The 55,949-nt window shown below is 64.4% G+C and carries 54 protein-coding genes and 1 pseudogene (2 of these 55 running past the window's edge); 23 read left to right on the forward strand and 32 right to left on the reverse strand.

Annotated features, from left to right (window positions below; all coding sequences use genetic code 11):
* Positions 1-574: the 3' portion of an MBL fold metallo-hydrolase gene (locus JQ592_RS03420; protein ID WP_211401492.1), read on the forward strand. Its footprint begins 344 nt before the window's first position; the window shows 574 of its 918 coding nt (coding positions 345-918); the start codon falls outside the window, past its left edge; the stop codon is at positions 572-574.
* Between the two features lie 228 nt (positions 575-802).
* Positions 803-1,459 carry an HAD family hydrolase gene (locus JQ592_RS03425; protein WP_211401493.1) on the forward strand — a complete coding sequence of 219 codons (657 nt, stop codon included), beginning with the start codon at positions 803-805 and terminating at the stop codon, positions 1,457-1,459.
* Between the two features lie 47 nt (positions 1,460-1,506).
* Here JQ592_RS03425 and JQ592_RS03430 read toward each other — a convergent pair whose 3' ends face one another.
* Together JQ592_RS03430 and JQ592_RS03435 are read right to left on the reverse strand one after the other, a co-directional pair.
* On the reverse strand, positions 1,507-2,238 hold the full coding sequence (locus JQ592_RS03430) for a cytochrome c biogenesis CcdA family protein (protein ID WP_211401494.1): 732 nt from the start codon (positions 2,236-2,238) through the stop codon (positions 1,507-1,509).
* 203 nt (positions 2,239-2,441) lie between these two features.
* Positions 2,442-2,708 (reverse strand): hypothetical protein, encoded by a 267-nt coding sequence (locus tag JQ592_RS03435; RefSeq protein ID WP_211401495.1) that lies wholly within the window; start codon positions 2,706-2,708, stop codon positions 2,442-2,444.
* 484 nt (positions 2,709-3,192) lie between these two features.
* On the opposite strand from JQ592_RS03435, the gene JQ592_RS03440 reads away from it, so the two are divergent.
* From JQ592_RS03440 to JQ592_RS03460, 5 genes are all read left to right on the forward strand, one after another.
* On the forward strand, positions 3,193-4,239 hold the full coding sequence (locus JQ592_RS03440; protein ID WP_211401496.1) for a LysR family transcriptional regulator: 1,047 nt from the start codon (positions 3,193-3,195) through the stop codon (positions 4,237-4,239).
* Between the two features lie 30 nt (positions 4,240-4,269).
* Positions 4,270-4,641, forward strand: a complete 372-nt coding sequence (locus JQ592_RS03445; RefSeq protein WP_020608151.1) for a helix-turn-helix domain-containing protein — start codon at positions 4,270-4,272, stop codon at positions 4,639-4,641.
* A 406-nt stretch (positions 4,642-5,047) separates the two neighbouring features.
* Positions 5,048-6,397: a L,D-transpeptidase family protein gene (locus tag JQ592_RS03450; RefSeq protein WP_211401497.1), complete on the forward strand. Its 1,350-nt coding sequence runs from the start codon at positions 5,048-5,050 to the stop codon at positions 6,395-6,397.
* A 120-nt stretch (positions 6,398-6,517) separates the two neighbouring features.
* A complete protein-coding gene (locus JQ592_RS03455) occupies positions 6,518-7,333 on the forward strand; it encodes an enoyl-CoA hydratase (protein WP_211401498.1) in 816 nt (271 codons plus the stop codon).
* Between the two features lie 120 nt (positions 7,334-7,453).
* Entirely contained in the window at positions 7,454-7,735 is a 282-nt protein-coding gene (locus tag JQ592_RS03460) for a hypothetical protein (RefSeq protein ID WP_211401499.1), read from the forward strand.
* A gap of 44 nt (positions 7,736-7,779) precedes the next feature.
* Here the strand turns inward: JQ592_RS03460 and JQ592_RS03465 are convergent, their stop codons facing one another.
* From JQ592_RS03465 to JQ592_RS03475, 3 genes are all read right to left on the reverse strand, one after another.
* Entirely contained in the window at positions 7,780-8,859 is a 1,080-nt protein-coding gene (locus JQ592_RS03465) for an isocitrate/isopropylmalate dehydrogenase family protein (RefSeq protein ID WP_211401500.1), read from the reverse strand.
* Positions 8,860-8,968: 109 nt separating this feature from the next.
* Positions 8,969-10,036, reverse strand: a complete 1,068-nt coding sequence (locus JQ592_RS03470; protein ID WP_211401501.1) for an alcohol dehydrogenase — start codon at positions 10,034-10,036, stop codon at positions 8,969-8,971.
* A 147-nt stretch (positions 10,037-10,183) separates the two neighbouring features.
* Complete coding sequence (locus JQ592_RS03475; protein ID WP_211401502.1) at positions 10,184-11,380, reverse strand: CaiB/BaiF CoA transferase family protein; 1,197 nt, start codon at positions 11,378-11,380, stop codon at positions 10,184-10,186.
* A gap of 196 nt (positions 11,381-11,576) precedes the next feature.
* Between JQ592_RS03475 and glgA the strand changes: the two genes are divergently transcribed.
* Positions 11,577-12,992 carry a glycogen synthase GlgA gene (gene glgA / locus JQ592_RS03480; RefSeq protein WP_211401503.1) on the forward strand — a complete coding sequence of 472 codons (1,416 nt, stop codon included), beginning with the start codon at positions 11,577-11,579 and terminating at the stop codon, positions 12,990-12,992.
* Positions 12,993-13,321: 329 nt separating this feature from the next.
* On the opposite strand, the gene JQ592_RS03485 is transcribed toward glgA, so the two are convergent.
* Together JQ592_RS03485 and JQ592_RS03490 are read right to left on the reverse strand one after the other, a co-directional pair.
* The gene (locus JQ592_RS03485) at positions 13,322-14,266 is read right to left on the reverse strand and encodes an oxygenase MpaB family protein (protein ID WP_211401504.1); all 945 of its coding nucleotides are present in this window, start codon (positions 14,264-14,266) and stop codon (positions 13,322-13,324) included.
* Between the two features lie 92 nt (positions 14,267-14,358).
* A complete protein-coding gene (locus JQ592_RS03490; protein WP_211401505.1) occupies positions 14,359-15,507 on the reverse strand; it encodes a patatin-like phospholipase family protein in 1,149 nt (382 codons plus the stop codon).
* Positions 15,508-15,706: 199 nt separating this feature from the next.
* On the opposite strand from JQ592_RS03490, the gene JQ592_RS03495 reads away from it, so the two are divergent.
* Positions 15,707-16,594 carry a LysR family transcriptional regulator gene (locus tag JQ592_RS03495; protein WP_211401506.1) on the forward strand — a complete coding sequence of 296 codons (888 nt, stop codon included), beginning with the start codon at positions 15,707-15,709 and terminating at the stop codon, positions 16,592-16,594.
* 199 nt (positions 16,595-16,793) lie between these two features.
* On the opposite strand, the gene JQ592_RS03500 is transcribed toward JQ592_RS03495, so the two are convergent.
* Positions 16,794-17,510 carry a peroxiredoxin-like family protein gene (locus JQ592_RS03500; RefSeq protein WP_211401507.1) on the reverse strand — a complete coding sequence of 239 codons (717 nt, stop codon included), beginning with the start codon at positions 17,508-17,510 and terminating at the stop codon, positions 16,794-16,796.
* An 81-nt stretch (positions 17,511-17,591) separates the two neighbouring features.
* A complete protein-coding gene (locus JQ592_RS03505) occupies positions 17,592-17,876 on the reverse strand; it encodes a hypothetical protein (protein ID WP_211401508.1) in 285 nt (94 codons plus the stop codon).
* A 237-nt stretch (positions 17,877-18,113) separates the two neighbouring features.
* Between JQ592_RS03505 and JQ592_RS03510 the strand changes: the two genes are divergently transcribed.
* Positions 18,114-18,593 (forward strand): cupin domain-containing protein, encoded by a 480-nt coding sequence (locus tag JQ592_RS03510; protein ID WP_211401509.1) that lies wholly within the window; start codon positions 18,114-18,116, stop codon positions 18,591-18,593.
* A gap of 160 nt (positions 18,594-18,753) precedes the next feature.
* Positions 18,754-19,962 carry an MFS transporter gene (locus tag JQ592_RS03515; RefSeq protein ID WP_211401510.1) on the forward strand — a complete coding sequence of 403 codons (1,209 nt, stop codon included), beginning with the start codon at positions 18,754-18,756 and terminating at the stop codon, positions 19,960-19,962.
* Here the strand turns inward: JQ592_RS03515 and ccoS are convergent.
* The 10 genes from ccoS to JQ592_RS03565 form a co-directional block, all read right to left on the reverse strand.
* Positions 19,952-20,119 carry a cbb3-type cytochrome oxidase assembly protein CcoS gene (gene ccoS, locus JQ592_RS03520; protein WP_008138466.1) on the reverse strand — a complete coding sequence of 56 codons (168 nt, stop codon included), beginning with the start codon at positions 20,117-20,119 and terminating at the stop codon, positions 19,952-19,954. The two genes, JQ592_RS03515 and ccoS, sit on opposite strands and share 11 nt — an antisense overlap.
* Entirely contained in the window at positions 20,119-22,308 is a 2,190-nt protein-coding gene (locus JQ592_RS03525) for a cation-translocating P-type ATPase (RefSeq protein WP_211401511.1), read from the reverse strand. The genes ccoS and JQ592_RS03525 overlap by 1 nt, the downstream gene beginning before the upstream one ends.
* A gap of 11 nt (positions 22,309-22,319) precedes the next feature.
* A complete protein-coding gene (locus JQ592_RS03530) occupies positions 22,320-22,805 on the reverse strand; it encodes a FixH family protein (RefSeq protein WP_211401512.1) in 486 nt (161 codons plus the stop codon).
* 16 nt (positions 22,806-22,821) lie between these two features.
* On the reverse strand, positions 22,822-24,288 hold the full coding sequence (gene ccoG / locus JQ592_RS03535) for a cytochrome c oxidase accessory protein CcoG (protein ID WP_211401513.1): 1,467 nt from the start codon (positions 24,286-24,288) through the stop codon (positions 22,822-22,824).
* A gap of 135 nt (positions 24,289-24,423) precedes the next feature.
* Positions 24,424-25,296, reverse strand: coding sequence for a cytochrome-c oxidase, cbb3-type subunit III (ccoP, locus tag JQ592_RS03540; protein ID WP_211401514.1), 873 nt, complete (start codon positions 25,294-25,296; stop codon positions 24,424-24,426).
* A gap of 6 nt (positions 25,297-25,302) precedes the next feature.
* Positions 25,303-25,467: a cbb3-type cytochrome oxidase subunit 3 gene (locus tag JQ592_RS03545; protein ID WP_018646866.1), complete on the reverse strand. Its 165-nt coding sequence runs from the start codon at positions 25,465-25,467 to the stop codon at positions 25,303-25,305.
* Between the two features lie 13 nt (positions 25,468-25,480).
* Positions 25,481-26,215, reverse strand: a complete 735-nt coding sequence (gene ccoO, locus JQ592_RS03550) for a cytochrome-c oxidase, cbb3-type subunit II (RefSeq protein WP_211401515.1) — start codon at positions 26,213-26,215, stop codon at positions 25,481-25,483.
* 12 nt (positions 26,216-26,227) lie between these two features.
* Positions 26,228-27,877 (reverse strand): cytochrome-c oxidase, cbb3-type subunit I, encoded by a 1,650-nt coding sequence (gene ccoN, locus JQ592_RS03555; protein WP_211401516.1) that lies wholly within the window; start codon positions 27,875-27,877, stop codon positions 26,228-26,230.
* 325 nt (positions 27,878-28,202) lie between these two features.
* Complete coding sequence (locus tag JQ592_RS03560) at positions 28,203-28,628, reverse strand: CBS domain-containing protein (RefSeq protein WP_211401517.1); 426 nt, start codon at positions 28,626-28,628, stop codon at positions 28,203-28,205.
* Positions 28,629-28,665: 37 nt separating this feature from the next.
* Positions 28,666-29,499, reverse strand: a complete 834-nt coding sequence (locus JQ592_RS03565; protein ID WP_211401518.1) for a universal stress protein — start codon at positions 29,497-29,499, stop codon at positions 28,666-28,668.
* A gap of 209 nt (positions 29,500-29,708) precedes the next feature.
* On the opposite strand from JQ592_RS03565, the gene fixL reads away from it, so the two are divergent.
* From fixL to JQ592_RS03585, 4 genes are all read left to right on the forward strand, one after another.
* On the forward strand, positions 29,709-31,226 hold the full coding sequence (fixL, locus tag JQ592_RS03570; RefSeq protein ID WP_211401519.1) for a sensor protein FixL: 1,518 nt from the start codon (positions 29,709-29,711) through the stop codon (positions 31,224-31,226).
* 3 nt (positions 31,227-31,229) lie between these two features.
* Entirely contained in the window at positions 31,230-31,847 is a 618-nt protein-coding gene (gene fixJ, locus JQ592_RS03575) for a response regulator FixJ (protein WP_211401520.1), read from the forward strand.
* A 73-nt stretch (positions 31,848-31,920) separates the two neighbouring features.
* Positions 31,921-32,343, forward strand: a complete 423-nt coding sequence (locus JQ592_RS03580) for a response regulator (protein ID WP_211401521.1) — start codon at positions 31,921-31,923, stop codon at positions 32,341-32,343.
* A 103-nt stretch (positions 32,344-32,446) separates the two neighbouring features.
* On the forward strand, positions 32,447-33,145 hold the full coding sequence (locus JQ592_RS03585) for a helix-turn-helix domain-containing protein (RefSeq protein WP_211401522.1): 699 nt from the start codon (positions 32,447-32,449) through the stop codon (positions 33,143-33,145).
* Positions 33,146-33,184: 39 nt separating this feature from the next.
* On the opposite strand, the gene JQ592_RS03590 is transcribed toward JQ592_RS03585, so the two are convergent.
* Genes JQ592_RS03590 through JQ592_RS03605 form a run of 4 tightly spaced genes read right to left on the reverse strand, consistent with a single transcriptional unit; the run spans position 33,185 to position 39,092 of the window.
* The gene (locus JQ592_RS03590) at positions 33,185-34,498 is read right to left on the reverse strand and encodes an MFS transporter (RefSeq protein WP_211401523.1); all 1,314 of its coding nucleotides are present in this window, start codon (positions 34,496-34,498) and stop codon (positions 33,185-33,187) included.
* 23 nt (positions 34,499-34,521) lie between these two features.
* Positions 34,522-35,043 carry a PRC-barrel domain-containing protein gene (locus JQ592_RS03595; protein ID WP_211401524.1) on the reverse strand — a complete coding sequence of 174 codons (522 nt, stop codon included), beginning with the start codon at positions 35,041-35,043 and terminating at the stop codon, positions 34,522-34,524.
* Between the two features lie 23 nt (positions 35,044-35,066).
* Entirely contained in the window at positions 35,067-37,271 is a 2,205-nt protein-coding gene (locus tag JQ592_RS03600) for an amylo-alpha-1,6-glucosidase (protein WP_211401525.1), read from the reverse strand.
* 57 nt (positions 37,272-37,328) lie between these two features.
* On the reverse strand, positions 37,329-39,092 hold the full coding sequence (locus JQ592_RS03605; RefSeq protein WP_211401526.1) for an ABC transporter ATP-binding protein: 1,764 nt from the start codon (positions 39,090-39,092) through the stop codon (positions 37,329-37,331).
* Between the two features lie 275 nt (positions 39,093-39,367).
* Here JQ592_RS03605 and JQ592_RS03610 point away from each other — a divergent pair, with 275 nt between their 5' ends.
* The gene (locus tag JQ592_RS03610; RefSeq protein WP_211401527.1) at positions 39,368-40,438 is read left to right on the forward strand and encodes a glycosyltransferase family 4 protein; all 1,071 of its coding nucleotides are present in this window, start codon (positions 39,368-39,370) and stop codon (positions 40,436-40,438) included.
* Positions 40,439-40,625: 187 nt separating this feature from the next.
* Here the strand turns inward: JQ592_RS03610 and JQ592_RS03615 are convergent, their stop codons facing one another.
* From JQ592_RS03615 to JQ592_RS03630, 5 genes and pseudogenes are all read right to left on the reverse strand, one after another.
* Positions 40,626-42,554: an alkyl/aryl-sulfatase gene (locus JQ592_RS03615; RefSeq protein WP_211401528.1), complete on the reverse strand. Its 1,929-nt coding sequence runs from the start codon at positions 42,552-42,554 to the stop codon at positions 40,626-40,628.
* 89 nt (positions 42,555-42,643) lie between these two features.
* Positions 42,644-43,924 (reverse strand): TRAP transporter large permease, encoded by a 1,281-nt coding sequence (locus tag JQ592_RS38725; protein ID WP_349630442.1) that lies wholly within the window; start codon positions 43,922-43,924, stop codon positions 42,644-42,646.
* A gap of 219 nt (positions 43,925-44,143) precedes the next feature.
* Positions 44,144-44,620: pseudogene (locus JQ592_RS38730) on the reverse strand (TRAP transporter small permease); the annotation flags it as partial.
* Between the two features lie 154 nt (positions 44,621-44,774).
* Positions 44,775-45,776: a DctP family TRAP transporter solute-binding subunit gene (locus JQ592_RS03625; protein ID WP_211401530.1), complete on the reverse strand. Its 1,002-nt coding sequence runs from the start codon at positions 45,774-45,776 to the stop codon at positions 44,775-44,777.
* A gap of 196 nt (positions 45,777-45,972) precedes the next feature.
* Positions 45,973-46,743 (reverse strand): methyltransferase domain-containing protein, encoded by a 771-nt coding sequence (locus JQ592_RS03630; RefSeq protein ID WP_211401531.1) that lies wholly within the window; start codon positions 46,741-46,743, stop codon positions 45,973-45,975.
* A 146-nt stretch (positions 46,744-46,889) separates the two neighbouring features.
* On the opposite strand from JQ592_RS03630, the gene JQ592_RS03635 reads away from it, so the two are divergent.
* Together JQ592_RS03635 and JQ592_RS03640 are read left to right on the forward strand one after the other, a co-directional pair.
* Complete coding sequence (locus JQ592_RS03635; protein ID WP_211401532.1) at positions 46,890-47,633, forward strand: SDR family NAD(P)-dependent oxidoreductase; 744 nt, start codon at positions 46,890-46,892, stop codon at positions 47,631-47,633.
* A gap of 130 nt (positions 47,634-47,763) precedes the next feature.
* Entirely contained in the window at positions 47,764-49,491 is a 1,728-nt protein-coding gene (locus JQ592_RS03640) for a SulP family inorganic anion transporter (RefSeq protein ID WP_211401533.1), read from the forward strand.
* 102 nt (positions 49,492-49,593) lie between these two features.
* Here JQ592_RS03640 and JQ592_RS03645 read toward each other — a convergent pair whose 3' ends face one another.
* The gene (locus tag JQ592_RS03645; protein ID WP_246820101.1) at positions 49,594-49,905 is read right to left on the reverse strand and encodes a hypothetical protein; all 312 of its coding nucleotides are present in this window, start codon (positions 49,903-49,905) and stop codon (positions 49,594-49,596) included.
* A 173-nt stretch (positions 49,906-50,078) separates the two neighbouring features.
* On the opposite strand from JQ592_RS03645, the gene JQ592_RS03650 reads away from it, so the two are divergent.
* Complete coding sequence (locus tag JQ592_RS03650; protein ID WP_211401535.1) at positions 50,079-51,122, forward strand: medium chain dehydrogenase/reductase family protein; 1,044 nt, start codon at positions 50,079-50,081, stop codon at positions 51,120-51,122.
* Between the two features lie 48 nt (positions 51,123-51,170).
* Here JQ592_RS03650 and JQ592_RS03655 read toward each other — a convergent pair whose 3' ends face one another.
* Positions 51,171-52,055: an MBL fold metallo-hydrolase gene (locus tag JQ592_RS03655; protein ID WP_211401536.1), complete on the reverse strand. Its 885-nt coding sequence runs from the start codon at positions 52,053-52,055 to the stop codon at positions 51,171-51,173.
* A gap of 94 nt (positions 52,056-52,149) precedes the next feature.
* Between JQ592_RS03655 and JQ592_RS03660 the strand changes: the two genes are divergently transcribed.
* The 4 genes from JQ592_RS03660 (at position 52,150) to JQ592_RS03675 (ending at position 54,683) form a co-directional block, all read left to right on the forward strand.
* On the forward strand, positions 52,150-52,482 hold the full coding sequence (locus JQ592_RS03660; protein ID WP_211401537.1) for an ArsR/SmtB family transcription factor: 333 nt from the start codon (positions 52,150-52,152) through the stop codon (positions 52,480-52,482).
* A 19-nt stretch (positions 52,483-52,501) separates the two neighbouring features.
* A complete protein-coding gene (locus tag JQ592_RS03665) occupies positions 52,502-53,050 on the forward strand; it encodes a rhodanese family protein (RefSeq protein ID WP_211401538.1) in 549 nt (182 codons plus the stop codon).
* A gap of 23 nt (positions 53,051-53,073) precedes the next feature.
* Entirely contained in the window at positions 53,074-53,853 is a 780-nt protein-coding gene (locus JQ592_RS03670; protein WP_211401539.1) for a sulfite exporter TauE/SafE family protein, read from the forward strand.
* Positions 53,854-54,275: 422 nt separating this feature from the next.
* Positions 54,276-54,683, forward strand: coding sequence for a hypothetical protein (locus JQ592_RS03675; RefSeq protein WP_211401540.1), 408 nt, complete (start codon positions 54,276-54,278; stop codon positions 54,681-54,683).
* Between the two features lie 254 nt (positions 54,684-54,937).
* On the opposite strand, the gene JQ592_RS03680 is transcribed toward JQ592_RS03675, so the two are convergent.
* Together JQ592_RS03680 and JQ592_RS03685 are read right to left on the reverse strand one after the other, a co-directional pair.
* Positions 54,938-55,426 carry a hypothetical protein gene (locus tag JQ592_RS03680; protein ID WP_211401541.1) on the reverse strand — a complete coding sequence of 163 codons (489 nt, stop codon included), beginning with the start codon at positions 55,424-55,426 and terminating at the stop codon, positions 54,938-54,940.
* A gap of 193 nt (positions 55,427-55,619) precedes the next feature.
* Positions 55,620-55,949, reverse strand: the 3' portion of a protein-coding gene (locus JQ592_RS03685) for a 2-hydroxychromene-2-carboxylate isomerase (RefSeq protein WP_211401542.1). 285 nt of this gene lie beyond the right edge of the window; 330 of the gene's 615 nt are visible here — the last part of the coding sequence; its start codon lies beyond the right edge, outside the window — the gene reads right to left on this strand; it ends in the stop codon at positions 55,620-55,622.

Genomic DNA, 55,949 nt, shown 5'->3' on the forward strand with positions numbered 1-55,949 from the left:
TCTTGCGGCCGTGACCGATCTGGTGCTGACCCACCTGCACATGGACCACATCGGCGGGCTGCTCGTCGACGGGGTGAAGGAGCGGCTGCGCAAGGATCTGCGCATCCACGTCGCGGCCGCCGAGGTCAAGTTCTGGGAGGCGCCCGATTTCTCCCACACCAACATGCCGCAGGGATTCCCGGACGCGCTTCGGGCGACCGCCAAGCGGTTCGTGAGCGAGTACGGCAGTCAGCTGCGGACATTCGATGACACGCACGAGATTGCGCCCGGCGTCGTCGCCCTGCGCACCGGCGGTCACACCCCCGGACACAGCGTGGTTCGCATCGCCTCAGGCAGCGACGCGCTGACGTTTGCCGGCGACGCCGTGTTTGCGGTCGGCTTCGAGCAGCCTGACTGGCACAACGGCTTCGAGCACGACCCCGAGGAAGCGGCGCGCGTTCGTGTCCGTCTGCTGCGAGAGCTTGCCGAGACCGGCGAGATGTTGGTCGCCACCCACCTGCCGTTCCCGTCCGTGGGCCGGGTGGCGGCCGACGGCGACGCCTTCCGCTGGGTACCGGTGTTCTGGGACTACTGACGGCCTGTCAGGCCAGGCGAACCGGGCGGGGGCTCATGACGTTCGTGAGTGCGCGCCCCTGGTCTAAATCATCAGTGACACGCTCGGCATCCGCGACACATCCGAGGACCCGTTTCGGGTCCTCACGGTCCTGCCTGCGACAATCCCGGACGGCCAGTATGGCGTCCGTCCGTCGTCCCGGATATAGCGAGACATTCCGGTGAACGATGTGCTTGGAGCCTCGCAAGAATGACCTCAGCAAGTCCCGAACTCGTCATTTTCGATTCGGACGGCGTCCTGGTCGATAGCGAGATCATTGCACTGACCGTGCTGGTTCAAACGGCATCCGAGGAAGGCATATCGATCCGCGTCGAAGACGCCATACGTTCTTTCCGTGGGGTCAAGATGGCCGATTGCGTGCGTGAAATCGAGCACCGGCTAGGCCGCGGCGTCCGAGACAGTTTCATCGACGACGTTCGTCGGGCAACCGCGCTGGCGTTTGATGCCGAACTGAAGCCCGTCGAAGGAATCCATGCGGCATTGGCCGAAATCGACGTTCCGGTTTGCGTAGCATCCAACGGCCCCATGTCGAAGCTGACGCATGCACTCGGATTGACCAAGCTGCTGGAGCATTTCGAAGGACGCATCTTCAGTGCGTATGAGGTTGGTTCGTGGAAGCCGGACCCCGGCCTGTTCCTGCATGCCGCACAAACGTTGGGCGCTCACCGCTCACGTTGCGTCGTTATTGAGGACTCGTTGTCTGGAGTTCGCGCGGCAAAGGCCGCAGGAATGAGAGTCCTCGGCTTTACCGGAGGCGATTCGGGGGCCGAGCGAGAGTTAGCGGAGGCCTGCGACGACCTCTTTCATCGAATGAGCGACCTTCCGGCCTTGCTACGCATGGAATGATCGCAGCACTTCCGAGCCCCCTCTCGGAAGCCGCTATGGCACACGCCCTACCCGAATGTCTGCAGCACCGGGAAGGTCTCGAGCAGCCAGATGCTCACATTCGAGACCGCGCCGGTGAGAAAGCCGATTCCGGTGATCACCATCAACGCGCCCATGGCGCGCTCGACATTGATGAGGTGGCCCTTCATGCGCGCGAACAGCGTGGAGAACTGTTCGATCATCAGCGCGGCGATCAGGAAGGGGATGCCGAGGCCGGCCGAATAGATTGCGAGCAGCCCTGCGCCCTTCGTCACCGTGGCCTCGGCCGCGGCGATCGAGAGGATCGCAGCCAGGATCGGGCCGATGCAGGGCGTCCAGCCGAAGGCGAAGGCAAGCCCCATGATGTAGGCGCCCCAGAGGCCGACGGGTTTGGGGATCGGCAATCGGCCCTCGCGCATCAACAGGCCGATGCGCGTCAGGCCGAGGAAGTGCAGGCCCATGATGATGATGACGATGCCGGCAAGGATCGACAATTCGGCCGACCAGGCGCGGATCAGCCCGCCGATCAGCGAGGCGCTGGCGCCGAGCGCGACGAACACCGTCGAGAAGCCGAGCACGAACAGCAATGCCGACATCATGATCGCGCGCTTGGAGGCCGATGCCGGCTCCTCGCTCTCGACATGCTCGATCGTCGCCCCCGTGAGATAGATCAGGTAGGGCGGAACCAGCGGCAGGACGCAAGGGGAGAGGAAGCTGACGAGGCCGGCAATCAGCGCCGCCGGGATCGAAACATTTTGCATGATGCAGTCGGAGCCATCTCAGGCGCCGGCGCGGCACGCGGGGAATGCGCGCGGCCCGGAGCACCGGCTCTGGTGTAGCCGATGCCGGAGAATGCGCAACAGAGGCGCACAAAACCAGGGCTCCTCCCGATGCCGTCCGTGATCACAGATGCGGCATCGGGACGCGCACAAACCTCGCCAAAAAGCGAGACTCGGCGGCGCGGCTACTTCACCACGCGGAGCAGCGGACGCCGGGGCTGGTCCTGCGTCTGCTTGGAAGGGGGCTGCGGTTCGCTTCCGGCGTTCCGCAGCATTTCGTCGCACAGCGCCTTCAGATCGGCGCTATCAATTCCTTTGAGTTTCATCCGCACGTCGAGGATGACAATCGACAGCAGCTCGGCCGACTCACGACTGTTCATCTCGTTGAGCGCCCTGCGGCACTCCTCGAGCGTTTCCAGCACCGACTGCAATTGTTCGTCTGAATGCGACACCGGGCGTTCTTTCCGTTAATTCGGCCTGCGAGACGTATTTGCGACGACCCCTTTGGCCCCCATGAAAGGCCAAGGATAACACGAGGCCGCCGCGCCTCTGAACATGATTTCAATGTGTTTCTGCGCTGAATCCGTGGTTCCGGCGAACATCCGCCCGCCGCACCGTTTGCCGTCGTCGAAGCAGTCCGGGACAGAACGCCCGCTGCGCTGTAATTGATCCATTCCGGGAGTTGAAAGCGCCACTTGCGCAAGGGCGTCCATTGCGGACAGCGCCGACAATCCCGCAGCCATCTCAAGGCTCGCAACGGAACTCACGCGACACCCCTCAATTCGGGCGATCGTCTGCCCGATTCCCAGCCAGTAGCCGCACCCAAATACCACTCGAGAGGCAGTAAGGATGACGTTCAAAACTCGTCACCCCGCAACCCGCCGTGGTTGTGGTTTGCGCCAGATTCTGCCAGTTTAGCCGCCTGAAGGGACTTGTATGCACTCCTTGGCGGAAAGGGGCGTTCCTCCAGAGGAACGCCTAAAGACAAATCTCAGCGGCCTCTCCGATTGGGATGCGGCGCGCATCTTCCTGGAAGTCGTCCGCTGTCGAAGTTTCCGCTCGGCGGCCGAACGGCTGTCGCTGTCGATCAACGCCGTGCGCCGCCGTATTGACGATTTCGAGCGCCAGACCGGCACCACCCTGTTCACCCGCGACGTCCACGGCACTCATCTGACCGACGAGGGTGCGCTCGTCGTGTCCGCCGTCGAGCGTATGGAAGCCGCCGCCTTCGACGTGTTGCGCACCAGCGATTCGACCGGCAATGCCCTGTCGGGCGAGGTCCGTGTCGCCGTCACCGAGGGTCTCGGCACGTTCTGGCTCGCCCCGCGGCTGGTCGAATTCCAGCAGGCCTATCCGAAGATCCTGGTCGACCTGCATTGCGCGATGCGCTCGGCCGACGTCTCGCGCCACGAGGCCGACGTCGCCATCCACCTGTCCCGGCCTTCTGCGCTCGACGTCAAGCTGGTGCGGCTCGGCCGCATGCATCTGATGTTCTGGGCTTCGGAGAAATACCTCGAGAAATACGGCACGCCGCGCTCGGCCCATGAATTGATCAAGCACCGCCTGGTGCTGCAATTCGCCGACCAGCTCGCCGCCAAGGAGACTTTTGAGAGCTTCTTCCCAGGCGTTCAGGAACGTGACCTTCTGGTCATGAAGACGAACGTCTCAAGCGCCAACTACTGGGCGGTCGCGAATGGCGCCGGAATCGGCGTATTCCCGAGTTACGCCATTGCGCTTGGCGGGAAGTTGATTCCACTGGAGGTCGAATTGAACCGACCGCTGGATATCTGGTTGTCTTACCATCCCGGTAGCGGCCGCATCCCGCGCGTACGGCACATGATTGACTGGCTGATCGAGGCTTTCAATCCGGCTCGCTTCCCGTGGTTTAAGGAAGAGTTCGTGCACCCGCATGAATTCAAGGACTCGTATATGGGCGAACCCCTGACCCAGCTCTTCGGGGGATTTTCAACCGAAGAACGGTGAGAAACGACTATGAAAACAGCGGCGAAAAGAATGAAGCAGCGCAGTGCCGGCAAGCCGGACATTGAGCTTGGCAAGCGGATCCGTCTGCGGCGCGTCGAGATGAAGATCTCGCAGGCCGAGCTCGGTGAAAAGCTCGGCGTGAGCTTCCAGCAGGTCCAGAAATACGAGAAGGGCGTCAATCGCGTCGGCGCAGCCCGCCTGCAGCAGATCGCCTCCGCCCTCGACGTGCCCGTGACCTTCTTCTACGACGGCGACAACAAGGCACGCGAAGTCGAAAGCCTGCTCTTCCTCGACTCGGCTTTCAGCCTCCGCCTGCTGCGCGCCTACAGCAAGATCAAGGATCAGACGGTCCAGCGTCAGCTCGTCTCGCTGATGGAATCGATCGCGGCCAACGAAAGCTGAGCTGATCGACGGCCTAGCCTTGACGGCCAACGTTCAATCCGCCGCGTCGCGGGGGCGCGGCCGGATTGGACGAGATCGACTGGATCAGATCTTCTGAACCAGATTTGGCCCGCGCGCGGTCCGCGCGTGGCCTTCTTTTTTCGGGGCGGCCTGACCGCCCCTTTTTCTTGCCCTTTTCCCTTCCCCCATCGCGGTTTTCGCGAACCCATTCCGGCCTTGCCGCGACCCAATCGAGAGACTCCGCGGGCGGACGCGCGGAGCTTTCGACTGCCGTGCTTAATGGGACCTCAACACCGGTGCCCTAATTTTCCGCCGATTTCACGAATCGGCGCACGCAGCCCGGCGGCCGAAAATTGCCAATGCGAGTGCCCGTCCGGGCCTCGCTCTCTTGGGGAAGATGGGACACATGTCGAAACGCCATGCGATGATCATTGCCGTCGGCGTGCTCGCCAGCGCCTCTGCGCTCGCGCAAACCGAGACCGTTGGACAGGCCACGCCCAAGCCGGCGACGGCCGGTACAGTGCCGGCCGCGGCTAGCCCTTCCCACGCAGCCGCGCCGAAAACCGCCACGACACCCGCCTCGACGCCGGAGAGCCGTTCGGCCACGGCGCTCGCGTTGACGCACGAGCCGACCTATGACGAAGGTTCCGCCCAGCGCATCAAGGAGGCCGCGTTCAGCTATTCCGCGCTCGCCGTGCGCGGCGGCTGGCCGACGATCCCCGCGGATGCCAAATTCGCGCTCGGCGTCCAGGGCACGAGCGACGATCTCCTGCGCAAGCGGTTGATCCTCTCCGGCGATCTTTCCGCCGAGAAGGCCAGCGGCGCCTTCGACCAGGATCTCGCCGACGCGGTGAAGCGCTTCCAGGCCCGCCACGGCCTCGCGCCGACCGGCACGGTGTCGCCGCGCACGCTGGCGGCGATGAACGTCTCGGTGCAGAAGCGCATCCGCCAGCTCGAGGCCTCGCTCGAGCGGCTCGAGAACATGAATTTCGGCTTCGGCCAGCGCTATGTCGTGGTCAACATCCCCGCCGCCTTTGCCGAAGCGGTCGAGAACGACGTCGTGGTGCGGCGCTATCGCGTCATCGTCGGCAAGACCGAAAAGCCCTCGCCGACGCTGACGGCCCAGATCACCAGCGTCGTCCTCAACCCGACCTGGACGGTGCCGGCTTCGATCGCCAAGACCGAGATCTCGGCGCATATGCGCAAGGACCCGACCTATTTGTCACGCATGCACATGGAGGTGCTCGACGCCCACGACAATCCGATCGATCCGCATTCGGTCGACTGGTCGGGCACGCACACGCCGAACTTCACGGTGCGCCAGCACAACGGCACCTTCAACGCGCTCGGCGCCGTCAAGATCGACATGCCGAATTCCTATTCGGTCTATATGCACGACACCAACCAGCGCAATTTGTTCAGCAACGACTACCGCTTCGATTCCCACGGCTGCTCGCGCGTCGACAATGTGCGCGATCTCGCCGCCTGGCTGCTCAAGGACCAGCCGAAATGGAGCCGCGCCGCGATCGACGCGGAGATCGCCAGCGGCCAGCACCTCGAGGTCGCCATGGCGAAGAAGGTGCCGGTGGCCTGGATCTATCTCACGGCGTGGATGACCAAGGACCAGACCATCCAGTTCCGCAACGACGTCTATAACCAGGACGAGCAGCTGCTGGAGGCGACGGCCGAAGAGGCGGCGTTCTTCGGCAACGCCGCCGGCCATCCGCTGACCGCGCACATGCATGTGATGCAATAGGCGCTTCTCGCGCCATGCAATCGCGGCGCAGGCGGATGCAAAGCCGCATCCCTTGCCGCGGTTGACCCCGGCCTCAGCCCGGCCGCACATTGCGCTCGGTTCACAACACGCGAGCGCGCGATGCCCGATATTTCCAGTGAAAAATCCTACGCCGACGGCAAGATCCTCCAGCACGCCACTGACGGCGTCGGCGTGATCACGTTCAACAATCCCGACAAGCGCAACGCGATGTCGCTGGAGATGTGGGAGGGATTTGGCGAGGCGCTGACGGCCTTGCGCGACGACGACGCCGTGCGGGTCGTTATCCTGCGCGGCGCGGGCGGCAAGGCGTTCGTCTCAGGGGCCGACATCAGCCAGTTCGAGAAAAACCGGCACAATGCCGCCGCGTCCGAGGAATACGCCAGGCGCAGCGTCGCCCAGCGCGCGCTGCTTGCCGACTATCCGAAGCCGACCATCGCCTGCATCCAGGGTTTTTGCCTCGGCGGCGGCATGCAGGTCGCCATGCTCGCCGACATCCGCCTCGCCTCGCGGGACAGTCAGTTCGGCATTCCCGCCGCAAAACTCGGCATCGCCTATGGCTTCGACGGCTTGCGGCACCTGGTGTCGCTGGTCGGCCCATCCTGGGCGCGGCTTCTGATGTACACGGGCATGCGCATCGATTCCGCCGAGGCGCTGCGTATCGGCCTCGTCGAGCGCGTGTTCCCGGAGGGCGAGCTCTGGGGCGAGACCATGGCGATTGCCGCGACAATCTCGCAGAACGCCCCGCTCGCGATCAAGGCCGCCAAGATCACCATCGCGCAGGTCTTGAAGGACGAGAGCGCACGCGACATGGACGCGATCAAGGCGATCGGCACCGCATGCATGGACAGCGCGGATTTCCGCGAGGGCCGGCAGGCCTTCATGGAAAAGCGCAAGCCGCAGTTCCAGGGCAAATGAACTTAGAACAATTGAAGCTGAACCCTCATTCAGGAAGATTAAATTCCTCCCCCGCCCGCACCGCCATAGCAACCAACTGATCCGTCGCAAGTTCTTCCGCCACCAATGAGGGAGAGTGCGATGAAACTCAAATCTGCTGTTCTCGGTCTGGTTGCGCTGGGCGGCGCCGCGCTGGCGTCAGGGCAAGCGCTCGCGGCGATGCCGAACGGCATTCCGCAGGCCGACCGGATCGCGAGCGGGCCGGCCGCGAACATCGATCAGGTCCGCATGGTTTGCAATGCCTGGGGCCGCTGCTGGTGGCGACCGAACTATTACGGTGCCTATGGCTACTACGGCCCGCGCCGCTTCTACGGGCCACGGCCATATGGCTATTACGGCCACCGCCACTGGCGTCGCTGGTAGACGACGAAGGGGCCCCGAGGGCCCTTTTCACGCACGCGCGTTGACTACAGCGCTCCCAGCACTGCCTTCGTGATGTCGGCGGTGCCATTGCTGCCGCCGAACTCCATCGGCTTGATGCCACCGGCATAGACCTGGTCCACCGCGCGCTCGATGGTCTCGCCGGCTTCCGCCGCACTCTCCACGCCATGCTTCTCGGCGAGCCAATCCAGCATCATCGCGGCCGACAGGATCATGCCGGTGGGGTTGGCCTTGCCCTGCCCCATGATGTCAGGCGCGGTGCCGTGGCAGGGCTGGAACACGGCATATTTGTCGCCGATGTCGGCCGACGGCGCCATGCCGAGACCGCCGATCAGGCTCGCGGTGATGTCGGAGACGATGTCGCCGAACATGTTCTCCATCACCATCACGTCGAAATCCCAGGGACGCTTGACCAGCATCGCCGAGCAGGCATCGACATAGAGCCGGTCGGTCTTCACATCAGGATGCTTCTTCTCGATCTCGTCGAAGATGCCGCGGAAGAACGCAAAGGCCTTGAACACGTTCGCCTTGTCGACACAGGTGAGTGCGCCCGGCTTGCCGCGCGCCTTGCGCCGCTCGGCGAGGCGGAACGAGAACTCGAACAGGCGCTCGGACGTCCGGCGCGTGATCACCATGGTCTCGCGCGCATCCTCGTGGGTGACGACGCCCTTGCCCATCGAGGCGAACAGACCCTCGGTGGATTCGCGGATCACGACGAGATCGATGCCGCGCGTGTCCGCGCCGACGATCGGACTCGGCACGCCGGGAATGAGCCGCGCCGGCCGGACCCCGGCATAGAGATCGAAGATGAAGCGCAGCTCGATCTGCGGCGCGATCTCGGTATTGTCGGGGTAGCGCACCGACGGCAGGCCGCAGGCGCCCAGCAGGATCGCATCCGCCTCCTCGCAGAGCTTGATCGTCGTATCAGGCATCGACTTGCCGGTGGCGAGATAATTGTTGGCACCGGCCGGGGCCTCGGTGAAGCGAAAGCCGAGACCGGATTTGTCGCCGACCTTGCGCAGCACCTCGAGCGCCGGCGCCATGACTTCGGGACCGATGCCGTCACCGGCGAGCACGGCAATGTGGAAGGCGTTGTTTGCGGACATGGGGGTTCCTGTAGCGGATGCGTCATCCCGGGGCGGCTCGAAGAGCCGAACCCGGGATCTCGAGATTCCGGGTTCGGTCCTGCGGACCGCCCCGGAATGACAGAAGAAACTACGGCGTCAGCACGGTGCGGCCGACCACTGCGCCCTGCTGCAATTGCACCAGCGCGTCGTTGGCCTTGGCGAGCGGTGCCGTCGTCACCGGGATCGGCGGCACTTTCTTGGTGCGGACGAGGTCGAGCAGATCCTGCGTTTCGCGCAGGTTTCCGACATAGCTGCCCTGGATCGTCACCGCCTTGATCGGGATCAGCGGCAGCGCCCAGGTCGCGCCGCCGCCGAACAGGCCGACGATGACGAGCTTGCCGCCCTTGGTCAGGCAGTCGAAGCCGAGCTGTGTCGTGGCGGAGTTGCCGACGAGGTCGATCACGGCGCGGATCGGCCCGCCCGCCTTCTTCGCAAGCTGCTCCAGCGCATCCGGCGCCTTGGGATCGACGGTCGCGAGCGCGCCGGCCTTCTCGGCCGCCTCGCGCTTCTTGGCGTCGATGTCGACCATGATCGCGCCCTTGCCGCCCATCGCCTTCAACAGCGACAGCGCCATCAGGCCGAGGCCGCCGGCGCCGAACATCACGATCGGCGTGTCGAAATGCTGCTCGACCTTCTTCAGCGCACTGTAGGTGGTGACGCCCGAGCAGGCATAGGGCGCGGTCGTCGCGGGATCGAGGCCTTTCAGATTGAGCAGGTAGCGCGGATGCGGCACCAGCATGTGGTCGGCATAACCGCCGTCGCAATAGACACCGAGCGAGCGCGGCGTCAGGCACATGTTCTCGTCACCGCCGAGGCACGTCGCGCATTTGCCGCAGCCGATCCAGGGATAGACCAGGCCGACATCGCCTAGCTTCAGGTCGCCCTGGTCGGTCGGCTTCACGTCGGGGCCGAAGGCGAGGACTTCGCCGACGGTCTCATGGCCCATGGTCAGCGGCAGGTTGATGCCGCGATCCTTCAGCGACAGCGGCTTGCGGCCGTGACCGAGATCATAGCCGCCTTCCCAGATGTGGAGGTCGCTGTGGCAGACGCCGGCGGCCTTCACCTTGATCAACACCTGCGTGCCCGAGGGCTGCGGCGTCGCCTCGTCGAACTCCTGCAGCGGCGCCTTGAAATCGGCAACCTTGAAACTCTTCATCGGAATCCTCCCGGCATGCTTCTTGTCGTCACGTCCACCATGCCATGCCCGGGGGAGCGAGACAAACTCGCTCCTGTCTAGTTTACGGCGATCGAGGATGGCAATCCGGCGGCGCGCAGGGCCGCATTGCTTGCGGCACGAAGCCGTTCAGCCCTGCACGGCCGTTTTGCCTGACGGAATTGCAGCATCGCTCGCAAGGCCGATCTCGTCGCGCAATGCCTCCGTGTGCGCGCCGAGCATGGACACCGTCTTGGCCGGCGTCGTATCGGCCCCCGACATCCGGAACGGCAGGTTGAGCACCCTAAACGCGCCGCCCTCGTCCCGCACCTCGGAGAGCGCCTGGCGATGCGCAAGCTGCGGATCGGCCAGCGCCTCTGACACGGTGCGATAGGCCGAGGCCGGTACGCCCGCGGCGCCAAGCGCGAGGAGGCATGCATCGGTCGAAAGCTGCCGCGACCAGACCTCGACGCCGTCCATCAACGCCGCCCAGTTCGCGCGGCGCGGCGCGTAGGTGGCGAAGCGTGGATCGGAGACCCATTCGGGGCGGCCGATCACGCCCATCAGCGCCTGGAACGTCTTCTCGCTCGCGACCGTGATCATGACATAGCCGCTGGCCGTCTCGGTCGGTCCGAACATCGGGCGCGGCGGCAGCGTCACCGCGAATTGCGAGCTCTGCAACTCGGTCAGGGTCAAGGTCAGCATCGATTCCAGCATGGAGACGTCGATGTGCTGGCCGCGCCCGGTCACGGTGCGCTGATAGAGTGCGGACGCGATCGCGCCAAAACCGTAGGTGCCGGTGACGACGTCGGCGTGATAGATGCCGCAATAGTCCGGCCTGTGACGGCCGGGCTGGTAGGCGAGATGCGCCATGTCGTAGCCGGAGGCGGCATGGATCACCGGCGCATAGGCCGGCAGTTCGGCCGAGGGGCCGGTCTGGCCGTAACCTGAAATCGAGCAGTAGATCAGCTTCGGGTTGACTTGACGCAGCCTGTCATAGTCGAGGCGCAGCCGGTGCATCACGCCGGGGCGGAAGTTCTCGACCAGGATGTCGGCGGTCGCGGCCAGCCGGTAGACGGCGTCCCTGCCATCCTCGGATTTGAGGTCGAGCACCAGGCTCTTCTTGCCGACATTGAGCTGGCCGAACGCGGTGCTGCAGCCCTTGCGCAGCGGTGGCCGGGTCCGCATCGTCTCCCCGCCGTCGGTCTCGATCTTGATGACCTCGGCGCCCATGTCGGCTAGCATGCGCGCGCAATGGGGACCGGCGATCGTGGTCGAAAAATCCAGGACCCGCAGGCCCGCGAAAGCCTTTGTCGTCGTCCCCTCATGCTTGTCTGGTAACTGCATGCGTGCCGCGTCTCCCTGGGGTCCCCTTAGGAACCGTGGATGTTCTCTCTTGTTGGTGCGGCGACCCTAGAGGGCAGCGGCCGAGTAGGAAAGTCTTTACCGAACAGAGGCGTCCTGCGGGAGGCTTGAGAATTTCCGAGGCAACTGGACCCGTTCTTGCATAGCAGCAAACGGGATCGGATGAGGGCAGCAGTTCTTGAGGGTCTTGTTCGTTACGACAGAGATGGACGACTTCGTCCGCGTCGGCGGACTCGGAGCCGTTTCCGCCGCCCTCCCCCGAGCGCTACGTCCCTTCGCCGATATCCGGATCATGCTGCCCGGCTATCGCGACATCATCGAGCAGCTCACGCATATCCAGATTGTCGGCCGCTGCCCGGCGTTCGCGGAGATGCCGGCCTGCTCGCTCGGCCGAGCCGCGACCAAGGACGGGCTGCCGGTCTATGTGCTGTTGTGCTCGCAGCTCTACGACAGGCCCGGCAATCCCTATGGCGATGAGTCCGGGCGCGACTGGCCCGACAACGATATCCGCTTCGCGCGCTTCGCCTCGGCAGCCGCTGAGCTGGCCATGGGCAAGCTGGACAAGAATTGGGCAGCAGACCTGGTCCATGCCAATGATTGGCAGGCTTCGCTCGTACCGGCCTATCTCGCCTGGCGCGGCGCCAAGCTGCCGTCGATCCTGACCATTCACAATCTCGCCTATCAGGGCCTCTTCCCGAAGGAGGCGCTGCGGCGGATCGGCGCACCGGAGAGCTCCTTCCATATCGACGGCGTCGAGTTCTACGACCAGGTCTCCTTCCTCAAGGCGGGCCTCGTCTACGCTTCGCATCTCACCACTGTCAGCGGCACCTATGCGCGCGAGATCACCACGGCCGAATTCGGCTGCGGCCTCGAGGGCCTGCTCCGCCTGCGCTCGGATGCGGCCGAGCTCACCGGCATCCTCAACGGCATCGACGAGAGCTGGGACCCGCGCTATTGCGCGCAGCTCGCCCAGCAGTTCGGCGCCGGCGACTGGGTCGGCAAGAAGGCCAATGCGGATTATGTGCGCAAGCAGTTCGGGCTTGCGGTGTCGCGCGGACCGATGTTCGGCATCGTCGCCCGTCTCGTGCACCAGAAGGGCATCGACCTCGTGCTGGCGGCGGCTGACGAGATCATCGATGCCGGCGGGCAGATCGTGGTCACCGGCTCCGGTGAGCCGGCGCTCGAGCAGGCGCTTATCAACGCCCATCGCCGCCGTCCCGATGCCATCGGCGTCGCGATCGGCTTCAACGACGCCCAGGCGCGGCGCATCTTTGCCGGCAGCGATTTCACCTTGATGCCGTCGCGGTTCGAGCCCTGCGGCCTCAGCCAGATGTACGCCCAGCGCTTCGGCTCATTGCCGATCGGTCACCAGACCGGCGGCCTTGCCGAGACCATCAGCGACGGCGAGACCGGCTTCTTGTTCTCAAAACCCTCGCACGAATCCTTCCTCGGCGGCGTCCGCCGCGCCTTCTCGGCCTTCATGGCGCAGGATCAGCTCGACACCATGCGCCGCAGCGCCATGGGACGATCGTTCTCCTGGAGCATCTCGGCCAGCAGCTACAGCGCGCTGTACCGGAAGCTGGCGTCGGCGTGAGGCGCGACGGCGCTTCGGCACACTCCGTCATTGCGAGCGAAGCGAAGCAATCCAGAATCTTTCCGCGGAGGGATTCTGGATTGCTTCGCTGAGCCTGTCATCGGGCCGCGCTTTGCGCGGACCCGGTGGCTCGCAATGACGAGGAGGAGAAAGTTGCGCGCCCCACTCTCCTCTCGTGCCCCGGACGCAGCGCAGCGCGTCGCCCTTGCGACGTGGTGCGCTGCTGAGCCGGGGCCCATTCTGCACAGGAACTCGTGGTCTCTGGGTCCCGGCTCTGCGCTGCAATGCTAACGCATTGCAGCTTGTCCGGGACACGGTGAGAGCGAGCGCTAGCGACGCGCATCCATTTGCGGCCGGCCGATCCAGGCACGGTTGAGGCAGCGGGTCATCCAGTCGGGCTGCGCTTCACCCCGCAGCCGCGCCTGCGCTTCCTGATAGGGACCGACATAGCGCAGCCTGTCAGGCAGTTTCGGATAGACGCGCCTGATCCATCGTAGCGCATTGTCGGCGGATCTGACGTCGCGCTCGTCGAGCTCAAAACCAAAACCCGCGCGCAAGCGCTCCGGTAACATCCCTGCGGTGAGCGCGCGATACCAGCGCGGCGGACGCAACCACGGACGCGCGCCCGTGAAGATCTGCGTTGCGATCTCGCGTGCCGCCGTGCTGACCGTCAGCGTGTCCGATTGCATCATCGCCGCGGTGTAAGCGGCGAAGCCGGACCAATCCGCCGGCAGGTCATCCGCCGTCAGTCCGAACAGCGCGCCGAACGTGCGACTCTCGGCCCAATACCGCTCGCGCTCCTCCGCCGAGAGCGGCGGCAGGACGAGATCATGCGCCATCAGGGCGGTGTCGACCAGCGTGGCGTGAACCCAGCGCAGCGCTGGAATGTCGTTAGCACAATAGCGCGAGCCCACCGCGAACGGACCGACCGTCTCGGGCATCTCGCCGACGATCATCCCGTGGCGCCGGTGCAACTGCCGGGACGACAGCAAGGCACGGTCGAGCGAGCCGAACACCATGGCGAAGACGATGTCGAAGGTGCGATGGAAGCGACCGATCGGATCGGCAAAGGTGGTGGAATGCTCGGCGATGGCGGCGGCGACCCAGGGGTGGGCGAGTTGCAGCAGCAGCGCGCGACCGGCGCCGAGAAAGTTCACGGCCTCCCGGTCGATCCGCCAGGTGATCGTGTCAGGACCGAACACGCCGGCAACCGGGTCCGCCGCGTCAGCGCGGAGCTGATCGAGTGCCGCTTCAAGATCCTTCTCAACGACCACGTGCGAGTCTCGCGACGAAGATGCCGCGATAATAGCCCAGACCGCGCGCTCGCGACATCGTCACCGCCCGAAACAAACGACGGACGAGGCCCTCACTCCGCCGCAATCGGCATCTCGTCCGTATGCTCGTGCAACACCACGCCGGCGAGCGGATCGAACTCGCCGATCCAGGGTTTGCGCGCCAGCACCGATCGCGTGTGAGCGTAGCCGGCATGCCAGCGCCGCGTGATCCCCGACGGGCTGAAGTCGATATCCTTGGTATGGGTCTCGTGCTCGAGCTGCGGCGCCAGCAGCCGCACCACATGCATGCGGGTCGAGCAGCCGTAGCTCATCAGTTCCCTCACCGCGGGATCATTCAGCTCGCTCTCGGGCAGCCGCGCCGCGAGCTGGTTGATGACATGGCGGAGGCGATGAGCCTGCTGCTGTCGCACGATCTGGCTTGCGATGCGGCTGGAATATTGCACGTCCTTGTGCCGGTTCAGCACCTCCGCCATCGTGGTCGGCTCCGGCCCGACGGGATTCCAGAGATGCACGGAGAAGATCAGCGAATCCCTGCGCGGATTGTCGTCGAACACCGCTTCGGTCGGCGTGTTCGACAAGATGCCGCCGTCCCAATAGAGCTCGCCGTCGATGCGCACCGCCGGGAAAGCCGGCGGCAGCGCGCCCGAGGCCATGATATGCTTGACCGTCAGCTCGCCGTCGCGGCTGTCGAAATAGCGCATTTCGCTGGTGCCGACATGAGCCGCACCGACCGTCAGGCGCGGCGCGCAGCGATTGGCCAGATCGAAATCGACCAGCTCGCTCAGCGTCTCCTCCAGCGGCGCGGTCGAATAGAAGCCGGCGTGATCGGCGCCCAGCGGATAGGAATCGCCGGCATGCGCGAGCGGATTGGGCCGGAAGAATCCTGGAATGCCGTGGGTCACCGTCGACCAGTAGGCCAGCTTCTCGTTGAAGCCGGGAAACGTGGCGCGCCAGTCCCAGACCGGCTGCTGCTCCATCCGCTTCCAGAACTCCCTCAAGCGCGCCAGCCGGTGCTCCCTTGCGTTGCCCGCAATGAGGCTCGCATTGATCGCGCCGATCGACGTGCCGATGATCCAGTCCGGCTCGATGCCGGCTTCGTGCAATGCCTGGTAGACCCCGGCCTGGTACGAGCCGAGCGCGCCGCCGCCTTGCAGCACGAGCACGACCTGCCCCGGCAGGTCCATACCTTTACGCTGCAAATTGTCCTGCATGCCGTTCATGTCTCGCTCCTGTCGAGCCTATGGTTATCATTCGTCAGGCGTAAGGCCATTGTTACGTCCTGCTAGTCTCGGCGATTGTCGGGCCTTTTGGAAATGCCGGCTGGCTTCCATAACCATACGCATGCGCTATTGAGCCCGGGATGTCATTCCCTGTCCGGATCGGCTAGATTTGAGGCCGTTCCAGCTGGGGAGCCGATCCATGGAAATGCATCAGGTCCGCTATTTCCTCGCGGTGGCGCAGCTGTTGAATTTTACGCGCGCCGCCGAGGAATGCAACGTGACGCAGCCATCGCTGACGCGCGCGATCAAGCAGCTCGAGGCCGAGCTCGGCGGCGACCTGTTCCGCCGCGAACGCCCGGCTGCCCAGTTGACTGAGCTCGGCCAGCGCATGCATCCGCTCTTGAAGCAGTGCTATGACGCCGCCACCGGCGCGCGCTCGCTCGCCTCCTCGTTCAGGAGCGGCGAGATCGGCGCGCTGCGCATCGCGCTGACGCATTCGATCGACCTGGCGCTGCTGATCCCACACCTGAACGCGATCAGACGCCAGTTCAACCGGCTTGAATTCCGCTTCCTACGCGGGACCAGCCGCGAAGTCGGCGAATTCCTGAAGAAGGGCGAAGCCGAGCTCGGCATCGCCGCCGAGATCGACGAAGCCTGGGACCGGCTCGACGTCTGGCCGCTGTTCACGGAAGACTTCGATCTCGTCGTCAGCAGGAAGCACCGTCTTGCCGGACACGACACGGTCGAGCCGGATGATTTGCGCGCGGAGCAATTGCTCGGCCGGAATTACTGCGAGCATTCCAGGCGTATCTCCGCGAACCTGCGCGAGCACGGCATCGACATCGATCATGGCCACGAGATTTCGAGCGAGCGTGATCTGATAGAACTGGTGGAAGCGGATATCGGCATCGCCATGATGCCACATACTTCACCGGTACCGGAGAGTCTGAAACGCACCGCAGTCACCGGCCTCGATGCGCGCCGCACCGTCAGCCTTTACGGCGTCGCCGGCCGGCAGCGCACGGCCGTCGCCAATGCGGTGATGCGGATGCTGCGCGGCGCGGACTGGCGGGAGATCGCCGGGTAGCAGATGGAGCGCTCTTGCACCACGCGAGATGCGCAATGCTGTGCCCTCGCCCCTTGTGGGAGAGGGCAGCGACGCTGGCAGACGCAGACTCGCTTGGGTGAGGGGTATGTCTCCGCGAGCATCAGTGCACGCGGAGAGACACCCCTCATCCGGCGCTTCGCGCCACCTTCTCCCGCAAGGGGAGAAGGGGAAAAGAAGCTCAATTCTCCCGGCTCGCGCGCTCCAGCGCTTCGATTAGATCATCGATCTCCATGCGCTTGCGGAAGTCGGGGTCGACAAAACGCGCCTTGACGATCCCGTCGCGGCCGACGACGAACACGGCGGGGATCGGCAGCATCCAGCCGTCGTTGCCGTGGAACTTCGCCATATCCTGATAGGACAGCAGGCGCTGGATCTCGGCGCCGAGCCAGATCGCGAGATTGAGCGACAGCGCATAGCCGTTGTCGAGATCGGTCAGGATCGGAAACGGCGCGCCGGAGTCGGCCTTGACCTGCCTTGTGTATTCTTGCGTCTCCGGCATGATCGCGACGACCAGTGCGCCCATCGCCTTGATGCGCTCCTGCGCCTGCACCACGGCACGGACATTGAGCCGGCAATAAGGGCACCAGTGTCCGCGGAAGAACATCACGGCGACGGGGCCTTGCTCCAGGAGCGCAGGCAGCGCGACCAGACTTCCACTTTCATCCGGCAGCATGAATGGCGGCATCGCATCGCCAGGGCGCGGCGCGGTCTCGCCGCCGCCGTTCCCGCTCAAGCGAGTCACCAGGCGATCGACCGCCTCGCCATAGGCCGGAAACACCTCGCGGCTGGCATCGGCATAGGCCCGAAGCTGCTCGTTCAGCGTTCCCTCCATGTCGCGGCAGCGCTGGAAGGCGAGCCTCAGTCGATCGGCGTCGGCTGGTGAGAGAGACGTCATCTTCCGCTCCGGCGTTCAGGGGCGAATACTAGTTTCCAGATCCGGCCGCCCGCAAGGGGCGGCCGTCGCGCGAGGACGGGTTCAGTTCACGTAGAAATTGCCGGTGGGATCGAGCCGCCCCGAGGTGGAGTACAGCGACCCGTTGTCCATGAAGAAGACGGTGTTGTCCGGCACCTTCTTGGCGTTCTTCATCATGGCCTCGTGGTTCTTCTCGGCCGGGGCCATGGCCATCGCCGACATCTTGCCGGGTCCGCCATAGACATAGGCCATGCCGGCCTTGAAGTCCCAGGAGGCCTGCGAGAAAGCCGATGTGGCGATCACCGCGAAGGCGGCGGTAAAGATCAGGGTTTTGGACACTTTCGTCATGGGATGCTCCTCCGGATCGACGTGAACGCCCGCCAATCGGGCGCCCTGTCATCGGACGCCTGATCCTCCGGAAGCGGAAATGCCGTTGCCCAATCGGTTCGATAGCCGCCGCGCATCAACATAGCGCCGGGCTATCGCATCGAAAGCAAGCCGGCATTTCAACGAAGACGCGATCTCGACGAAGCTCCTGCCATAGCCGGCGACCATCACGGTTGCGGCCAACAGAGGAGATTTTCCATGTCTAGGCATCTCACAGTGTCGCGCGTGGTTTGGACAGGCGTTGCCATTCTCGGGGCGCTGACATTTGCAACGCCGGTGCTTGCCGGCGAATGCCCGGCCGGCAAGATCAAGCCGAACGCGCAGCAGATGGTCGACTATAAGCCGGTCGGCGTCACCGACGTCACGCTCGGCGCGATCGATCTCGGCAAGCAGCCCGCCCATATCGAGGGCCGCGAGTTGCGCTTCCGCAAGCTGACCATCGCGCCCGGCGGCATCGTGCCCTGGCACAGCCATGACGACCGCCCCGCGCTGATCTTCGTGCAGCAGGGCGAGATCGTCGAGTACGCCTCCAACTGCGTCGATCCGATCGTGCACAAGGCCGGCGACATCCGCCCCGAAGTCTACGGCACCTCGCATTGGTGGAAGAACCTCGGCAAGGAGACGGTCATTCTCTATGTCGGCGACGTCCGCAAGGATCCGAACGACCATCACATGTGACGAGCGCCCCAGCCCCGTCATTCCGGGGCGATGCGCAGCATCGAACTACGGTGCGCAATTGCGCACCTGAGAATCTCGAGATTCCGGGTCTGGTGCTCCGGGCCGCTTTGCGGTCCCGTTCGCACCAGCCCGGAATGACAGATCAACGGAGAGCCACGCCATGACCGATCTTTCCGCTCCCATCAAACCGGCCGCGATGACGATGGAGACGCACTCGCCAGGCCTTGTGCTTCGCTCGCTCGTGATCGGCCTCACCGCATTCCTGACCGTCGTCGATCTCTTCGCAACGCAGGCGATCCTGCCCTCGCTGACGCGGCACTACGGCGTCACACCCGCAGCGATGGGCTTTGCCGTCAACGCCAGCACCTTCGGCATGGCGGCAGCCAGTCTCGTCGTCGGCTTCTTCAGCCCGCACATCAACAGGCGCACCGGCATCCTGCTCAGCCTGACGCTGCTGGCAATCCCCACCAGCCTGCTGGCCTCGGCACCAAATCTTGCCGTCTTCACCGCCCTGCGGGTCGCGCAGGGCCTGTGCATGGCCTCCGCCTTCGCGCTCACCCTCGCTTATCTCGGCGAGCAATGCAGCGCCGCGGACGCCGGCGGCGCCTTTGCCGCCTACATCACCGGCAATGTCGCCAGCAACCTCATTGGCCGGCTGATCTCGGCGGCGGTCGCCGACAGCCTCGGCCTCGCCTGGAATTTCTATTTCTTCGCAGCGCTCAATCTGGCCGGCGCGGTGCTGGTCTATTTCACGATTCGACGCGTGCAGCCGATGCATGCGATGATGCCGGCGGCTTCGCCCCTTTCCGCCACCATCGCGCATTGGCGCAATCGGCGGCTGCGCGCCGCCTTCGGCATCGGCTTCTGCATCCTGTTCGCCTTCATCGGCACCTTCACGTTCGTCAATTTCGTGCTGGTCCGGCCGCCGCTGTCGCTCGGCATGATGGATCTGGGCCTCGTCTATCTCGTCTTCCTTCCGTCCGTCGTCACGACGCTTCTGGCCGGCAAGATGGCTGCGCGTCTGGGAACGCGGCCCACGATCTGGGGCGCGCTCGCTGTCGCCGGCCTCGGCCTGCCCTTGATGCTGGCGCCGCATCTCGGCGGCGTGCTCGCCGGCATGGTCCTGGTCGGCGTCGGCACGTTCTTCGCACAGGCCGCCGCAACCAGCTTCGTCGGACAGGCCGCAACCGGCAACCGCGGCATCGCCAGCGGGACCTATCTTGCGTGCTACTTCGGCGGCGGGCTGGTCGGCACGGCCGTGCTCGGGCGATTGTTCGACAGTTTCGGCTGGTACGCCTGCGTCACAGGTGTCGGCGCGGCCCTCGCGCTCGCGGCCCTGCTCACCTTCGCCCTGAAGCCTAGCGCTTGACCGGAGCTTCCTGCGGCGGCTCGTCGTCGGCGATGGCACGCCAGGCGGCACCGTCGAGATCGTCGTACTGGCCGCTTCGGAGCGACCAGAGGAAGGCGACGAGACCGGCGCCTCCGAGCATCAAGGCGAGCGGCACCAGGATGACCAGGATCTCCATCACACGATCTCCCGCGAGGCGCTGCGGGCGCGCAGCGAGTTCAGCATGACCAGGATCGACGAGCCGCTCATGGCGGCCGCCGCAATCAGGGGCGTCACGATGCCGCTGATCGCAACCGGCACGGCGAGCACATTGTAGCCGATCGCGAGCCAGAGGTTCTGCCGCATCAGATGCAGCGCCTTGCGCGACGCATCGATCGCGGCGACGACGGGAGCCAGCGGCCGGCCGAGGAAGACGAGGTCGGCGGTCGCCTGGCTCAAATGCGCGGCCGAGATCGGCGACATCGAGATATGGGCTGCGGCCAGCGAGGGCGCGTCGTTCATGCCGTCGCCGACCATCAGCACCTTCATGCCGCGCCGCTTCAATTCCTCGATCCGCGCGATCTTGTCGGCCGGCGTGACGCCGGCGCGCCACTCGGGAATGGACAGGACGTGCGCTGCCGCCTTCACGGCCGGCTCGCGGTCGCCGGAGAGTATCTCGATGCCGATGTTGCGCGCCTTCAGCGCCGCGATCACGGCCTGCGCGTCCGGACGCAGTCCCTGGCGCACCGTAAGGATGAATTTTTCAGTCCCCTTGCTGAAGGCCACGATCGAGGCCTCGGGATCGAGAGTGACGCTTCCGACCTGCGCCTCGGCACCGCAAAAGGACGGACGCCCCAAGCGGATCTCGACGCCGTCGACCACCGCTCGCACGCCCTGCCCGGCTTCCTCGACCGCGCCGACAACAGGCGATCTGGCGCCGGCAGCCTGCGCCACCGCGGCGGCGACCGGATGATGGCTCGACAGCGCGAGGCGCCCGGCGAGCTCGAACACGTCGGCGGGGATATCGGCCGCGTTCATCACTTCGAGATCGGGCAGCGTCAGCGTGCCGGTCTTGTCGAAGATGACATGGTCGGCTTCCGCCAGCCGCTCGATCGCATCGCCCGCATTGAGCAGCACACCTGCCTTGAACATCGCGCCCGAGGCCACCGTCTGCACCGTCGGGATCGCGAGCCCCAGCGCGCAGGGACAGGTGATGATCAGCACGGCAACGCCGGTCACGATCGCATCGTGCCAGGACGCACCCGCGATGACCCAGCCGAGAATGGTCAGCAGCGCGGTCGCGTGCACCACCGGCGCGTAGAGCCGCGAGGCACGGTCGGCGAGCCGCATGTAGCGCGAGCGGGCCTGGAGCGCGTTGTCGAGCAGCCGCGTGATCTCGGCGAGCAGCGTCGCCTCGGAGGCCGCCGAGACCCGCACCCGCAGCGTGCCGGAGATATTCATCGAGCCCGCATAGACCGGCGTGCCCTGCTCGGCCGTGACATAGAGCGTTTCGCCGGTGATCAGGCTCTGGTCGATCTCGGAACGGCCCTCGATCACGGTGCCGTCGACCGCACAGCGCTCGCCGGGCCGCAGCAGCACGATGTCGCCGGGATAGATCGCCGCCACCGGCACCTGCGAGATCTCGTCAGGCCCGACGAACTTGGCCGCGGTCTCCGCCTTGAGCGCGGCAAGATTGCCGGCGACCGCGCGGGTCCGCCGCCGCATGTTCTGGTCGAGGAAACGGCCGACCAGCAGGAAGGTCAGCAGCATGATCGCCGCGTCGAAATAGGCGTGCTCGGCGTGGTGGATGGTCTCGACCACGGACATGCCGAGCGCCAGGATCACGCCGATCGAGATCGGCACGTCCATGTTGGTGGTCTTCGCCGACAGCGCGCGCCAGGCCGAGCGGAAGAACGGCTGGCCGGCATAGGCCGCCGCCGGCAGCGCGATCAGCGCCGACAGCCAGTGGAAGAAGTCGCGCTGCTCCGGCAGCATGTCCGAGACGTTGCCCGACCACACCGGGATCGACAGCATCATCACGTTCATGGTGGCGAATGCCGCAACGCCGAGACAGCGCAGCAGGAAGCGGGATTCGGCGACCTCGGCGACTTCCGCACTCTCGGTCTCGAACGGATAGGCCTTGTAGCCGAGCTCTTCGAGCCGGTCGATGAAACGGCCGGGATCGAGCGTGCCCGCCTTCCATTCCAGCGCGACGCGGCGGTCGGTCAGGTTCACGCGCGCCAGCGTAACATCAGGGATGGCGGACAGGCCGCGCTCGATCTTGGCCATGCAGCCGGCGCAGTGAACGCCTTCGACCGCGAGGTCGATATGTTGGAGGCCCGCGCCGGCGTCGCGGACATAGTGAGAGAAATCGCGCGTGACCTGCATGACGAGATCCTTCAGTTCAGGATCACGCGGTTGCGCGAGAGGAACACACGCGCCCCTCGCGTCTCACCCTCGATCACCAGATCCCACTGCCCCGGCGCGACGGACGCGGCATTGCCGCGATAGACGCCGATGCCGGCTTCCGCGAGCTCGACCTGGAGATCGGCGCGCTTGTCGGTCGGCCGCTCCAGACGTCCGCCGAACTTCAATCCGGCGAGCGGCTGTCCGCTCGCATCACGCGCCTCGACCTGGATCGCGGCACCACCGTCGGTGCGGCGCTCGATATGCGCGCTGACCTGCCATTTGCGCGCGGCCTGGTCCTGCGACGCCGAGATCTCGCGCTCATAGGTCAGGCCCGCGGCATAGGGGCTGTCGACATCCGTACCCGGCAGCGTCGCGATCGCGAGCTTCATCATGGTGACGTTGACGCCGATCACGAGGCCGAAGAAGGCGACCAGCATCAGGAGCACCTTGGTTCCGGTCAGCGGCTTGGATGCCATGGCAGTCTCCTGATCCCTACGGCGAGACGAAATTGTCGGTGGCGGAGGCGACTTCGCCGAGGCCGATATCGGTGACGTGGAAGCGCACCGGAATCGACTTCTCCGGATTGTTCTCCGCCGGCGCCGTGACGAGCAACCGCAGCTCGCTCGTGGAATCGCGGGGGATCACGATCATCGGCCGGTCCGGCGTCACCGAATCGACGCCGACGACGTGCACCGTCAGATTGGCCGGGCCGTTGGCGTCGATCGCGATGACGCGGTCGTAGCCGCTCTTGTTCAACAGCCGCACCGTATAGGCGTTGCGGATCGAGCCGTCGCTGAGCTTGACTGCGACCGGATTGCGGTCGTGCAGCACGTTGACGTCGAGCAGGCTGCGCGTCGCCAGCGTGTAGATCATGATGCCGCCGACCGCGGCGATGATCGCGCTGTAGACGATCGTGCGGGCCCGGACGATCCGGTAGATCGGCGCCTTGCCTTCCTGGCGGCGATGGATGTTGATGTCGTTGTCGTAGCCGATCAGCCGCTTCGGCCGGCCGATCTTGGCCATCACGTTGTCGCAGGCGTCGATGCAGAGCCCGCACTGGATACATTCCATCTGCGATCCGTTTCGGATGTCGATGCCGGTCGGACAGACCGCGACGCACTGGTAGCAATCGACGCAATCGCCGACCTGCTGGCCGAGCGCGCGCAGCTCGGCCGCCTTCTTCACCGAGGTGCGCTTCTCGCCGCGGTCGTAGCGGTAGGTGACGTTGAGCGCCCATTCGTCGGTGAGCGCCGCCTGGATGCGCGGCCACGGGCACATATAGGTGCAGACCTGCTCGCGCATGTAGCCGGCGAGCACATATGTCGTTGCGGTGAGGATGCCGATCCAGACATAGGCGATCATCGGCCCCTGGAAGGTGACGAGCTCCTTCACCAGGGTCGGCGCGTCGTTGAAGTAGAGCACCCAGGCGCCGCCGGTCCACCAGGCGATCAGCAGCCAGATCGAATGCTTGAGCACGATCTCGGAGATGCGCTCGAGCTTCATCGGATCGCTCGACGCATCCTTCTTCATCCGCTCGCGCCGGTCGCCCTCGATCAGGCGCTCGACGGCATAGAACAGGTCGGTCCAGACGGTCTGCGGACAGAGATAGCCGCACCAGATGCGGCCGCCGATGGAGTTCATCAGGAACAGCGCCACCGCGGCGACGATCAGCAGGCCCGTGAAGTAGTAGACCTCCTGCGGCCACAGCTCGATGAAGAAGAAATAGAAGCGGCTGTTGGGAAGATCGATCAGCACCGCCTGGCTGGGCGCACCGAGACCGCGATTCCAGCGCACGAAGGGCAGGAAGTAGTAGACGCCGAGGCAGAACGCCATCAGCCCCCATTTGATCCGGCGGAACGTGCCGGAGACGCTCTGGGGATAGACCTTCTTCCGGGCTGCGTAGAGCGGCCCGTAGTCATCGCCCGATATGAGGTCTTTGGGGTTCACGGTCTTGTTCATCGCCTGGAGCTTCTCGAAAAGGTGCGATTAAACCTAGACCCGACACCGCCGCGTCAGTTGATCCAGCTCAAACGGGGGCGTTTTTGTTCGCCCCCGTTTGGACCCATTGTCCGCCGATCGATTACTTGCGATCGATTACTTGCCGCCGCCCAGCGAGTGGACGTAGACCGCCATCGCCTTGATGGTGGCGGGATCGAGCCGCCCCTCCCAGGCCGGCATCACGCCGGCACGGCCCTGGCTGATGGTCTCGATCAGGGCGGCCTCGTCCGAGCCATAGAGCCAGATCTTGTCGGTCAGGTTCGGCGCGCCGAGCTCCTGGTTGCCCTTGCCGCCGTCGCCGTGGCAGGCGACGCAGTTCTCCGCGAAGATCTTCTCGCCCTTGGCGGCATCGAAGCCCTTGCGGGTCGGAAGGCCCGCCAGCGAGCGCACGTAATTGGCGACCGTGACGATCTCGTCGGCCTTCAGCACGCCGTCCTTGCCGAAGGCGAGCATCTGGCCCTCATGCGTCTTGGTGTGGCCGGAACGCGCGCCGAACTGGATGGTCTGCATGATCTGGTCGAGCGTGCCGCCCCACAGCCAGTCGTCGTCGTTCAGGTTCGGGAAGCCCTTGGCGCCGGCACCGCCGGAGCCGTGGCACGGCGCGCAATTGTCGCCGAACACGGTCTTGCCCTTGGCGCGGGCCAGCGCCAGCAGGGCCGGATCCTTCTCGATGTCGGCGAGCGAGGCCGCGCCCAGCGCCACCATCTTGTCGCCCCTGATCTTCTCGAGATTGGCGAGCTCGACCGCGACGTCGGCGCGCGAGGAGTAGCCGAACGCGCCCGTGGTGTTGCTGGCGATCAGCGGCCAGGCGGGATAGACGATCCAGTAGCCGATCGACCAGACGATGGTGAGGTAAAAGCAGATCACCCACCAGCGCGGCAGCGGCGTGTTGAGCTCCTTGATGCCGTCCCACTCATGTCCGGTCGTGGACTTGCCGGTGACGGTATCGACTTCGCTATGATCGGTCATGGTCTCTCACTCCTCCCGCAACGGCAGGCGTGCCGCTTCGTCGAACGCGGCCTTGTTACGGGGCCAAAATGCGTAGGCGATGATCGCGAGAAAGATCGCGACGAACACCGGCGTCCAGATCGTGGTCACGAGTTCGGACGCAAGATTGTGGGCTGTCAGGATGGCTTTCATCGTTGATGCCTTCTCAGCGAAGATTGGCTTTCTCGTTGTAGATCTTGAAGTCGACCAGCGTGCCGAGCATCTGCAGGTACGCGATCAGCGCGTCCATCTCGGTCGGCGTGCCGGTCTTGCCGTCGAAGTTGCGCACCACGGCCTTGGCGTAGCGCTTGCTGAAGGCATCGCCGCCGGCATTGTCCGGATCGGCCTGGGCCTTCAAATCGGCGCCTGCACTGGCGATCTGCTCGTCGGTGTAGGGCACGCCGACGGTCCGCAGCGTGCGCATGTGGTCGGCGATCGTGTCCGGATCCACCTCGTTCTGGCTCAGGAACGGATAGCCCGGCATCACCGACTGCGGCACGATCGCGCGCGGGTTGATCAGGTGGGTAACGTGCCAGTCGTCGGAATACTTGGCGCCGACGCGGGCAAGGTCGGGACCGGTGCGCTTGGAGCCCCACTGGAACGGGTGGTCGAACATGCTCTCGGCGGCGAGCGAGAAGTGACCGTAGCGCTCGACCTCGTCACGCAGCGGCCGGATCATCTGCGAATGGCAGAGATAACAGCCCTCGCGGACGTAGACGTTGCGCCCCGCGAGCTCCAGCGGCGTGTAGGGCCTCACCCCGTCGACCTTCTCGATCGTGCTCTTGAGGTAGAACAGCGGGGTGATCTCGACGAGACCGCCGATCGCGATCACCAAGAGGATGCCGACGACCAGGATGATCGAGTTCTTTTCGAAGATTTGGTGGCGTGTCCAGAACGACATAGCTTTAGCTCCTCATTCCGCCGGCTGAAGAGCGACGGGCATCTGGACTTCCGCCTCGCCGACGCGAACGGTCATCCAGAGATTGTAGGCCATGATCAGCGAGCCGATCAGGAACAGGCCGCCGCCTGCGGCGCGGATGATGTAGAAGGGATGCATCGCCTCGACGGTCTCGATGAAGGAATATTCGAGGAAGCCGAGCGAGGTGTAGGCGCGCCACATCAGGCCCTGGAGGATGCCGGACACCCACATCGCCGAGATGTAGAGAACGATGCCCAGGGTTGCGACCCAGAAGTGCCAGTTGACGAGCTTCAGGCTGTAGAGGCCCTTGCGATTCCAGGCCCACGGCACCAGGCAGTACAGTGCGCCGAAGGAGACGAAGCCGACCCAGCCGAGCGCGCCGGAGTGGACGTGGCCGATGGTCCAGTCGGTGTAGTGGCTGAGCGAGTTGACCACCTTGATCGACATCATCGGGCCTTCGAAGGTCGACATGCCGTAGAAGGCGACGGAGACCACCAGCATGCGAAGCACGGGGTCGGTGCGCAGCTTGTCCCAGGCGCCCGACAGCGTCATCAGGCCGTTGATCATGCCGCCCCAGGAGGGCATCCACAGCATGATCGAGAAGGTCATGCCGAGCGTCTGCGTCCAGTCGGGCAGCGCCGTGTAGTGCAGATGGTGGGGACCTGCCCAGATGTAGAGGAAGATCAGCGCCCAGAAGTGGATGATCGACAGCCGGTAGGAATAGATCGGCCGGTCGGCGCGCTTCGGAATGAAGTAGTACATGATGGCGAGGAAGCCGGCGGTCAGGAAGAAGCCGACCGCGTTATGGCCGTACCACCACTGAAACATCGCATCCTGGATGCCGCCCCAGGCGACGTAGGACTTCGAGCCGAACACCGAGACGGGAAGCGCCGGGTTGTTGCCGAGATGCAGCACCGCGATCGTCACGATGAAGGCGAGATAGAACCAGTTCGCGACGAAGATGTGCGGTTCCTTGCGCTTGATGACCGTGACGAGGAAGACGAGCAGATAGACCACCCAAACGATGGTCAGCCACAGATCGGCGTACCATTCCGGCTCGGCATATTCCTTCGACTGCGTGACGCCGAGCAGATAGCCCGTGCCCGCGACCAGGATGAAGAAGTTGTAGCCGATCACGACGAACCAGGGCGCAAGATCGCCGGCGAGGCGAACGCGGCAGGACTTCTGCACGACGTAGAAGGACGTCGCGATCAGCACGTTGCCGCCGAAGGCGAAGATCACGGCCGAGGTGTGCAGCGGCCGCAACCGGCCGAACTGAATCCAGGGCAGATCGAAGTTTAGTGCGGGCCAGGCCAGCTGCGAGGCGATGATGAGACCGACGAGGAAGCCGGCGATGCCCCAGAACATCGCCATGAAGGAGGAGAACTTGATCGGCCCCATATTGTAGTTGGGGCGGCCGTTGATCTCCGCCGGCGGCAGCGCCGCCGGGCGCTCGAAGTAGCGGTTGATGATGCAGAACACCGCCGCCACGCTCGCCGCCGCGCTGAGCGCGGCATGAAAGGCGAAGGGCGCATCGAGCGCCTTGGCCGAGGCGATCACGCAGAGGAAGGCGGTGGCTGCGAACACGACAGCCAAGCCGCTTTCACCGATGGTCATGGATTTGGAGATGGAGGGCTGGCTCATCGCGGATTCTCTCTGAAAGAACACAGAGCCAGAAACCACATTCACCCTCGCGGGGAATTGATTGAAATCAAGACAGATGGATTTCTGTTAATGTGAGACGGCTGCCAGTTGATGCGCCCTCTCCCCTTGCGGGAGAGGGCAGCGAGGACCGTGCGGCAGACTCACTTGGGTGAGGGGTTGGTTCCGCACGGAGACTTTTTCCGTTGAAGCAGACCCCTCATCCGGCGCCATAGCCGAAGCTTCGCTTCGGCGTTCTCAAGAACGGCGGCCGAAGTGCCGCCTATGCCACCTTCTCCCACAAGGGGAGAAGGGAAGAGGCGTCGCGTCAGTCCCTTGCCGTGGCCTTGAGCGCCTTGATGACGTCCTCGCGCGCGATGATTCCGACCAGCTTCTGCGCGCCGTCGAGCACGATGATGCTCCTGATGCGGTGCTCGACCATGATCTGAAGCACGCGCGTCAGGCGCGTGTCGGGGCTGACATAGATGAACTCCGGCGTCATGACGTCGCCGATCTTGCGGCTCATCAGGTCATGATAGCGCGGCAGCATCTGGTTCGGGGTGAAGGCGAAGCACTTCAGGATATCGAACTTGGTGACGATGCCGACCACCTGCCCGTCGTCCTCGACCGGATAGGAGTTGAAATCGTCGCGCTCGAACATCTCGCTGAGCTCGAGCATGTTGCGGTCGCGCTGCACCGTCTTGACGTTGCGCGTCATGTAGCCACTGGCGGTCTGCTCGAGAAATCTGTACACGGCGCGTCCTCCTCAATTCGCTATGGCCGACCGGCCGTCAGTGCGACAGCAGCACGCAACGCGTGGATTGCGTGACCAGGTGCTGGGTGACGCCGCCCAGGATCAGCTCACGAAACCTCGAATGCCCGTAGGCGCCCGCGACGATCAGACCGGCGCTGACATCGCCGGCGACCTTCTCCAATTGCACAGCGGCGGGTTCGTTCCGCGCGGCCTCCGAGACGCGCGCAGTCGCGGTGATGCCGTGACGGGCGAGCCAGGCGGCGACGTCGGTGACGCCGGCCATCACGCCCGAACGGTCGTCGCCCTGCTCCGGAATCTCGACGATGGTGACGTCCCTCGCCTTGCGCAGCATCGGCAGCGCGTCCGCCACCGCCCGCCGCGCCTCCGCCGTATCCTTCCACGCCACCAGCACGCTGCGCAGATCGAGCCAGTTGACCCGGTCGGGCACGACGAGAAGCGGACGGCCGACCTGCATCACCAGATCACTGGGGCTTGCCAGCGCGAAAGCATCGGAGAAGACCGTGCTCTGTCCGCCGCTGACGACGATGTCGGCGCAGCGCGCCTGCGCCAGGACGAAGCGTGCCGGAAAATCCAGGGCGCTGCGCCACTCCACGAGCCCGCCACGATTCTTCGTCGCAGCGCGGAATTGCGCCTCGAGACCGGCGAGGCGCCGCTTGACGGAAACTTCGCCCTCGTCGATCAGCCCCTGGGCCTCGGCGCCGTCGGTGAAGTAGAGCGGCGGAGCGAACTGCGCCGCGGCAACCCCGACGATGGCCGCTTCGAATCGCTCGGCGAGCTCGCCCGCGACCTGAAGGCGCGCCTCGTTGGGCTGATCGAGCGCCAGGCTGACCATCACGGTCGCGTATGTCATCGGGATTCTCCGCACGGCAATGAACTGTGCGAAATCTAGTCCTGCCGACGTAGAGCGGGATGAGATAGATCAAACCGTTCGCCATCCGGGATCACCGGAATTACACCAACGAAATCAAACATCGGAACTTGCCTCCGGCCCGGGCTTAGGCGAAAATTACCGGTGCGCTCGCGGCACCCTGCCCGCAGCACGAGAAGGGGAGTGACCACTTGACGCCGACCCGCGTAACGCAACCGCCAGACGACGGCAGGGGCGAGCATTTTCGGGGCCGGATCGAGGGATTCGGCGTCGGCACTTGGGATCTCGACCTCAAGACTCGGGCTCTGGACTGGTCGGATACCGCGCGGACCCTGCTCGGGATCGGGCAGGACCAGCCGGCGAGCTACGACCTCTTCCTGTCGCGGCTCGAGCCCCGGGATCGCGACCGCGTGGAAGGCGCGATCAAGCACGTCAGCGAACGCGGCGGCGGCCTCGACGTGTCCTTCAAGGTCGCGGGTGCCTCCAACGGAGGACAGTGGATTCGCGCCCGCGCCGGTCTCATTCGGGACGAAGCCGGCACGGCCCGCCATCTCAGTGGCATCTTCCTCGATATCGACGAGGAGAAGCAGGTCGAGAGTGCGCTGCGGACTCGCGAGACCCACCTTCGCTCGATCCTCCACACGATTCCCGACGCCATGATCGTCATCGATGGCCACGGCATCATCCAGCTGTTCAGCACCGCCGCCGAGCGCCTGTTCGGCTGGTCCGAGCACGAGGCGATCGGCCAGAACGTCAGCATCCTGATGCCGGAGCCCGATCGCTCCCGGCATGACAGCTACATTGCGCGCTACCGCACCACCAGCGATCCCCACATCATCGGCATCGGCCGCATCGTGACCGGCAAGCGCCGCGACGGCACCACCTTCCCGATGCATCTGTCGATCGGCGAGATGCAGTCCGGCGGCGAGCCCTATTTCACCGGCTTCGTCCGCGACCTCACCGAGCACCAGCAGACCCAGGCGCGGCTCCAGGAACTGCAATCCGAACTCGTCCACGTCTCGCGGCTGAGCGCCATGGGCGAGATGGCGTCCGCGCTCGCGCACGAGCTCAACCAGCCGCTGGCGGCGATCAGCAACTACATGAAAGGCTCGCGGCGGCTGCTTGCCGGCAGCGTCGATCCGAACACCCCGAAGGTCGAAAGCGCGCTGGACCGTGCCGCCGAGCAGGCGCTGCGCGCCGGCCAGATCATCCGGCGCCTGCGCGACTTCGTCTCCCGCGGCGAATCGGAGAAGCGGGTCGAGAGCCTGTCCAAGCTGATCGAGGAAGCCGGCGCGCTCGGCCTCGCCGGCGCGCGCGAGCAGAACGTGCAGCTCCGCTTCAGCCTCGATCCGGAAGCCGACCTCGTTCTCGCCGACAGGGTGCAGATCCAGCAGGTGCTGGTCAACCTGTTCCGCAACGCGCTGGAGGCGATGGCGCAGTCGCCGCGGCGCGAGCTCGTCGTCACCAACACGCCCGTCGCCGACGACATGATCGAGATCGAGGTGTCCGACACCGGCTCCGGTTTCCAGGACGACGTCATTCCAAACCTGTTTCAGACTTTCTTCACCACCAAGGACACCGGCATGGGCGTGGGACTGTCCATCAGCCGCTCGATCATCGAGGCTCACGGCGGGCGCATGTGGGCCGAGAGCAACGCTTCGGGCGGGGCGACATTCCGTTTCACCCTCCCGGCAGCCGACGAGAATTGATGCATGACGATCAAGGGACATGTCTACGTCATCGATGACGACGACGCGATGCGGGACTCGCTGAATTTTCTGCTGGATTCCGCCGGTTTCGGCGTCACGCTATTCGACAACGCGCAGAGCTTCATCGACGCCCTGCCCGGCCTCGCCTTCGGCTGCGTCGTCTCCGACGTGCGCATGCCGGGCCTCGACGGGATCGAGCTCCTGAAGTGGATGAAGGCGCAGAACAGTGCGTTTCCGATCCTGATCATGACCGGTCACGGCGACGTGCCGCTCGCGGTCGAGGCGATGAAGCTCGGGGCAGTCGACTTCCTGGAGAAGCCGTTCGAGGACGATCGTCTCACCGCGATGATCGAGACGGCGATCCGCCAGGCCGAGCCGGCCGCCAAGAACGAGGCCGTGGCGCAGGACATCGCCGCCCGCGTCGCGTCCTTGAGTCCCCGGGAGCGTCAGGTCATGGAAGGACTGATCGCAGGCCTTTCCAACAAGCTGATCGCGCGCGAATACGACATCAGCCCGCGCACCATCGAGGTGTACCGGGCCAACGTCATGACCAAGATGCAGGCCAACAGTCTGTCCGAGCTGGTTCGCCTCGCGATGCGCGCCGGCATGCTCAACGATTGAGCCGAGCCGGATTGAGGCAAATCGGATTGAGGCAGGTCAAGGCGGTTGCGCCCACCTGTGCTAGCCAGTCAGAATGATCGAAATTGGCTCGCACCCTCAGCGACTCCCGGTGGCGTCATCGGCAAAGCCCACCGTCTACGTGGTCGATGACGATGCCGCCGTGCTGGGATCCCTGCGATTCCTGCTGGAAACCGACGGCTTCGCCGTGCGGACCTTCAGGAATGCGACGGCGCTGCTCAATGCCGCCGGAGCGCCGGGCGCGGACTGCTATGTGATCGATTACAAGATGCCCGATATCAACGGGATCGATCTCGCCGGCCGCCTGCGCAAGTCCGACAGCGACACGCCGGTGATCCTGATCACCGGCTATCCGGACGAGAACATCTCGACCCGGGCGGCCGCAGCAGGCGTCAAGGACGTGGTTTTGAAGCCGCTTCTCGATGAAAACCTGGTCAAGCGCATCCGCCGCGCCATCCAGGACCGCCGCGGCAAATAACCTACGGGATTCTACGTAGGTAAACGTCCTTAAGATAACGCGCGAAATTTCCGGATTGCGCAAACGCGGGTAGCAATGCTCCATCACAACGGAGATGGCGCAGATGCTGACCCAGACACTCAAGACCCAGGCGATCAACACCCAGATCGGTGGCAAGATTGCCCCTGCTCACCCCGTTTCCGACCAGTTCGGCGCGATCACCGGTCATGTCGGTCTCGTCGCCACCGAGTTCTCCTACCGCAAGGACGAGGAGATCTATGGCGAGGACGAGCCGGCCGAATATGTCTACCAGGTCGTGTCGGGCGCGGTGCGCAACTACAAGCTTCTCTCCGACGGTCGCCGCCAGATCGGCGCTTTCCATCTTCCCGGCGACGTGTTCGGCCTCGAATCCGGTCCCAGCCATCGCCTTGCCGCCGAGGCCATCATCGACACCACGGTGCGCCTCGTGAAGCGCGGCAGCCTCGAGAAGGCCGCCGGCACCGACGTGCAGGTCGCCCGCAAGCTCTGGGCCATGACGGCGTCCGAGCTGCGTCACGCCGAAGACCACATGCTGCTCCTCGGCCGCAAGACCGCGATGGAGCGCGTTGCGACCTTCCTGCTCGAAATGGACCGCCGCCTCGCGGTTGCCGGCATGATGGCGCTGCCGATGTGCCGCCGCGACATCGGCGACTATCTCGGCCTCACGCTCGAAACCGTGTCGCGTGCGCTATCCCAGCTTCACACCCAGGGCATTCTCGGCTTCTCCGGCGCCCGCCAGATCGTGCTGCGCAACCGCCAGCGCCTGCACAATCTCGACGCCTGACATTCGTCCTCCCTACCTACTTTGGCCGGCTGAAATCCTTCAGCCGGTCATTTCTTTTGTCACGGTCATGCCGGTGCGCCGTGTCTCCGGCATGACGAACAGGATCAGCAGCAGCCCCGTCGCGGCGACGCCGGACAGCCCGATGAAGGCGGTGGCGTTGCCGAACTTGTCGCTGACATAGCCGCCGAGCGCCGTGCTCAGCGAGGCGCCGATGCCGGTCGCGGTGCCGACGATGCCCTGCGCCAGGTTGAAATGGCCGCTGCCGAAGGCGACGTCGGCGACGATCAGCGGAATCATCACCGCGAACACCGCCGCGGTGAGACCGTCGAACACCTGCACCGCGACCAGCAGATAGGGATCGCGCACGGTCGCGAACAGCAGACCGCGAATCGTCAGCGCGCCGAATCCGATCAACAGCAGCGGCCGGCGGCCCCAGGCTTGCGCCTTGCGCCCGATGGTCGGCGACAGCAGCGCCACGATCGCCTGCGGCACGATGATGCAGGCCGCGACCAGCACCGTCGCCCACTGGCTCGACCGCGCCGTCACCGCGCTCGCCATCAGCGGCATCATCGCCGCGTTCGCGAGCTGCAGCAGCAGCACGCTGAGTGCGAAGACGATGAGCGGACGCTGCCGGACCAGGTGCCAGACATTGGTGTCGCCGCGGTCCGCGGCTTCCGGCGGCATCTCGCCGTGACAGCGCCTGATGTCGACCTCCTCCTCGCGGATCCGCGACAGCGCGATCAAGGTCGGGATCGCGAGCAGGAAGGTGACGAGGAAGACCGAGCGGCTCGACAGCAGATATCCGGCCGTGCCCATCACGGCAGCGGCGACGCCGTTGCCGAGCGAGGCGAACCGCGCATTGCGGCCGAGCCGCTCGCCGATCGCGAGCGGGCCGACGAGGCCGAGGCTGATCGCGGCGATCGCCGGCCCCAGCACGCAGCTCGCCATCGCATGCAGGGTGGCGGCCGTCACCACCACGGGGAAGACCGGCATCGCCGCATAGGCGAGCGCGCAGGCGCCGATGGTCGCGATCGCGAGCGCTGCAACCAGCCGTTCGGACTTCGCGGCATCGATGATCGCGCCGCCGGGCATCTGTCCGATCAGGGCGACGATGCCGCCGATCGACAGCACGAGGCCGATCTCGACCTGGGTCCATTTCTGCGTCGTCAGGTAGACCGCGATGAAGGGACCGAAGCCGGTCTGCACGTCGGCGAGGAAGAAGATGAACCAGTCGAGGCCGCGCAGGCTCTGACGCGACGGCGCCGGAATGCCCGCAGGCGGCAGCGCGGCGACGTTGTCCTGTTCAACGTGGCCATCGCGATCTGCATGCTTCGGCTTCCTCGACAACAGCACAGGCGGTCAGCCCTCCCGGCACCTCACTGGATCGCTTGCAGCGGTTGAAGGCTGCCGGACGCGCCGAGCACGACCATCGGCGTGTCTTCCTTGTATTCCGGCGCGGCGGCGACCTGCGCCTTGGTCAATTCCAGCGTGATGCTGTCCTTCTTGTTGGCGATCTTGCCGAACCGCATCGCGTTCCAGTCCACCACGATCTTGCGGCTGCCGACGCCGAGGAACCCGCCGAAATCGATCACCGCCGCGCGCACATGCCCGTCACGGTCGACGATGACATCGACGATGCGGCCCATGTCCTCATCCGCGGCGCTGCGCACGTCGCGGCCGAGCACGCCATGTGCATCGCTCGCGCCGATGATGGTGACCGATGGCGGCGGCGCGGCGTCCTTCGGCGTGACCGGAACGGTCGAGGCCGGCGGCTGGGCCGTCGGCGGCGCATTTGCCTCAGTCTGGCCCGCGGGCGGCCCGTCGGCGGCGCGCGAGGTGGCGACCGCCAGGCCCGCGACGACGGCCATGCCGAGTATCAGCACTCCGATCGCACGCATAACACCCTCCTCACCGCGCGCCGCTAGCGCGCCAGCACGATCGACACCTGGATCTGGCCGCGCGTGCGCATCACCTCCAGCGCGACGTCATCGCCGTGGCGGCTGACGCGCAAGTCCACGCTGGAATGGCCGAGCCGCAGATCGCGCAGGATGACCTCGTTCAGGAATGCCGGCAGATGCGGATTGCGCAGGCGAATCTCGCCGCGCGCCACGTCGAATTCGATGCCCAGGGCCGCCTCCAGCAGCGTGAACGGCGTCGCGCTGGCCCAGGCCTGCGGCGCGCAGGCGACCGGATAGAGCGTCGGCCCGCGCCGCTTCTCGCGCCGGAAGCCGCAGAACAATTCGGGCAGCCGGCGCAGGTCCATATAGGTGGCGGCGTCGAACAGCCCCTTGAAGACATGCGCCACCGAATGCTTGAGGCCGTAGCGCGCGAGCCCAAGCGCAATCAGCGCGTTGTCGTGCGGCCAGACCGACCCGTCGTGATAGGACATCGGGTTGTAGCGCACCTCGCCTTGCGCGACGGTGCGGATGCCCCAGCCCGAGAAGAAATGCGGCCGCATCAGGTCGGCGGCGACGAGACGGGCGCGGTCCTCCCGGATCATGCCGCTGAACAGCACCTGCCCGGCATTGGATGTGCGCACCTTGCAGGGCCGCTTCTTGCCGTCGAGCGCGAGCGCATAGGTGCCGAGCTCCTCGCACCAGAACGCCTGCTCGAAACGCTCGGCCAGCGCCTTGGCCTCGGCCTCGAATTTGCGCACGAGGTCTGGCTTGCCGAGGCGCAGCGCGCAGCGCGCGGCCAGCTGCTTGGCCGCATAGACGTAGCCCTGGACTTCGGCGAGCGCGATATTGCCTTCCGCAAGCTGGCCGTCGGCATGGAAGATCGCGTCGTAGGAATCCTTCCAGCCCTGGTTGGCCAGCCCCTTCTCCGTCGCGCGCTGGTATTCGACGAAGCCGTCCTGGTCGGGATCGCCGGGACCGTCGATCCAGGCGAGCCCCGCCTCGATTTGGGGCCACAGCTCGATCAACGTCTTCTCGTCGCCGGTGCGCTCGAAATAACTTCCGGCGAGCAGCACGAACAGCGCGGTCGAATCGACGCTGCCGTAATATTGCGCGAACGGCACCTCGCGCAGCGCCGCCATCTCGCCGCCGCGCATCTCGTGCAGGATCTTTCCGGGCGCGGCATCGGCCAGCGGATCGATCGCCTTGGCCTGGAAATGCGCGAGCCGCCTGAGCACGCCCTTGGCGACCCGCGGATCGATCCACAGCATCTGCAGCGCGGTGATCAGTCCGTCACGCCCGAAGGTCGTCGAGTACCAGGGAATGCCGGCATAGGGATAGCGGCCCTGCGGCGTCTCGGTCATCAGCATGTTGAGGTCGGCCATGGCCTGGCACAGCACCTCGTTGAAGATGTTGTTGGAGGTCTCGATGCTGGCCGCGCCCATCGTCGATTGCCGCATCTCGCGGCGGTGCGCGAGCAGGCCCCTGAAGAAGCGCGCCGGCTTCTCCGCGATCGGCCGGTTGCAGGACGCCGCCACGAACAGCGATTTCGACTCGTGCGGATCCAGCTCGAGCTGCCAGGTGGCGGCATTGACGGAGAGCCGCGTCGGACGCGGATCGAAATGCAGGCCGGTGGTGCGCTCGCAATCATCGAGACCGCGATATTCGAACAGCACGTCGGTCGGCCCGAGCAACCGGCTCGTACCCGTCCCGCGACGCTGGCGCCGCTCGCCGCGGACCTCGAACAGATCGGCGAAGTCGTTGTCGAACAGCAGCGTCAGCTCGAAGCCGGCCCGCCCGTCGCCGTGGTTCTGCACGCCGATGCGCTGATAGGCGGTGCCGCGCCACAGGAAGACCGTGCGCACGATGTGCAGCAGGTCCTTTTGCAGCACGAGGCTGCCCTGGCGGTAGATGTCGGGGTTGGTGAGATCGACGGTCAGCGCCGAATTGTCGTCGCGTAAGTTCGAGCCGAGCAGCAGGGGCTGGAGATCGTCGAGCACGAGCTCCAGCCGCGCGAGATAGCGGGTGTCGTGGTTAAACAGGCCGTCCGGCCCGCCGGCCGATGCGCCGATGTCGCCATGACTGTCGAGCACGATGAAGGTGTCATCGTGCTTGAGCGAGCGTCGCGGGCGCGCCGACGGCCCCGTCATCGGGATATAGAAGGGCTGCTCCACGACCTGTTCCACGGTCCGCGCCACAGAGACGAACTTGGTGATGACTTCGGCTGCCATAAGCGGCTCCCCTGCGCTTGTTTCGAGACGCAACCAACGCGAACGCGACTATCGGACTTACGCGGCGACTTTCGCCAGCCGGCTCATCTCCTGCGTCACCAGCTCACGATAGGGGCCGTGGCCCTGCATCAGGCGGTCGGGCGCGCCGTCCTCGATGATCCTGCCCGCCTTCAGCACCACCACGCGATCGAAATTGCGTAGCGTCGCCAAGCGATGCGCAATCGCAACCACGGTGCGGCCGCGCATCAGGCGTGTCAGCGCCTCGCGGATCGCCTCCTCGGACTCGCTGTCGAGCGCGGCCGTGGCCTCGTCGAGCAGCAGGATCGGTGCGTCCTTCAGGAAGGCGCGCGCGATCGCGATGCGCTGGCGCTGGCCGCCGGACATCTTGACGCCGCGGTCGCCGACCATGGTGTCGAGGCCCTCAGGCAGGCTCTCGACGAAGTCGCAGCGCGCCGCGATCGCCGCGCGCAGCACCTCGTCGTCGGTCGCGTTGGGGCGGCCATAGCGGATATTCTCGCGAATGGAGCGATGAAACAAGGAAATATCCTGCGGTACCACCGAGATCGCCTCGCGCAGGCTCAGCTGGGTCACCTTGGCAATGTCCTGGCCGTCGATGGTCACGCTGCCCTCGTCGACATCGTAGAAGCGCTGAAGCAGCGTGAACAGCGTCGACTTCCCGCCGCCGGAATGGCCGACCAGACCGACGCGCTGGCCGGGCTGCAGCCGCAAGCTGAAGCGCTCGAAGATTTTCTCAGCTCCGGGATAGCCGAAGGTGACGTTGTTGAACGCGATCGCGGCGCCGCTCTTGACCAGGGGTTCGGCCTCGGGATGGTCGCGCAATTCGTGCGGCACGAGAAGCGTCGCAATCGCCTCCGTCAGCCGCGCGACGTGCTGGGTGACGTCGACCAGCGCCACCGCCAGATCTCGCGTCGCGTTGAGGATGGAGAGGCCGAGCGTGCAGACCAGCACGACGTCGCCGGTGGTCGCCTCGCCCTGCTGCCAGAGCGTGATGGCCCAGGCCATCAGCGCCACCGTCAGGAGAACGGTGACGCCGGCGTGGGTCAGCCGCAACTTCTCCAGATAACGCAGGCTGCGGCCGCGCGCGGTGAGCTCACGATTGACGGTCGCATCGAACCGCTCGTGCTCATGGCTGATGCCGCAGAAGGCGCGGACCAGCGGCATGTTGCTGATGACGTCGATCATCTCGCCGTCGACGACAGCGGCCTTATCGGCGAAGTCGTCGTGCAGCGGCTTGCCGGCGGCAGCCAGGTGGAACATGGCGATCACCATGCCGCCGGCGACCACGATCAGGCCGAGCGCCATATAGGGACTGACGGTTCCAATGAGCATGATTGCCGCAATTGTGGCAATGCACGGCGGCAGCACATTCCAGACGAACATGTTCTCGACCGTGAACACCGCGTTCGAGGTCGCCGTGATGCGACTCGTCAGCATGCCCGGCATGCGGTCTGAGAAATAGCTCGGCGCGTGCCCGGTCAGATGGCGAAAGATGTCACGCCTGAGATCGCCGGTGACGCGAACGAAGGTGAAGCTCGCTGTCCAGCTCGCGATCCGCCACAGGAAGTTGTCGGCAGCGATCAGTGACATGAGCAGAATGAATGCCAGCCATACGCTGCCGCCATGCGAAGTTCCCGCCGACAGGCTGTCGACCAGCGATTTGACGCCGTACTGCGTGCCCACGGAGCAGGCAACGGCCGCCACGACCGCGGTCAGGATCACCAGATGTGATGTGAGGCGACGCCGGAGATAGCGCAAGACAAAGGCAAATGGCCTGCGCGCGTATCCAGAAAGCTGATCCATATGGCTATCGCCCCGTCGTTATTTGTTTTTCGATTTGTACTGATCGACTGAACATCGACCGCTTCGTCCCGGTTCCCGGGCTCAGTGATCACGACATGCGGATGCGGACGATCTGCGAAGATGTGATGGCAGCATCGCGACCAACCTCCAACGTGTCGAATATGTAACGTTTGGGGGAAGGAACTTCGCAAGTGCGGGAACGTTCCCTTGGCTGGCATTGCCGGTGCCGTACAGGTGGGGGTTTCAACATTCATGATCGCAGAGGAGATGGCGAGATGCGCATCGCGCAGGTAGCTCCGTTGACGGAGGCTGTTCCACCCAAGCTGTATGGCGGCACCGAGCGGGTGGTGCATTGGTTGACGGAAGAGTTGGTGGCCCTGGGACATGACGTGACGCTGTTCGCCAGCGGTGACTCACAGACATCTGCGAAGCTCGATGCATTATGGCCGCGGGCGCTTCGTCTCGACGGTTCCGTACGCGACCCCAACGCCCTGCACATGGTGCTCCTGGAGCGCGTGCGGCAGAAGTGTGACGACGAGGAGTTCGACTTCCTCCACTTCCATCTCGATTACTATCCGTGGTCGCTGTTCCACCGTCAGCCGACACCGTTCGTGACCACGCTGCACGGCCGGCTCGACCTGCCGGAGCATCAGCCCGTCTTCAACACCTTCACCAAGATGCCTGTCATCTCGATCTCGAACGCGCAGCGGCGGCCGGTGCCGCAGGCACACTGGGTGACGACGATCCACCACGGCCTGCCGGAGAACCTGCTGACGCCGAAACCGGTGAAACAGGAATATCTCGCCGTGCTCGGCCGCATCGCGCCGGAGAAGGGCGTCGACCGCGCCATCAAGATCGCGACCCATTGCGGCATCCCGCTGAAGATCGCGGCCAAGGTCGATCGTGCCGACCAGGACTACTATGACGAGCTGATCCGTCCCATGATCGAGAAAAATCCGCTGGTGGAGTTCATCGGCGAGATCAGCGATCACGAGAAGTCCGACTTCCTGAGCGGCGCGCTTGCACTTCTGCTGCCGATCGATTGGCCGGAGCCGTTCGGCCTCGTGATGATCGAGGCCATGGCCTGCGGAACGCCGGTGATCGCCTTCAACCGCGGCTCGGTGCCTGAAATCATCGACGAGGGGCTGACCGGTTTCGTGGTCGAGGACGTCATCAGCGCCGCCGGCGTCGTCAAGCGGCTCCCGCAACTGAGCCGTGCCGCGATCCGCAAGCAGTTCGAAACGCGCTTCACCGCACGACGAATGGCGCTGGACTATCTCGCCGCCTATCGCAGCCTGACCGAGGAGCAAGCGCCGCGGATCAAGCTGGTCAGCAGCGCGGAGTAGCGCTTATACGCCACTGCCAGTCGAAGTGCCCTCTCCCCTTGTGGGAGAGGGCTCAAGACCCGAGCGGCGCACTCACTTGGGTGAGGGGTTGCCTCCGCATTGAAACTTTCTCCGCGGAGAAGACCCCTCATCCGGCGCTTCGCGCCACCTTCTCCCACAAGGGGAGAAGGAAAGAAGTAAGCGGTGCCTACCCCACCACCGCCCGCTTCGGCTCCACGATCTCGAACATCCTCGGAAACTCGTCCATCAGGCCCATCAGCTCGGCGAGTTTCATCGGATTGCCCGACAGCTTGACCTTGCCCGCAGCGACCGCCTCCGGAAAACTCGTCAGCTTCGCGATCACCTCATCGAGCGTTGCGCGCGCCAGCGTAAAGCTGGCATCGGCGCCTTCCGCCTGCACGCCCTCGGTGTAGGTCAGCGCCGAATTCTCCAAATTGAGCACGAAGGTCTCACCGGTGTCGGAAAAGCGCCAGTTCAGCACGATGTGCTTGCCTTCCGCCTTGGGGCCGTTGAGGCGGATGCCGAGCACGTCCCAGAGCTGCGAGGTGCGCAGCGCGGCCAGCGTCTCGCGTGGCATCGGCGGGCGCGGCGGGGTCTTCGGCATGCCCTGGCGCAATTCCTGCGCGCCGAACAGATAGGCGTTGCGCCAGGTCGAGCTCTCGGCGGCATAGCCGAGCTGCTCCAGCGTATCGGCAAGCAGGTGACGCGCCGCCGCATTGTCCGGCTCGGCGAAGACGAGATGGCCGAGTGCCTGCGCGACGAAGCGGAATTCACCTTTGTCAAAATCCGCGCGCGCTCGCGCGAGGATGACGTCCGCGCCGCCCATATACTCCACGTATTTCCTGCCCGACGCCACCGGCGGCAGCGGATCGAGATTGACCGGGTTGGCGTCGTACCAGCCGAGATATTTCTGGTAGATCGCCTTCACATTGTGGCGGATGTGGCCGTAATAGCCGCGGCCGTGCCAGGCACCTTCGAGGCTCTTCGGCAGTTGGATCGTCTCGGCGATCTCGGCGGCGTTGAGGCCATGGTTCATCAGCCGAATAGTCTGGTCGTGCGCGAATTTGTAGAGGTCGCGCTGCTGCCGGATCATGGTATCGATGCGCTCGCCTCCCCACACCGGCCAGTGATGCTGGCCGCACATCGCTTCCGCCCTGCCACCCCACAATTGCAGCGCCTCGCCCAGATATTTCGACCACGCCAGCGCATCGCGCACATCGGCACCGCGGAACGGCAGCAGGTTATGGAAATTGTGCGTGCAGTTCTCGGCGAGGTTCAGGACCTTGTAGCGCGGGATGAAGAAGTGCATCTCCGCCGGCGCTTCGCTGTTCGGCGCCATCTGGAATTCGAACTCGACGCCGTCGATCTCGCGCCTGTCGCCGGTCGCCATGATCAGGTCGGTCGGGCGCAGCAGCGCAACGCCGCCTGCCGCCATCGACTTGCCGAGCCCGTTGTCGACCTGTCCGCGCGCCCCCTTGGCGAGGAATGGGCCGAACTGATATTGCGCCCGGCGCAGCATCGCGGGTCCTGCGATGATGTTCTCGGAGACCGCATGCTCCATGAACAGGTTCGGCGCGATGATGGGCACGCTGCCACTGGCAAGCGCATCCTCCTCCAGCACGCCGCGCGCGCCGCCCCAGTGATCGGTGTGGGTGTGCGTGAAGATGACGGCCGCGACCGGCTTCAGGCCCCGGTGCCTGAAGTAGAGATCGAGCGCGGCGCGCGCGCCTTCGATCGAGGTCAGGGTGTCCACGACGATGACGCCGCTGTCGCCCTCGATCAGCGTCATGTTGGCGATGTCGAGCCCGCGCACCTGGTAGACGCCGGGCACCACCTCGAACAGCCCATGATGCATGTTGAGCCGCGCCTGTCGCCACAGGCTGGGATTGACCGTGGGCGGCGCCGCTTCATCCGACAGGAACGCGTAAGGCTTCAAGCTCCAGACCGTCCTGCCTTGCGGGCTGGTGATCTCTGCGTCTTCGATCGTGCCGAGGAAGCCGCGCGCGGCATCGTCGAAATCCCGCGTGTCGGAAAACGGCAGCGCATTCAGCGTGGCGTCATGCTGCGCGACGACGGACGGCGTTGCGTCCTTGGGCTCGTTCGAAATCTCGGTCATCGGCTGGCTCCTTCCCTGCTCTGGTTGGAACCATCTAAGCCCATCTCACTGCCGATTGCCATTGCGGGCGTCGTGCAGCTAGCGTGACGCTACATCCCCAGCAGCCGCGGCAGCCACAACGACAGGCCCGGCCAATAGGTCACCACCACGAGGAACGCCAGCATCGTCAGCAGCCACGGCCACACTGCGACCGTGAGCTCGGTGATTCCCATCTTGGCGATGCCCGAGGCGACATAGAGGTTGAGGCCGACGGGCGGATGGCACAGCCCGACCTCCATGTTGACCGTCATCAGGATGCCGAAATGGATGGGGTCGATGCCAAGCTTGATCGCGACCGGAAACAGGATCGGCGCCATGATCAGGATGATCGAGGATGGCTCCATCACGTTGCCGGCCAGCAGCAGCAGCAGGTTGACGACCAGCAGGAAGCCGATCCACCCCAGGCCCTGGTCGATCATCCATTGCGCCAGCGCCTGCGGCACGTTCTCGTAGGTCATCAGGAACGAGAACAGCACGGCGTTGGTGATGATGTAGAGCAGCATCGCGGAAAGATTCGCCGATGACAGCAGCACCCGCGGCACGTCGCGCAGCCGCAAATCCTTGTAGATGAACACCGCGACGATGAAGGCGTAGACCGCGCTGACGGCGGCGGCCTCGGTCGGCGTGAACAGGCCGCTGTAGATGCCGCCGATCACGATCACGATCAGCAGGATTCCCCAGATCGACTTGCGGAACGCATCCAGACGCTCCATGAAGGTTGCCTTCGGCATCCTCGGATAGTCGTTGCGCCAGGCGCGATAGAACGTCGTCGCGCCGAGCAGCGTGGCCAGCACAAGCCCCGGCACGATGCCGGCGATGAACAGCTTGCCGACCGAGCTGTTGGTCGAGACGGCGTAGAGCACCATCGGAATCGACGGCGGAATGAGAATGCCGAGCGAGCCCGACGTCGTGATCACGCCCGCACCGAACCGCCGCGGGAATCCCTGCGCGATCATGGCGGGCAGGATTACCGAGCCGATCGCCACCACGGTGGCGGGCGAGGAGCCGGAAATCGCGGCGAACAGCGCGCAGGCGACCACGCCCGACAAGGCCAGACCGCCGTACCAGTGGCCGACCAGCGCGGTCGCGAACGTGATCATCCGGCGCGCCACGCCGCCATGGGTCAGGAAGTTGCCGGCCAGAATGAAGAACGGGATCGCCATGATCTCGAAATTCTCGATGCCGGTGAACAGCTTCAGCGCCACCGATTCCGTTCGCACGTCGGTCAGCGTGAACATGAAGCTGAGCACGGTCAGACCCAGCGCGATCGAGATCGGCATGCCTGTGAGCATCAACGAGAGCAGGAGGGCGAACACGATGGCGACGCGCACACCTTGCGGCAGCGTGATGACGTGGCCCGCATGAGCGAAACACACGGCGACGATCAGGACCGGCAGCAGCATCAGGATCCAGCCGAGTGGGCTGCGCTCGTCCCGGACGACCTGGCTGTGCGTGACCGGCGCCGGATGAACCGGATCCGGCTCGACGCCTTCGACACCCGCCATGTCGTGATGCGGCAGCTCACCGGTGCGGTAGAACGACCATGCGACCTGGAGGAAGCGGAAGCACATCAATCCGGAGCCGAGCGGGATGGTGAGATACACCATCCACATCGGCGCTTCGAGGTCGTTGGACTGCTGGCCGGTCTGCCACATCTGGTTGACGAACGCGCCGCCGAAATAGGCGACGATCGCGGTAAACAGCGCGCCGCACAGCAGGCCGAAGGTGATGACGCGGCGGCGCGAGCCGCCGGGAAGGATGTTCACGAGCACGTCGACGCCGACATGGATGCCGGTGCGCACGCCATAAGCCGCACCGAACTTCGCCATCCAGATGAACATGTAGATGCAGAGCTCTTGCGCCCAGGACAGGTCGAGGGCGGCAAGCCAGACGAACGTCGCGCGCGCGGGCACGGCAATGAAGCTCAGGCTGCGGGCCTCCGCCCATTTGGCGATGTCGATCGACAGCCCGGCGCCGTAGCGGTGCAGCACGGCGACGAAGATGAGCGACGTTGCGGCCGCGATCATCGTCGCGATCAGCCACTCCTCGAGATGATCGAGAAAACGATTCAGCACGCGCAGCAACTTCAGCCCCCCAGAATTAGCCTGTCTTTCAAGAGCGAAACGGTCGGGAGCGCGATCACTCCCGACCGTTCATGTTGTTCTTGTTCGAACGCGACCGTCAGTTCATCTTGACGTCGAGTTCCTTGGCGATTAGGTCGAGCACTTCCTGCCCGACCCGGCCCTTGGCCCATTTATACGTCGGCTGCATCGCTTCCTGCCACGCATTGCGGTCGGCGTCGGTCAGGTAATGCAGATTGGTCTTGCCCATCTTCTTGATCTCGGCCAGCGCGTCCTCGTTCTCCTGATGCGCGATGTGGTTCGTGTAGTCGGTCGCCTCGTTCATCGCCTTCTCGAGCTGGGTGCGGATATCAGGCGGCAGGCCGGACCAGAATTTCGAGTTGACGATGACCGCGTATTGCAGATGCGCGTGATAGGACACGGTGATGTCCTTCTGCACCTCGTAGAACTTCTGCGTCAGATAGTTGGACGCGGTGTTCTCGCAGCCGTCGACCACACCGGTCTGCAAGGCCTGGTAGACCTCGGAGAACGCCATGATCTGAGGGATCGAGCCCATGATGCGGAGATATTGGTCGGCGACCTTCGATCCGGAGATGCGGAACTTCAGACCCTGGAAATCGGTCGGCTTCAGCAAGGGACGGTTGGCGGAGAGCATGTGGAAGCCGTTGTCCCAATAGGCGAGCCCGGTGATGCCCTTGGCCTCCAGCTTCTGGAACAGCCACTTGCCGACCGTCCCCTTCATCGCACTGGAATAGGTCGCATCGTCCTTGAACAGCCAGGGCAGGTCGAGCGCCTCGAATTCCTTGATGCCGAGCGGCGCGAATTTCGCGGTCGAGGGCGCGAGCATATGCACCGAGCCGAGCTGGAGCGCCTCGATCTCTTCCTTGTCCTTGTAGAGCGTGGAGTTGGGGTAGACCTCGACCTTGACCTTGCCGTCGGTGTACTTCTCGGCAAGCTCCTTGAACTTCAGTGCGCCCTTCCCCTTCGGCGTGTCGTTGGCGACGACGTGGCTGAACTTGATGACGATAGGGCTCTGGGCCTGGCCGATCGCGGGCACCATGAGAATGGCCGCGGCGGCAACCGCAAGGAGCAGCTTGCGCATGAAGAACCTCCCAACAACCTCTAAAACCGGGTCTTTTTGTTTTACGTGGTCAGTAGTGGCAGCAAACCGCCAGCCGAACAACTAGACCTAAGCCCAATTTTCCGCAGCCAAGCTATCTTGACGAGAGCTGCATGCGCAACCCGGCCCCGCTCCGCTGCAACGAAGCGAGCGCTTTTGCCGCATTGCGGCAACGCCGTCAGCCCTTGCGCTGGGCAACCATGAACAGACGCCGGAACGGGAACAGCGTCTGCCCTGCCGCATTCTTCGGATACGCCTTCGCGACCCGCATCCCGTAAGCCGCCTCGAAGGCGGCTTTCTCCTCGCCTTCGAGGACGTCGAGATAGCGCGTCAGCCATGTGCCCTTGGTCCATTCCTTCACGGGGTTCTCGCCTTCGAGCACTTGCAGATATTCGGTCTCCCAGATGTCGATATTGGCCGACATCGGCGCGAGAACATCGTGATAGAAGGCCGGCCCCTCGACCGGCGGCGGGGTGACGAGATGCGCGACCTTGGAGCGCCAGGGACCATCAAGCGCGGTCTCGCCGATCAGCACATGCGAGGGCGCGAGAAAATTGCGCGGCATCTGCACCGCAAGCATGCCGCCGGGCACGACCTTCTCCATCACCGACGGGAAGAGTGCCGCATGATTGGGCAGCCAGTGCAGTGCGGCATTGGAATAGATCAAGTCATATTGCTTCGCCGGGCGCCAATGGCCGAGGTCCTCATGCGACCATTCCACGTCCGGCGCGGCCTTGCGGCCGGCGGCAACCATTTCGGCGGAGCCCTCGACGCCGGTGACGATCGCCTCCGGCCAGCGCTCCTTGATCAGTTTTGTCACATTGCCGGCGCCGGCGCCGAGATCGGCGGTCGCGCGCGGGGCAAAATCCGGAATCCGCATCAAGAGGTCGACGGCGGGCCGGAGCCGGTGGCCGGAGAATTTCAGATATTGCTGCGGATCCCAGACCATCGCTTAGGCGCCTTTTTCTTTTTCGTGTTTCCTTCACAGTGGCTCTTGGTTACCACTGCTCGTCCCGGTCGGGCAATTCGCAAGGCCTGCGGGACGGGCAGGAAACGAACAGCAACAAGCAAAAGCAGACAAGAGGGCGTGCGACCATGAACCTCGGGCTCACATCGAAAACCGCTGTGGTGACAGGCGCGAGCATCGGCATCGGCCGCGCCATCGCCAAGGGCTTAGCTGCCGAAGGCGTGCGCGTCGTCGGCGTGGCGCGGCGCACCGACCTGCTTGCCGAGCTGGTGAAGGAAGCAGGCTCCGGGTTGATCACGCCGTTCGAGCAGGACGTGATGGCCAAGGACGCGGCCGAGAGGATCGCAGCCTTCGCGGTGAAGGAGCTCGGCCATGTCGATATCCTCATCAACAATGCCGGCGGCAGCCGCCCCCTCCCCGTCGATGCACCCGACAGCAAATGGGACGAGGCGATCGCGCTGAATTTCACCAGCTACCGCCGCATCGCGCACGCGCTGCTGCCGCAGATGATCGAGCGCAAATGGGGCCGCATCGTCAACATCACCGGCAAGTCCGAGCCCGAAGGCCTCAACGCCGCCTTCGCGGCGAAAGCCGCCGTCCACGCCTGGGCCAAGGGCCTGTCGCGCGAGATCGGCGAGCACGGCATCACCATCAACTGCATCCCGCCCGGCCGCATCATGAGCGAGCAGATCCGCCGCAACTATCCGCCGGATTATCGCGAGCGCTTTGCGGAAGAAGAGATTCCGGTCGGCTATTGGGGCGAGCCGGAAGACCTTGCCGCACTCGCGGTGTTTCTGGCATCGCCGGTGGCAAGATACATCACGGGCACGGTGATTCCGGTGGACGGGGGATTGCGGAGGTATCAGTTCTAGCGGTGCGGGTCCTGCGCGTCCGAAACATTGCTGCGTCGCCGAAGAGTGGAAGCTTCTGCAACGTTGATTTGCATCAAGGGTCAGCCGAGCAGTTGCGAAATCCTCGCGCGCCAGCGGCGGAGTGAGCGCGGTGAACGGTTGGACGCGTTGGGTACCCGGGATCGATACGCTTCGCCACTACGAAGCTGATTGGCTTCGGCATGATGTTTTCGCGGGTCTGGTGCTGGCGACCATGCTGGTCCCGGTCGGAATTGCCTATGCCGTGGCGTCGGGCCTGCCGGGCATCCACGGCCTCTACGCAACCATCGTCCCTCTTCTGGCCTACGCGATGTTCGGTCCGAGCCGCATCATCGTGCTCGGACCAGACTCGGCGCTGGCAGCCGTCATCCTCGGCGTTGTTGTTCCGTTGTCCGGCGGTGATCCGGTCCGTGCCGCAATGCTTGCCGCGATGATGGCGCTCGTTTCAGGGAGCGTGCTCGTTTTGGCGGGCATCGCGCGGTTGGGCTTTGTGACCGAGCTTCTCTCCAAGCCGATACGGTACGGCTACATGAACGGGATCGCATTGACCGTTTTGATCAGCCAACTGCCAAAGCTGCTCGGTTTCTCGATCGAGAGCAAAGGACCGCTGCGAGACCTGTGGGCGATCGCCAGTGGGATCGCCGACGGCAAGCTAAATTGGGTCGCATTCGCAGTCGGACTTGGCACCTTGATGGTCATCCTGCTGCTCAAGGACAGCAAACGGCTGCCGGGAATCCTGATTGCCGTCGTCGGAGCGACCCTTGTCGTCGCACTATTTGATCTCGGAACTGATCATGGCGTGAAGGTTTTGGGGCCACTTCCTCAAGGTCTGCCGGCCTTCTCGATTCCCTGGATCGGCTATGCCGATCTGGTTTCGGTCGTAGCCGGCGGCTGCGCCATCGCTCTGGTCTCGTTCGCCGACACCAGCGTGTTGTCGCGAACCTATGCTGCTCGATTAGGCGACAAGGTCGATCCGAACCAGGAGATGGTGGGCCTCGGTGCGGCCAACCTGGCGACCGGTTTTTTTCAGGGCTTCCCGATCAGCAGCAGCTCCTCGCGTACGCCCGTTGCCGAGGCCGCCGGCGCGCGCACCCAGCTGACGAGCGTCGTCGGCGCGCTCGCTATCGCCTTCCTTCTGCTGGTTGCGCCGAATCTGTTGCAGCACCTGCCGAATGCCGCATTGGCGGCGGTGGTGATCGCAGCTGCGATCGGCCTGATCGAGATCAACGATCTCAAGCGAATCTACCGGATCCAGCGTTGGGAGTTCTGGTTGACGGTGCTGTGCTTCGTCGGCGTGGCCGTGCTCGGCGCGATCCCGGGAATTGGCCTTGCCATCGCGGTGGCCATTGCGGAGTTTCTGTGGGACGGCTGGCGTCCGCACTCCGCCATTCTGGGGCGGGCGCACGGCGTCAAGGGCTATCACGACATCACGAGATATCCCGATGCCCGCCTGATCCCCGGACTGGTGCTGTTCCGATGGGATGCGCCGCTGTTCTTCGCCAATGCCGAGTTCTTCAAGGAGCGTATTCTGGCCGCGGTCGAGAAATCGCCAACACCCGTGCGCTGGCTGGTCGTCGCCGCCGAACCGGTCACGAGCGTAGACGTCACCGCCTGCGATACCGTTGCCGAACTGGACGAGGCGCTGCACGCCAGGGGCATTGAACTGTGCTTTGCCGAGCTCAAGGATCCCGTGAAGGACAAGCTGAAGCGCTTTGGCTTGTACGCTCAGGTCGGCGAGGCCCACTTCTTTCCGACCATCGGCTCAGCCGTCTCGAGCTACCTCGAGATCAACAACGTCGAATGGGAGGACTGGGAGGATCAGGTCGAGGCTGGTTCGTAAAAGTATGTCCGTGACTTCGGTGTCGGGCCCAGCAAGCGACATCGGCCGCGCAGCAGGAGACCGCCCGAAGGCGGTCTCGCACGCGGGAGAGAAGGCGCTCCGTCAAAGATCGACCTGGATGGCAACGTTGGAGCGCACCCAATCTGATTGCCCGGCCTTCAGCCGCTTGGCTTGAAATTCAGCGAAAGCCGGATCAGCGCCTAGCGACGCCAAGGTACGACCATAGGCTTCCACACTATCGAAGCGAGCGACGAAGGCGTAGTTCCCGATCTCGCCCCCGATCACCGACCAGTAGCTGACGTCGGCCCCGTGTTTCCTCCAGAGTGTCGCGCCGTCTTTTGCCAGCTGTAGGACGGTCGCAAGATCGCTACCGGGTCTTGGATGCGAAACGAACTGCATAATGACTGCAGGCATTTTCCTCTCCAATGATAATAAATGATGGCGCCAAACAACCCGGTTGGTCATTTGGCCCGAGGAGAATTCCAAGCCGTGCACGCTCAAGCTTGATCTGGATCAATCCACCTTTCAAGCTTGACGGCAGGCTGCCCGCCCTCGCGCTGAGTTACGGCATTGCGTGGAGATCGCCCATGATGGAGCAGCGCAATCGAGTTGTTCAGGTCAGCCGCTTCGGTGATCCCGAGACACTGGAGGTCGTCGACGCTCGCCTGCCGACCGCCGGCCGGGGCGAGGTGCGCGTTCGCGTCCTCGCGTCGAGCCTCAACTACACCGAGGTGTTGATCAGGCGCCATCTCTACCCGCAAACGATGCGCCTCCGGCCGCCGTTCGTGATGGGCTACGACGTGGTGGGGGCAATCGATCAGCTCGGCGAAGGCGTGCACGACTTTCAGATTGGCGACCGCGTGGCCGACATGACGGTGGTCGGGTCGAACGCCGAGTATCGCACGCTTCGCGCGAACGACCTGGCCCGCGTGCCCTTGGGCGTGGACGCCGCTGAAGCGGCCACGCTGATCTTGAGCTGGACGACCGCGTACCAGCTTCTGCACCGCGCGGCCAAGGTTCAGCCAGGCCAACGTGTGCTCGTGCACGGTGCCGCCGGCGCGGTCGGCCAGGCGCTGCTCGTGCTCGGGAGACTGGCCGGCCTCGAGCTGTGGGGCACCGTACGCGGCGAGCACATGGCGCTCGTCCGAGAGCTGGGCGCAGCGCCGATCGACTACCAGCATGAGGACTTCACGCGGGTTCTGCCGGGCGGGTTCGACGTCATCGTCGACGGCGTCGGCGAAGACGGCTATCGCCGCTCATACGCGGCGCTCAAGCCTGGCGGCCTGCTCTGTGCCATCGGCTTCTCGGCGAGCGTGCAGGCACAGCGTCGGATGCTCCCGATCGTGATGGAGATCGCGCGCCTGTACCTGTGGAGATTGCTGCCCGGCGGCAAGAGAGCCCGCTTCTACTCGATCAATGCCATGCGAGCGCGTCATCCTGCCTGGTTCAAGGAAGACCTGGAGCGTCTGTTCGGGCTCCTGGCAACCGGCGCCATCCGGCCACGCATCGCCGGACGGATCTCCTTCGAGGAGGTCGCCGATGCTCACCGTCGCCTCGAGTCTGGCGGTCTTGAGGGTAAGCTCGTGCTTTGCCCGGATCTCTCCTCGCGACACAGCCAGCGCGCCGCCTGACGCGGCCCGGACCGGTGCCGCAGCATAGCGCGCGATCAGATGTCGCGCTTACACGCAGGCCTGCACACCTCCCTTCAGCTTCACCGGGATCTTCAGGTAGCGTACGCCGTTGGCTTCGGCCGGCGGGAATTTGCCGGCGCGGATGTTGACCTGGATGGAGGGCAGCAACAGCCTCGGTGCCGACAGCTTGGTGTCGCGCGCCTGACGCACGGTCACGAATTCGTCTTCCGAAACGCCGTCCTTGACGTGGACATTGTTCTCGCGCTGCTCACGGACCGTGGTCTCCCAAGCAAAACTGTCACGGCCTGGAGCTTTGTAGTCGTGACACATGAACAGCCGCGTCTGCTGCGGCAGAGCCAGCAGCCGCCTGATCGAGCGATAGAGCTTATGAGCGTCGCCGCCGGGGAAGTCGGCGCGCGCCGTGCCGTAGTCCGGCATGAACAGAGTGTCCCCAACGAATACGGCATCTTCGATCTTATAGGAGATGTCCGCCGGCGTATGCCCCGGGGTGTGGAGAACCTCGACATCGAGTTCCCCGAGGTTGAAGCGCTCGCCGTCCCGGAACAGGTGATCGAAGTCGCTGCCGTCGGTCTTCAGATCGGTCGCGTTGAAGATCGGGCGGAAGATGCGCTGCACGTCCTTGATGTGCTCGCCGATGCCGATTTTTGCGCCGGTCTTCGCCTTGATGAAGGGCGCGCCGGAGAGATGGTCGGCATGCGCATGGGTCTCCAGCACCCATTCGAGAGTGTTGCCTGCCTCCTCGGCGGCTGCGAGCATCGCCTCGACGGAACGCGTGTCCACTTCGCCCGAATTGTGGTCGTAGTCGAATACCGGGTCGATGATCGCGGCCTTTTTCGTCGTCGGATCGGCAACCAGGTAGCTCACCGTATTGGTTGGTTCGTCGAAGAACGCTCGGATGATCGGTCGTGACATTTCGGGGTCTCCTGATGTCGTGGGTTGGTTGGTCTTGACGAATATATTAGCAATAGCTAAATAAGCAATGCCTAAAGTAATGGGAGCAAGGTCGATGGCCTCTTTGTCGTTCGATCCGGAAACTTTCGAGAAGCAGGCCGTCGAGGTTGCCTCCATCCTACGGGCGCTCGCGAATGAGCGCCGGTTGATGATCCTGTGCAGGCTCGTTGAATACGGCGAGGACAACGTGAGCTCCCTCGCCGAAGTCGCGGGGCTATCGCAATCGGCCCTGTCGCAACATCTCGCCAAAATGCGCGAGGAGGGTCTCGTCACTTTCCGCAGGGAAAGCCAGACGCTTTGGTACCGCATCGCCGATCCGCGCATCGAGCAGCTCTTTGCCACGCTGCACAAACTGTTTTGCGCGCCTGTCAAAACCAAGAGCAGATAATCCAGAGAAGGAATTGAGAATGTCGCTACCTCTTATCAATCCGACTGACGCCCGCCGTCTTCTCGACAATGGTGCTGTCCTCATCGACATCCGCGAGGCCGACGAGCACGCGCGCGAGAAGATTATCGGTGCGCGAAACCTGCCATTGTCGAGGCTCGACGAAGCCGATCTCGCCACGCATCCGGGCACGCCGGTCATCTTTCATTGCAAGAGCGGCGCCCGCACTCAGGCCAACGGATCGCGGCTCGCGGCGAAGCTTGATGGAACCTGCGATGCCTTCATCGTCGGGGGTGGGCTCGACGCCTGGCGAAAGGCAGGCCTGCCGGTCGCGACCGACCGGCGTCGGCCGCTCGAACTTCAACGTCAGGTGCAGATCGGTGCCGGAAGTCTCGCGTTCTTCGGAACGCTGCTCGGCCTTCTCGTCTCACCCTGGTTCTTCGTCGTGCCCGCTTTTGTCGGCGCCGGACTGATGACCGCCGGAGTCACCGGCTTCTGCGGCATGGCCCGCATCCTGATGCGGGCGCCCTGGAACCGCGGCCACTACGGTGCGCCGGCGCAAGCCGCATAACGCTTGAATCGAGGAGTTCTCCCATGCTGTCGCTGACCCAAGGTGCGCTCGGTATCGCCTCCGGCTCGTTGGTCGGCTTTTCGCTGGGACTGGTCGGAGGCGGCGGCTCCATTCTGGCGGTCCCGCTGCTGATCTATCTGGTCGGGGTGCCGGATCCGCATGTCGCGATCGGGACCAGCGCCATCGCCGTCGCGGCGAACGCTGTCGTTAACCTGGCGAACCATATTCGCGCCGGTAACGTAAAGTGGCGCTGCGCCTCGGTGTTCGCGCTCGCAGGCGTGGCTGGTGCCTTTCTCGGTTCTACTCTCGGCAAGATCATCGATGGTCAGAAGCTGCTCGCCTTGTTCGCCATCGTCATGTTGGTGGTTGGCATCCTGATGCTGAAGGGTCGCTCCGGCGAGGGCGAGCCATCGGTCAGGCTCAACCGGGAAAATCTTCCGAAGCTTCTGGCTTTGGGGCTCGTCACGGGAGCCTTGTCCGGCTTCTTCGGGATCGGTGGCGGCTTCCTGATTGTGCCCGCTCTGATCGCCGCCACCGGCATGCCGATCTTGTACGCGGTGGGTTCATCACTCCTGGCGGTCACCGCCTTCGGGCTGACCACTGCGGCGAATTACGCCCTGTCCGGCTTTGTGGATTGGTCTCTTGCCATGTTGTTCGTCGTCGGCGGCGTCCTCGGCGGGCTTCTCGGCGCCAGCTCCGCGACCTCGCTTGCTCGCCGCACGGGCGCGTTGAACACCGTGTTTGCTGCGTTCATTTTCGCGGTGGCGGTCTACATGCTGGTCCGCAATCTGGGCCTGATGTGACGAGCCTCGTTGCTCTACCGTCTGTTCTACCGGCCAGGGCTCTCTGCCTAATGCGATCGGTCCGCGAAACCTGATGCCTGCTTTGGACCTGGGAACTGTCGCAGCCCCGCCGAGCCCGGCTTGCCTCCCCCAACTCCAGGCATTCCTTGGAGCCGCAGTCCTCCGCTCTTGACGGTATGCCAATCGGGTCTTCAGACGAAACCATCTGTTTCTCAAGCACCTCAGGTGGCGTAGAATGCGATTGCCGTTGAAGCGGGATGTGCCGAAGTCGCCGTTCGGGACGAACGAGCAGAACTCATGCTGTCGGCAAGTACGCATCCTTAAGAGACCGCCCCTTTTTCGGTCTCGCATGACCTTTCACATTCCTCGAATCCGTTAGCCGCTTTTGCGGCGACGCGTTGCAGTAACTTCAGGAGAAAGCGATGAGCAAGATCAATCGAAGGTCTGCATTGGGAATCGGGTTGGCAGCGGCTACCGCAGCCGTGATGAAGCCCGCCTCCGCTCAAACCGCAGGCTACAAGGATACGACGCCGTGGCCAGGAGTGGTGGTGCGCGAATACGAGGGCGAGACACCATCCCTCATCCCCGGTTTCAAGACCGTCTCGATGCGCGACATCATCATGCAGCCGGGATCGAAGACCATGGGTCCCCCGATGATGAATGCCATGGTTTGCCACATCACCGAAGGGGAGCTTCGGCTCGATCAGGAGGGAAAGGTCTTTACGGGCAAGAAGAACTTTGTCTGGACCTGCAACAAGGACACGAAAGAGCAGGCGTACAATGACGGAAACGTGGTCGCAATCATGAGGATCACGGACCTAAAAGCTTAAGGCTCGTTTCTTCGAGACCGATTTTCAGATGCGGATAGCGCATTCGACTACGCGCGATCCGCGGAACGTAACCGCCCGTGGTTACCGAGGAGCAGGCCCGTAGAATGGGTAGAGCGCAGCGAAACCCATCGGCAGCATCCGACATGGAGCTGATGGTTTTCGCAAGTGCTCTACCCATCCTACGAGCTACCGGACGTCCGCAACAGGCTACCTATTGCGGACGAGCCATGTCTCACCTTGCGCCCAAGCAGAGTTCATTCGACGCGATGAGGCGCAATTCCGAGCTTTGCCATCGCCTCGCGCTCAGCGACGCGCGAGCCCTTGGGGTTGCAACCATTACCAACAGAGGCATAGCGGCCGTGGTCACCGCGCGGGTTTGACGGCATTCCATTAAGATCGATATCCCAATAGTACGATACGCAAACCCGCTCATCGGTCGGCACCGAAATGCAAGTTCTTGGGGGCCCCGCAATGCAGAGCATCCGATCCTGATAGAAGGAAATCGGCACGCCTTCGCAGCTTACATGCCATTTCCAGAGAGACCTCTCAATCGAGCAGGTGTCGGGATGAAGCGCGAATGCCGTTGTAAGCTCTGGCAGACCAAGTTCCTTGAGTGATCCCTGCATGGCTTCCTGAGTGGATGGCGCGCGGGCGAATTTAAAGACCACAAAGGCCATACACAGCATAGCAATCGCGCCTAACACGGGGCGCCCGAAGGGCCACAACCTATTCTCATCGCTCATGCAAGCTGCCAATCGCCGCACACTTTGCGCACGCCCCGTTCTATAGCATGCCGGCCGACCATCGGTGGTCAACGTCTGCTTCGGGGTCAAAGGCTGCCCTCGGCAGCCAGCTGACCTTGGTCGGCTCACCTGTCGGAAGCAGACAATGCGACGCTCTGAGCGAACGTCCGGCATGGGCCACAAGCGGCCAATCTCAGACGGGGTTCAGCATCCCTTTAGCGTGCCAGTCAATGGCATCATCGAGCCGGTCATCGCCCCAAAACAGCTCGCCGCGGACGACAAAGGTTGGAGCACCAAAAATATTCAAACGCCTCGCCTCCTCGGTGTTGTTGTCATACGCGCGTCCAACGGGGTCTGCATTTGCGGCCTCGATGACCCGACCCGGATCTTGGCCGATCTCGCGCAAACTTTCCGAGAGGTTGGGCTCTGTGCCGACCTCTTTGCCTTCCACAAACCAACGTCTATAGCTGGCTCTCACATAGTCTGGACACCAGCCCTCCATTTCTCCCAGAACAGCTACGCG

This window comes from Bradyrhizobium iriomotense, assembly GCF_018129405.1.
In the GTDB taxonomy this organism is placed as follows: Bacteria; Pseudomonadota; Alphaproteobacteria; order Rhizobiales; family Xanthobacteraceae; genus Bradyrhizobium; species Bradyrhizobium iriomotense_B.

Excerpts from the sequence above, each read along its gene's own strand:
- JQ592_RS03425 (WP_211401493.1), top strand. The coding sequence starts at position 803 with ATGACCTCAGCAAGTCCCGAACTCGTCATTTTCGATTCGGACGGCGTC.
- JQ592_RS03430 (WP_211401494.1), bottom strand. The coding sequence starts at position 2,238 with ATGCAAAATGTTTCGATCCCGGCGGCGCTGATTGCCGGCCTCGTCAGC.
- JQ592_RS03440 (WP_211401496.1), top strand. The coding sequence starts at position 3,193 with ATGCACTCCTTGGCGGAAAGGGGCGTTCCTCCAGAGGAACGCCTAAAG.
- JQ592_RS03445 (WP_020608151.1), top strand. The coding sequence starts at position 4,270 with ATGAAGCAGCGCAGTGCCGGCAAGCCGGACATTGAGCTTGGCAAGCGG.
- JQ592_RS03450 (WP_211401497.1), top strand. The coding sequence starts at position 5,048 with ATGTCGAAACGCCATGCGATGATCATTGCCGTCGGCGTGCTCGCCAGC.
- JQ592_RS03455 (WP_211401498.1), top strand. The coding sequence starts at position 6,518 with ATGCCCGATATTTCCAGTGAAAAATCCTACGCCGACGGCAAGATCCTC.
- JQ592_RS03460 (WP_211401499.1), top strand. The coding sequence starts at position 7,454 with ATGAAACTCAAATCTGCTGTTCTCGGTCTGGTTGCGCTGGGCGGCGCC.
- JQ592_RS03465 (WP_211401500.1), bottom strand. The coding sequence starts at position 8,859 with ATGTCCGCAAACAACGCCTTCCACATTGCCGTGCTCGCCGGTGACGGC.
- JQ592_RS03470 (WP_211401501.1), bottom strand. The coding sequence starts at position 10,036 with ATGAAGAGTTTCAAGGTTGCCGATTTCAAGGCGCCGCTGCAGGAGTTC.
- JQ592_RS03475 (WP_211401502.1), bottom strand. The coding sequence starts at position 11,380 with ATGCAGTTACCAGACAAGCATGAGGGGACGACGACAAAGGCTTTCGCG.
- JQ592_RS03490 (WP_211401505.1), bottom strand. The coding sequence starts at position 15,507 with ATGAACGGCATGCAGGACAATTTGCAGCGTAAAGGTATGGACCTGCCG.
- JQ592_RS03495 (WP_211401506.1), top strand. The coding sequence starts at position 15,707 with ATGGAAATGCATCAGGTCCGCTATTTCCTCGCGGTGGCGCAGCTGTTG.
- JQ592_RS03500 (WP_211401507.1), bottom strand. The coding sequence starts at position 17,510 with ATGACGTCTCTCTCACCAGCCGACGCCGATCGACTGAGGCTCGCCTTC.
- JQ592_RS03505 (WP_211401508.1), bottom strand. The coding sequence starts at position 17,876 with ATGACGAAAGTGTCCAAAACCCTGATCTTTACCGCCGCCTTCGCGGTG.
- JQ592_RS03510 (WP_211401509.1), top strand. The coding sequence starts at position 18,114 with ATGTCTAGGCATCTCACAGTGTCGCGCGTGGTTTGGACAGGCGTTGCC.
- JQ592_RS03515 (WP_211401510.1), top strand. The coding sequence starts at position 18,754 with ATGACCGATCTTTCCGCTCCCATCAAACCGGCCGCGATGACGATGGAG.
- ccoS (WP_008138466.1), bottom strand. The coding sequence starts at position 20,119 with ATGGAGATCCTGGTCATCCTGGTGCCGCTCGCCTTGATGCTCGGAGGC.
- JQ592_RS03525 (WP_211401511.1), bottom strand. The coding sequence starts at position 22,308 with ATGCAGGTCACGCGCGATTTCTCTCACTATGTCCGCGACGCCGGCGCG.
- JQ592_RS03530 (WP_211401512.1), bottom strand. The coding sequence starts at position 22,805 with ATGGCATCCAAGCCGCTGACCGGAACCAAGGTGCTCCTGATGCTGGTC.
- ccoG (WP_211401513.1), bottom strand. The coding sequence starts at position 24,288 with ATGAACAAGACCGTGAACCCCAAAGACCTCATATCGGGCGATGACTAC.
- ccoP (WP_211401514.1), bottom strand. The coding sequence starts at position 25,296 with ATGACCGATCATAGCGAAGTCGATACCGTCACCGGCAAGTCCACGACC.
- JQ592_RS03545 (WP_018646866.1), bottom strand. The coding sequence starts at position 25,467 with ATGAAAGCCATCCTGACAGCCCACAATCTTGCGTCCGAACTCGTGACC.
- ccoO (WP_211401515.1), bottom strand. The coding sequence starts at position 26,215 with ATGTCGTTCTGGACACGCCACCAAATCTTCGAAAAGAACTCGATCATC.
- ccoN (WP_211401516.1), bottom strand. The coding sequence starts at position 27,877 with ATGAGCCAGCCCTCCATCTCCAAATCCATGACCATCGGTGAAAGCGGC.
- JQ592_RS03565 (WP_211401518.1), bottom strand. The coding sequence starts at position 29,499 with ATGACATACGCGACCGTGATGGTCAGCCTGGCGCTCGATCAGCCCAAC.
- fixJ (WP_211401520.1), top strand. The coding sequence starts at position 31,230 with ATGACGATCAAGGGACATGTCTACGTCATCGATGACGACGACGCGATG.
- JQ592_RS03580 (WP_211401521.1), top strand. The coding sequence starts at position 31,921 with ATGATCGAAATTGGCTCGCACCCTCAGCGACTCCCGGTGGCGTCATCG.
- JQ592_RS03585 (WP_211401522.1), top strand. The coding sequence starts at position 32,447 with ATGCTGACCCAGACACTCAAGACCCAGGCGATCAACACCCAGATCGGT.
- JQ592_RS03595 (WP_211401524.1), bottom strand. The coding sequence starts at position 35,043 with ATGCGTGCGATCGGAGTGCTGATACTCGGCATGGCCGTCGTCGCGGGC.
- JQ592_RS03600 (WP_211401525.1), bottom strand. The coding sequence starts at position 37,271 with ATGGCAGCCGAAGTCATCACCAAGTTCGTCTCTGTGGCGCGGACCGTG.
- JQ592_RS03605 (WP_211401526.1), bottom strand. The coding sequence starts at position 39,092 with ATGGATCAGCTTTCTGGATACGCGCGCAGGCCATTTGCCTTTGTCTTG.
- JQ592_RS03610 (WP_211401527.1), top strand. The coding sequence starts at position 39,368 with ATGCGCATCGCGCAGGTAGCTCCGTTGACGGAGGCTGTTCCACCCAAG.
- JQ592_RS03615 (WP_211401528.1), bottom strand. The coding sequence starts at position 42,554 with ATGACCGAGATTTCGAACGAGCCCAAGGACGCAACGCCGTCCGTCGTC.
- JQ592_RS03625 (WP_211401530.1), bottom strand. The coding sequence starts at position 45,776 with ATGCGCAAGCTGCTCCTTGCGGTTGCCGCCGCGGCCATTCTCATGGTG.
- JQ592_RS03630 (WP_211401531.1), bottom strand. The coding sequence starts at position 46,743 with ATGGTCTGGGATCCGCAGCAATATCTGAAATTCTCCGGCCACCGGCTC.
- JQ592_RS03635 (WP_211401532.1), top strand. The coding sequence starts at position 46,890 with ATGAACCTCGGGCTCACATCGAAAACCGCTGTGGTGACAGGCGCGAGC.
- JQ592_RS03645 (WP_246820101.1), bottom strand. The coding sequence starts at position 49,905 with ATGCCTGCAGTCATTATGCAGTTCGTTTCGCATCCAAGACCCGGTAGC.
- JQ592_RS03650 (WP_211401535.1), top strand. The coding sequence starts at position 50,079 with ATGATGGAGCAGCGCAATCGAGTTGTTCAGGTCAGCCGCTTCGGTGAT.
- JQ592_RS03655 (WP_211401536.1), bottom strand. The coding sequence starts at position 52,055 with ATGTCACGACCGATCATCCGAGCGTTCTTCGACGAACCAACCAATACG.
- JQ592_RS03660 (WP_211401537.1), top strand. The coding sequence starts at position 52,150 with ATGGCCTCTTTGTCGTTCGATCCGGAAACTTTCGAGAAGCAGGCCGTC.
- JQ592_RS03665 (WP_211401538.1), top strand. The coding sequence starts at position 52,502 with ATGTCGCTACCTCTTATCAATCCGACTGACGCCCGCCGTCTTCTCGAC.
- JQ592_RS03670 (WP_211401539.1), top strand. The coding sequence starts at position 53,074 with ATGCTGTCGCTGACCCAAGGTGCGCTCGGTATCGCCTCCGGCTCGTTG.
- JQ592_RS03675 (WP_211401540.1), top strand. The coding sequence starts at position 54,276 with ATGAGCAAGATCAATCGAAGGTCTGCATTGGGAATCGGGTTGGCAGCG.
- JQ592_RS03680 (WP_211401541.1), bottom strand. The coding sequence starts at position 55,426 with ATGAGCGATGAGAATAGGTTGTGGCCCTTCGGGCGCCCCGTGTTAGGC.